Here is a 57,671-nt window from a genome sequence, read left to right on the forward strand (position 1 = left end):
CAAGACATTGCCTTGTTCATCAAGAATATCTTCAGCCAAGGTCTGACCTAAAAGACGAGATTTCAACGAAAGCTTTTTATTAACCTTGTAGCGGCCCACGTTGCCAAGATCATAACGCTTTGGATCAAAGAAACGTGCTGCCAATAGAGAACGAGAGGAATCGATCGTCTTTGGCTCACCAGGACGCAAACGCTCATAAATATCTTCCAAGGCCTCGCCAACACGTGACATCGAAGCATCCTTATGAACATCTTTTTCAATAGCCAAATTCAAAGATTCAACATCATCACCAAAGATATCCTGAATTTCTGAATCAGAACCAAAGCCAAATGAACGGATCAATTCTGTGATTGGCAGTTTACGGGTACGGTCGATACGAATATTGGCAATCCCTTTGGCATCAGTATCCAATTCCAACCAAGCACCACGATTAGGAATCACAGTTGTGCCAAAAACAGTCTTGCCAGTCTTATCGGTATCTTCGTTGTAATAAATCCCGGGGGAACGAACAAGCTGTGAAACAACGACACGCTCAGCGCCGTTAATCACAAAAGAACCATATTCGGTCATCAGCGGAAATTCACCAAAGTAAACATCCTGCGATTTGATTTCGCCAGTCTCTTTGTTCGTCAAACGCAAAGTCACATGAAGCGGTGCAGCGTAATTAACTCCCTGCTCACGCGATTCTTTTAACGTATACTTTGGTTCTCCTAATGAATAGTCAACATATTCAAGTGACAGTTTGCCGGCAAAATCTTCAATCGGCATGATATCGTTAAACATTTCCCGAATGCCCTTATCCAAAAACCACTTGTAAGACGCAGTCTGGACTTCGGTCAATGGCGGGATTTCAAGCACTTCTTTAGCAGAAGAGTAACTGCGTCGAGTGACATGCTTGTTTATCTTCACGTTGTGTGCAACCAATGTAATTCCTCCAATTTTTATCTGTGTTAGTCGACTGCTCAGCTTCAATCATAAAAAGATGCGTTTTATGTGAAATTATGAGCGTAAAAAAGCGCGGATCACATTGGATCTGCGCTTTGAAGCAGTTACGGGACAATATTGCCATAACCGCATTTTAAAAATCGACCTCACTGTGCATAAATTATACACAAGAAGCCGATTAATTACAAGCTTTACTTAGTTAACTTTGTTAACGTTGATAGCTTGCGGTCCACGCTGTCCGTCTTCAACTTCAAACGTAACCTTTTGGCCTTCATCCAATGACTTGAAGCCATCAGTCTGAATAGCAGAGAAATGTACGAAGACATCTCCACCATTATCACGAGTGATAAAACCATAGCCTTTATCGGCATTAAACCATTTAACTGTACCTGTTTCCATGAAAAAATTCTTTCTGCACCTAGTGCATCTTATTTGTAAATAATTGGTGCAGAGCTTTGAAACATTTGATTCTTGGAACCATACCGATTAATACTCCTTTAGTATAACAGATAATTGAAAATATGTTTGGAACTAAGCGCATTGATCTCATTAAGGTGTATTCGTTGTGCCACTACTTGAGTTCCCTGCTGAGCTCGATGCTGATACTTGCGTTTGAGCCGATGCTGCAGAATCAGCTGCAGCCTGAGACTGAGCAGCAGACGCGGCTTGAGCTTGGGCATCCGCAGCCAATGATGCAGAAACTGATGCAGCTTGCGAAGCGGCGATGCTAGAGGACAGCGCTTGAGCTCGGCTTGAGGCAGCGGCAGACGAGGATAGCTGTTTGGCTAATTTTTTATCAGCTGCACTTGGGGCGATTGACAATAATTCTCGAATGGCCGCAACTTGCATGCGCGCAGCTTGATTACTCCGGCCGTTTAGCAATGCTTGAGAGGAGGCCGATAATAGCATCGATACTTTTGCATCAGTTATCTTGGCTGGATTTGCCAACAGATTCTGTAGCCGTCGAAGCTGATCGCTTGTGAGCTGAATCCATTGCTGAGATGGAATTTGGAAAACAACCTCCTGCCGGCTAATAACCCGATCCAAATGACCAATTCCAAACAAAACCCGTGATAGAGCACCGTTATAGTGCCAACGATAAGTATGTGTGACTTTATATGCGCGATTCGAATCAGCACCTTCAAAGGAAATTGTACGATGAATATTCGGCACGCTTGTTTTAGTCTGTTGGGATCCTGCTTGGTCTTTGTATAAATAAATGTCCAAGTCGCTCCCAATATTCTTATTTTTCGTCGTAGCTAAGATCCCAGCTGCCAGCTTGCTGCCGGCCATCGAATAAATCTCTTGCTTTTGCGTTGTAACGCTGCGGTTCATACCAAAATGCCTGCTCATATTCAAGGTCATCAAGATCACGCTGGCTAATAGCAGGCCAGTGAAGATCAGTCCAAAGAACCAGCGGGGAAACGCATGTTTAATCAGCATCCAACTAACGAAGGCCGCAGCAGTGAAAAAAATGACTAATAGAAAAATCATGCCTAATTGCCTCCCTTCTCATCCAGTAAATCAGGATCTTGCTCAATGACTTTGCCAGAATGCAGCATGCCTGCCAGAATTAATCCTAAGAGTGCAAAAAATAAGGAAATCGCAAACGAAACATGGAAACCCTTTAAAGAAGCATCCAATGTTCGCTGACCGAATTCAAAAATATTCTGCTGTTTTAGAGAAGCCACAGGTGCATTGGTATTGGCAATGTTTTGTGTCACGGAAGATAGCAAAGAAACAACCATCGCGGTCAATACCTGCCTGACTGTATTATTTGAGGCCGTACCATCTGCCGCTTTTTCTTTTGGCAGTGCAGACATCGCCGAGGCTGTCAACGGCATCATCACCATAGCAATACCAAACATTCTCAGACTATAGAAAACCGTAATGAAATCCCTTGGTGTATTCAGGCCAAAAAACAAGAAAGGAATCGTGGCAATCAGGAGGATCAAAAATCCAACTCGTGCCAAGCGCTTTGCCCCGCTTCGATCATAAACAGCCCCAGCAATCGGTGACATAATACCGATTAAAAGCGCACCAGGCAGTAAAGTAAGCCCCGATGATAGAGGTGAAAGCCCGCGGAGCTGCTGAAGATAGGTCGGCAGCATCATCTCAATGCCAATCATGGCCATCATAGAAAGCGAAATCAAAACCGTTGTTACCGAAAATTGTTTGACAGCAAAAACACGTATATCCAGGAAGGGATGCCGCATTTCTAACTGATGCCACAAGAAAATAATGATGAAAAAAATGCCTACTGCGCCAGGAATAATCACATGCGTCATATCTGTCCAGCCGCCATAATTTGCGTTAGCGACATTAGTCAAACCCCACAAAAATAGGCCAAAACCAAGCGTCGATTGAACCAAAGAACGAAAATCAAGGTGAACTGGCTGGTTTGGAATGACATCGCGCAAAAAAATAAAACTTAAAAGAAAAGTTAATGCAATCACGGCCATCGGCAGCAGAAAAATGGATCGCCAGGAGTTGGATAGCGTGAAAGAGGCAAAACTGTGGCTGCTGTCCAAAATCCAACCGGACAGTGTTGGCCCAATTGCTGGAGCCATACCAATTACAAGTCCGCTGAGGCCCATTGCCGCGCCGCGCTTTTCAGCTGGAAAAATATAGACGAGAACGACCTGCATCAAAGGCATCGTGATACCGACAGAAATCGCTTGAATGATTCGGCCAATTAAAAACCAAGTCCAATTTGTGACTGGTGCGCTGTAGGAAATAAATTGGCCAACTAAAAGCAGTCCAAAAGCAAAGATGTAGAGTTTTTTTGTCGGAAATTTGGTTGATAAATACGCAGAAACAGGAATCATAATCCCGTTTGCCAACAAAAACCAGGTCGTGGCTTCCTGAGCCGTGGCTAAATTAATATGGAAATCATCCATCAAAGTCGGCAATGCCGTCCCTAAAGATGTTTGCATCAGCATACCTGCAAAAGTAGCAAACAAGATGACCAAGACAAACATAAATCGACTGTAACGCTTATTATGAATATCAACGGATTTAGCTGACATAAATTACCCCCTGTAAATTACAAATCACAATTATACTCGTTCCCGGCTCGGACAAAAAACTCATTAATCGCCGGAAGCAAATTGTGCGTTAAAGAGATCCGCATAAAATCCCTTAGCATCAAGCAGTTGCTGATGCGTACCAGTCTCAACGATTGAACCATGATTCATCACGACGATGTTATCCGCCTGCTGAATCGTGGATAGACGATGGGCAACAACAAAACTGGTACGTGAACGCTGAAGTTTAGCCATGGCGTTTTGAATCAAAAGTTCGGTTCGCGTATCCACCGAGCTAGTTGCCTCATCCAGGATTAAAATCTCAGGATCAGAGAGGAAGGCTCGTGCAATCGTTAACAGCTGGCGTTGGCCTTGAGAAATATTTGAGGCTGCCTCATTTAACTGAGTTTGATAACCCTGAGGCAGCTGCTGGATGAAAGTATCTGCATAAGCTTCCTTTGCCGCTGCAATCACCTGATCTTTTGTAGCCCACTCATTGCCATACTTAATGTTTTCGAAAACAGAGCCCGTAAATAACCAAGTTTCTTGCAGAACCATTGCGAAATGCGAACGCAATTCAGGGCGTGTCATCTGCCTGATATCCCTGCCCCGATACTGAATCACGCCAGCATCAACATCATAAAAGCGTTCTAACAAATTGATAACAGTCGTTTTACCAGCGCCCGTCGGGCCCACGATAGCAATCGTTTGGCCCGCATGAACATCTAAAGAATAATTTCGAATCAAAGGCGCGTGACTATCATAACTAAATGCCACATGATGAAAACTAATTAAAGGCAGTGATGACTCTCTAGGAAAGGTGGAGGCCGCCGAAATTTCTTTAGGCATTTCTTCAGCATCTAGGACCTGAAAAATCCGTTCGGCACTTGCAATCGTCGATTGAATCGTGTTGCTAAGATTAGCAATTTGGGTGACAGGCTGGGAAAACTGATTTGTATACTGCAAAAATGCCTGAATATCTCCGAGTGGCAGCTGGCCGTTAGCAACTTGAATCCCGCCGAAAACAGCAATTACCAAGTAATCTAAATTATTTAGAAACTGCATAGCCGGAAAAATCAGAACAGAAATGAATTGTGCTTTCCAAGCGGCGTGGTAATATCGCCTGCTCTGCTCTTCAAACTTGTCAGTGACAGCTTGTTCACGATCAAAAGTTTTAATAATTAAATGACCAGAAAAAGTTTCTTCCACCTGGCCGTTCATCGAACCAAGAACCTCCTGCTGTCTACTAAACAGTTTCTGAGCGTGTGGTGCAATCCAGCGTACAAGAAGAATGCTGATTGGAATCGTCGTAAAAGCCAGCAATGACAGAATCCAGCTAATCGACAGCATAAAAATAATCACGGCAACAAATGTGATCGATGAGACCGCAATTTGAATTAAAGCCTGCTGCAAAGTCCCAGAAATGTTATCCATGTCATTAACAACGCGGCTCATCATATCGCCATTTTGGTGCTGATCGTAATAACTCACGGGAAGGCGGGCCATCTTGGCTTTAAATTCTGCACGTAGACGAAAAACGGTACGTTGTGATATATGAGTCATTATCACTTGCTGCAAAAAACTCATCAGAGCAGACAGAACATATAAAACAGATGCAAGCACTAGAATTGAAATAATTGCATGATAATCAATCCGGTAACGTCCCGACTGCAAGCCGGCACGAACACCACGATAGATGATCGTCGTAGCTTCGCCTAAAATTTTCGGTACGCTGACAGATAACAGCACCGAAATAATTGCCAAGGCAATCGAAAAGATGACACCGAAGCAATTTTTCCCCAAATATCTGAATAATCTAAAGGTTGTCCCCCAAAAATTATGAGCGTGTTCGGCAATCCGTGCCATTGGTCTTGGCCCGCTGCCGCCTCGCATTCTCGAAGCCGGATTACGCATGTTCGTCTCCGGATAACGCAGCAGCTGCGTCAACCCGATGCAGCTGAGAATTAACGATCTCACGATAGACAGTACTAGTTTTTAACAATTCGGTATGCGTTCCAAAGGCTGAAATCCTACCTTGCTCTAATAAGAGAATCCTGTCTGCATCAGCAATCGTTGAAATACGCTGTGCCACAATAATTTTAATTGCCCGATTGATCTTGCTGTCTTTATGCAGTGCTGCCCTGAGTAATGCATCGGTCTTAAAATCCAGAGCAGAAAATGTATCATCAAAAATGTAGACATCCGCATCTTTCAAAATAGCCCTTGCAATCGACAGGCGTTGTACTTGGCCTCCTGAAAAGTTCTGGCCATTCTGCTCAACAGGTGCATCCAGTCCGCCTTGTTTTTTGACAAAGGCGTCAGCCTGAGCAGTGTGAAGCGCCTGCCACATCTCTTCTTCACTGGCTTTTGGATTGCCATAATGCAGATTGCTGCGAATAGTGCCTTGGAATAAAAAAGATTTCTGACTAGCAAAGGCAATTTTTTCATGCAAATCACTTTGGCGGAATTGGCGAATATCAATGTCGTTGATTGATACACTACCCTTTGTCGGATCGAATAATCTGGGAATTAAATTAATTAAACTACTTTTCCCAGATCCTGTACCACCGATAATTGCTAGTGTTTGTCCACGCCCAACTTGCAGATTAATATCCTTTAATACCCTCGCGGCTGAATGCGAGAAGGCAAAATCAACATGTGCAAAACGAATACTTGTAATATTCGGCACGGTTTGAGCGTTATTTGAATCAAGAATGGTATCAGAAATAGCCAGAACTTCCTGAATGCGCTGGGCGGATGCCTGAGCTCTGGGTACAATAACAAAAATCATCGACAACTGCATAAATGCAAACAGCATCTGTGTGGCATAAGTAATAAAAGATAACAAGTTTCCAATCGGCATCTGGCTGCCGGCAATCAGATGTGCACCGAACCAAACAATGGCAATATTCGAAGCGCTGATAATAAAAGTCATGGTTGGACTCATCAGGCTCGTTGTCACATAGGCATTAATCGCATTATCAGTCAAATTCCCATTAGCTCGAGCAAAGCGTCTTTGTTCAAAGGCATCCTGATTAAAAGCGCGTATCACCCGAACACCGGTCAGCCCTTCTCGGAACACAAGATTAATGCGATCAGTTAACCCTTGTATCTTTCTAAAAAGCGGCACAGACTTTCTCATAATCAGTAAAACGACAATCGCCAAAATCGGGATGGCAGCTACAAAGACGAGCATTAATTGAGGACTTTGAAAATAGGCCATCAGGCTCGCACCAGCCAACATCATCGGTGCCCTCACCATCATCCGAAGCATCGAGTAGGTCACATTCTGCATCTGGACAACATCGTTCGTTGTTCTAGTAATCAAAGAGGCTTCACCAATCTTAGTGAAATCGGCCGTTGCCATTGCCGTAATTTTGGCAAACAAAAAATGCCGCAGTTTAACACCCAATTTCTGTGACGACGTCGCAGCTATCAGCTGGTTACATACAGCACCGATAATGCCTAACAAACTCACGGCTAGCATAATCAAGCCCGTGTGCCAGATATACGGAATGTTTTTCCTCACAACACCGATATTGACAATATCGGCAGTAATTGAAGGCAGAATCAAATCCGCCGCTACTTGAAAAAACAGGCAAAAAAAGGCGAAAGAGACAAGCAATTTATTGAGATTTTTAAAGGCAAGTTTGAACATGTACTTTAAAATCTATCTTACGCTTATTTGCAGTATACAATTACATGGAAAGATAGATGGCAAAATACATGGCAGCTGTACCTAAGAGCACAAATAAATGCCACCAAACATGATTCCACCAGATTTTAGTATTCAAATAGAAAAAAGTACCTGCTGAATAAGCAATTCCACCAAAAAATAACAGCCAAAGCGAATATACTGGTACGCTGTGATGAATGATTGGGAACATCACGGCAATTAACCAACCCATAGCTAAATAAATCAAAACAGTGATCCAGCGATAGCGCCCAATAAACAAGAAATCATAAACGATACCAGCAAGTGCCAAAATGAGATTGGCAACCCAAATCCAAATCGCAACGGGATCCTTGATAAAGACCCAGCAAAAGGGCGTGTAGGTGGCTAGAATGATCAAAAAAATACCCAGATGATCAAAATGTTGAAAGACCCAAGCGGCTCTTGTGAAAATTAGTGCATGAAACAAAGTAGAATTGAGCAGAAAAATGATCAAACAGACAGCATAGATAATGAATGCCGTTAAGGCAACAGCCGACGTGTAGCCCTTGTCGATGACTTTGATGAAAAGAAATATAATTCCGACAATCGCGGCTATTAAACCTAAACCGTGTGTAATCGAATTAAAGATCTCTTCAACCAAACCAAATGTTTTAACGCGGTGTTTGAAATTGTTTTTTGTAGTCTGCATTGGTTCAAGTTTACTCTATAAAAAAATCCGACAACATCGGATTTTTAAAAATTAATAAATATCATCATCAGTCAATGCATCGTCAGATTCACTGGCCTTTGGATTGTAATTAGGGTCAGCAAAAGGATCGCTGCTGCTATCTTCTATTGGTACAGCCTTGCCAGTATCAGTTGTCACTTTTTTTTTGGCGCCAATACCATAAGCATCACGTACCGCCTGAAAGATCGTATCATGTTCTTTTTGATGTTCAGGGTCTTCCAACCAAGCAATTGCATTAACGCGTCCCTGACCAATTTTTTCACCTTTATAGGCATACCAAGCGCCCGACTTGTCGATAATATCTTTATCAACGGCCAAATCAATTAATTCACCTGTCTGACTGATGCCTTTGCCATACATAATATCCACTTCGGCTACTTTGAAAGGTGGTGCAACTTTGTTTTTGACAACCTTGATTTTCGTATTATTACCAATAATATTCGTACCGTCTTTAATCTGTGTTGACCGGCGTACCTCTAAACGTACCGTTGAATAAAACTTCAAAGCGCGACCGCCAGGTGTTGTCTCGGGATTGCCAAACATAACCCCGATTTTTTCACGAATCTGATTGATAAAAATGGCAATTGTGCCTGTTCGGTTCAGAGTACCGGCCAATTTCCTCAAAGCTTGGCTCATCAAACGCGCTTGCAGGCCCACATGGGCATCTCCCATCTCCCCCTCAATTTCAGCCCTTGGGACAAGAGCTGCAACCGAATCAACGACCAGCATATCGATCGCACCTGAATTAACCAAATCATCAGCGATTTCCAAACCTTGCTCGCCTGTATCCGGCTGGCTCAGAAGCAGATCATCGACATTAACACCTAAAGCAGCTGCATATTTCGCGTCCAGTGCATTTTCAGCATCAATATAAGCAGCCGTGCCGCCCTTTTTTTGAATCTCGGCAACAGCATGAAGCGCGACAGTCGTCTTGCCAGAAGACTCAGGGCCAAACACCTCGATGATTCTTCCCTTTGGATAACCGCCAACACCTAAAGCAATATCTAATTTTAAAGAACCGGTTGAAACCACGTCGACCTTTGTGTGCGCATTTTCGCCTAAACGCATAATCGATCCCTTGCCGAAATCCTTTTCAATTTTTTTTAATGCCGCATTTAATGCGGCCTTTCTTCCATCAGACATAAAACCTCACCAATCTATTATGCTACGAAAGTCAAGAAAATGCGAACGCTTGTTCGTATTTAAAAAATACTTAACTTTCTACAGTGGTTATACGAAACCATGGGCATTTTTTTAAATCACATGCCATCCGAGAATACTGAACGGTTCTGAACGAAATAATCGATCCCTGAATAAATTGTAAAAATCACAGCAAGATAAATTAAGATCTGCCCAATCGGAATAGGACTGCCGAAGTTGCTGCAATACAGGAAAATAATGGCAAACATCTGTGTGAATGTTTTGATTTTGCCAGGCATCTGTGCAGCCATAACCGTACCGTTATTTTCAACAATTAAGGTCCTTAACCCTGTGATGGCTAGTTCGCGGATAACAATAATAGCGGTCATCCAAGCCGGAACAGCGCCAAATTGAGTCAGAAAGATCAAAGCGGTCATCACCAGCAGTTTATCAGCCAAAGGATCAGCAAACTTGCCAAAATTAGTCACCAAATGACGTGACCTGGCAATTCTGCCATCGAGTAAATCGGTCAACGAAGCCAAGGCGAAAATAACAGCAGCCAGCAGCCAGCCACTTGGCCGGCCGAATGTCGTCGACCAATTGATAGGCAGCGATAAGATTAAAATAAATAAAGGAATCATTAAAATTCGAAAGGTTGTTAATTTATTAGGCAAATTCATTGCGGTGTTTTCTCCCGTCTAATAATTATATTCGTAATCAGAATCGATGAGCCAGACATAAACTGCGTATCTTGATTATCAAACAGGATTCTCGTGTTGTATGGATTGCCTAAATGAATCACAATTTGATTCTGGTCACCACTTAGCGTTGTATCGTGCTCGGCACCTGCTGCAATTGTACTGGCAAACTGACGGACATTATCCACTGTCACTGTCGTCCATCCGGCATTGGCCGCCTGGATCTGAATCGTATGGTCCGCCGTATCGTAGAAGGTCATGGTCGCCGTGTTATTTTGAAACTGCGGTTTCGATAAAGGCTGCGTCTGGCTATTGGACGAAGACGAGGCAGATGAACTACTGGACTGCGGCCGGCTGCTGCTAGATTGTGAAATACTCGTTGAACTTGAATTAACCGGATTCTGGCTAAATAAACTTGGCCGAATTCTACCAAATGCCAGCCATAAGGCAAAGGCCAGAATAATTAACGCAACAATTAGAAAAATAACGGGCAGGCGGCTGAGCAGGCGGCGGGTAACTGGTGTGGAGAGATTCATGCCGGCACGCGGAATCCTGTCAGACCCTACTCGAATAGAATTATTAGACAGAGAATCATTCGCATCTTTGTCTCGCTCTTCCTGCTTGTTTTCCGAAAAGCCATCAAATAAGTGCGCAGAAACACCTCTGTTCTGGCCGGCTTTAATCTCGCCGTCATCTTTAGGCTGGCGAGCACGATCTGCAGCTGGCATGGTATCCAAAATTGTATTTGGATCAAGGTCCACTGTATTAGCGTATTGACGTATAAATGCCTTCACATAAAAAGGGCCAGGCAGCCTATTCACTTGGCCATTTTCGATTGCTTGCAGATAACGAACTTGAATTTTAGTCGACGAGGAGATATCTTCTAAGGTCAAACCATGCTGTTCACGTGCATCTTGCAGCCGTTTTCCAATTGATTGGTAATCAGTATCCATTCATTAAGATTATAACAATCTTAATCTAACGGTTCGATCGAAAAACGACTAAATGAATTTATATCGTAATATTTTTCAAATAAAGCCACTGCTCGCTTATAAGTGAGGCTTTTGAGATTATCTGTAATTTGAAAAACATTGCTATCCGTATCATATTCATCTAAAACTGTGAAAACGTTGTTTTCCAACTGATCCAAAGACATCGACAGCTCACCAAAAGTAGCTGATTTTTGGACCTCGAATTCATTTGCTAAACGGCTATCGAAAGATATGCGCTTTAACTGAGACAAAATCTCTTGGAAGGCTTTCTGTTGTTTGCCATGGCCGCTAAAACTAATGAACTGATAATTGCGGCCAATTTCTGCTTGTGCCATAAAATCGTCATTCAAAATACCTGCATCGTAATTTTTCATGTACCAGTCAGATGAATCAGAAAAATAAAGATCCAGCAGTAAATCACTTGCAAAAGCCAAATCAATAGCTTCATCCCGGCTCGATGGCATGTTTATGCCTTTAATACCGGCTGTAATTAAAGTTTGAGAAATCGGCATCTTTCTGCTGCCTGACGCAAGGATCGGGATTTGATTATCAAACAAACTCATCGACGTAAACGCTATTTTCGGGCGCGACAATTCCCTTTGCGTGTCTCTGATTAAAGCCATAGTCGCCTGTGGATCAATGTTTCCTGAAATTTTGAGGTGCAGATTGCTTGGCTGATAAAAGTATTTGTGAAACTGATAAAGCATGTCGCTGGTTAATTGGCTGATCGTCGATACTTTGCCGGCAATATCTTGGGCCAAGGGCTGTTGAGCGTATAAATTACCCATCAATCCAAAAGAAAGTGCCCAATCCGGCATATCCTGGTACATGACCAACTCTTGGCCAATGATCCCCTGCTCCTTGTTAATAGAACTCTGCGTATAATAAGGTTCCTGAACAAAATGCAGCAGCAGCCGGATCGATGCGGCAATCTCCTCTGTTCCCTGAAAGTAGTAAACAGTGCGGGATTGGCTCGTATAAGCATTTGAAAATGCACCATAGCGGCTAAATATTTGGTCCACATCTCCCTGCTCTTTTTCAAACATCTTGTGTTCAGCAAAATGCGCAATGCCCGAAGGAAAAGTGACCACTTTGCCATTTTCATCGACGATTTTCTGGTCAACAGCACCCGCATCAACGAACAATGCGGCAAAAACTGAATGAAAATCTTTCTTAGGCATCAAAGTCACTTTCAAACCATCTGTCAGTGTTTCACTGTAAACAGTCTGTTTAAATTGCGAATATTCGTCAATCTTCATTAATCAAAACCGCCTCTGCTTGCTTTACCGACTTTTTTGCAAAATCTGCTACCTGCTGAGGCGTCACAGATTGGATCACGGCTATAATTTGGCTGCTGGAAAGAGCGTAACCAGTCAAAAAAGCATTGATCGATTTCTCAATGGCAGTCTCTTCGTAGTCCTCGCCCGCCTGAATAGCTGCAACTAGCTCCTCTTTGATCGTGGTAAACAAATCATTGGAAAAATCCTGCTTTTTAACTCGTTCCAGCTGCAGATCAATCTCATTTTTAACAAGTTCGACATTATCCTTATCCAATCCTGCCTGAACGGTCATCCAACCATCAACGGCGAAAAAAGTTGAATTTGCGTAATAAGCCAGATGTAATTTTTCACGGATATTCAAAAAAAGCAAAGATTGACTCGAACCACCAAAAAGGCGGGAAAAAACCATCGCCGTATATCTCTGTTGAGTCAGATAATCATAATCCAGAAAATTATAGGCTCGTTCCAGGAGCGCCTGATCACCCTTTTCGTGCAGTTCAGCAAATTGGTCAGGTTTTACTGCTTGTGTATAGACTGGGTTGGGAATCGGCCGGCTGTTTTGCGAAACGTTTGGCCAAGAAGCGACCAACTTTTCAACTTCAAGTTCACTCGGGAGGCCAGCTACTTCCAATGACATTTCATCGTTAGCCAGCATAGCATGGTAAGCCGAAACGACGGTTTCATTTGTTAACTGCCTGATTGACAAAGGACTCCCTTCGGGTTGAATTCTAAAATCAGGATTGACAAAATATTTTTTGAGAATCAGATCATGGAGCTTATAGCTTTTATTATCAAAATTTGCTAAAAATTCAGAAAGAAAATTCTGCTTTTCATTTTCAAACAAATGCTCAGGAAATAAGCCATCAACAATCAACGGATTAAAAATCTGGCCGGACAAAAAATTGAAACTTTTTGCCAATAATTGCTGGTCTCCCGCAGCTTGCGGGCTGGGTATCTTCAGTGCAAAACGCAGTTTGGAAAGCCGCCCAAAACGACTTGTCGACACAGAAAAATGTGCGCCGTAAAGTGTATTAAGTTTCTTAGTCAGCAACTGTCGGTTCGGAAAAAAGGCCGAACTATCTTCCAGTATTTGAGCCAGCAACGCACGATTGACTGCCGTGCCTTTTTCAAAGGGAGCGTAAAATTCCGCAACAATTTTAACTGACTGAAATTTATCAGTCGTTAAGACATTTAAATTGATACCATTGGCTAATTTTTTCATATTTTTCACAGGATCGGTGACAGTAAGCGCGAAAACTTTTGCAGTACCGTCATCCAAACCCCCTGTCCATCGAAATCTTCCTGACTCAGAAGTTTTGACTGTGACACATCTTTAGTGATTTGATTCTTGATTTTGTTGGCAAACTTGGCACTGTAAATAAAAGCATTTGCTTCAAAACTCAATTCAAAGGACCGAATATCCATATTAGCAGAACCAATGCTGATAATTTCATCATCGATCATTAATAATTTGCTGTGCAGAAAACCATTATCATAACGATAAACATGTGCGCCAGCCTGTATCAACTCTTGTGCATAATACTGTGTTGCGCGATAAACAAAGGGATGGTCTGGTCGATTGGGAATAAAAACATCTACTTTAACACCGGCAGCCAGAGCAATCAGCAGGTTTTCAAAAATCGGTTGATCGGGAATTAAATATGGCGTCTGAATCGTAATCGTTTTTGTAGCAAGACTAATCATTTTCAAATAGCCTTGTTTAATCTGATCAACAAGCGATTCCGGGCCGGACGAAACAATTTGAATCGGATGAATACCGTTGACTTGTGTTGCTGGAAAGTAATCCGCCAGAAAAGATAATTTGTCATCTTCCTTAGCTGTGGCATTCCAATCAATAAAGAAACGTGATTGCAATGACAGAACGGCATCTCCAACAATTTTCAACTGTGAATCACGCCAATTACCGAATTTTTTTGATTTCCCCAGATACTGGTCACCAACATTAAAGCCGCCGATATAGCCAACTTTTCCGTCGATGACGACAACCTTGCGGTGAAAACGAAAATTGATTCTCAACGCAAGCAGCTGAAAACGCCGCGTTAAAAAAGGATAAATGATACCACCAGCCTGCTGTAAGCGGCGGTACATACGGCGATGAGTACCGTGAGAACCATAAGCATCATAAATCACACGAACTTCAACACCTGCTTGGGCTTTTTTGGTCAGCAGATCAATTAGCTTGTTACCGGTTGGATCGTCAAAAATAGAAAAAAAAGCCAAATGAATATGGTCCTGTGCCTTCTCGATTTCAAGAAATAAATCATCAAAAAAATCTTGACCATCAAAAAAGGTATCAAGATCATTGCCATAGGTCAGAATCGCTCCGCTGTTACTGGCAAACAGTTTAGAAAGCATTGTGGCATTTTCATCCAGCTTCAAATGATGATTGTAATATTTTTGATTATCCCGAATCTGTTCTCGGCCAACAATTTCCTGACTGGTAAAATCAAAAATTTTTTTATCAGAGATTCGGCGTCCTGTAAACCAATAAATAACAAAGCCAAAAACAGGTACAAATAACAGGACAACTAGCCATGCCCAAATTCTGCTAACCTCTCTTTTGCTCCAGAAAACCGTTACAACCGCAAAGAAAGCATTCAGCAATAATATAACCGAAATTATGTAGAAAAATAAATTCATGGGATTAGCTATTAATTATATAAGTCAAAGACTCAACCGGACGATAAAATATCATCTCAATAAGACTATTTATGAAAATCGTTGGAAATACAGTGAAAATCAGGTAATTAACCAGACTAATATTAACTTCCCCGGTTAAGATACCGGTGATATAAATGAGGCTGTAAAAAACAAGCAAACCGGTTGCCACTGTCCAAAACGAAGAGAGAATTCGATAGGGAATATGTGGATCCAGCAAGAAGACAGTATAAGCGGATAAAAGATAAGCGGTTAGATAGCTGCCAATAGACTGTGTGTAATAAAGATCGAAGAGCAACCCAAGTAATACCAGCCACCACCAAAAATGAAAATGGCGATCGGACCGAAAATGAATCGTGTAAAAAATGCCAATAAAAGTCAGATTGGGCAGAATTGTCCAGTTTGCAAAAGACAAAAAACCGGAAAAAGCCGCCATTAATGAGCCATCAACGAATATTAACACAATTAAAATAACTGGATAAACAATAGCGGGACGGAAAAAACGATGCGTCGAAACATGGCGATTATTCATTCCCCACCTACCTGAGTGACCGCGAGAACGCTGGAAATATCGGATAGATCGGCGGCGGGACGAATATAAATTTGTTTGGCAACGCCATAAGCATCATCACGTACGCTCGCAACTCGGCCAACGTATAAACCCTTAGGCAGGATGCCGCCAAGTCCCGATGTCTGCACCAAACTGCCTTTTTTAATCGTTGATTGCGTGCTGAGCTCATCTAAAATCAGTTGATCACTACTGCGGTTATAGCCAGAAATGACACCGTTAATCGTTGTGCTGCCGCTGTTGACCTGTACTGGAAAACGATCAGCATCAGCCGTCATATTCGAAATAAGCGTCACTTTACTGCTTGTATTCGACACTTGACTCACTTTGCCGATCAATCCCCGAGAATCCAGGATAGGCGCATTCTTTTTAATGCCGGCATTAATACCTTGATTAATAATCAACTGTGAATTCCAGCTGCTGGGTGTGCGGCTGATAACAACGGCGCTCACAGTCTGATAATCAGTCAGTGAATTTTTCAGTTTTAAATTGGCCTTCAGTTCCTTATTTTCTTTTTCCAAGGTCTGAATCCGAATTTGATCAGCCGCAATGCGGTCAACTCTTTTAACCAAATGCTGGTTTTCTTCATAAGTCTTAAATAGTTGTGTTAATGAATTTGTTGATCGGCTCAAGACACTGGTTGGTGCTGAAACACCGCGACCAAAAAAAGCCGCCATATCCGAGGCGAAACGCTGTATCACCGGAATACCGCTAGCTCTGCCGTAAAAGACACTTGAGCCCACAATAAGACCCACAGCTACGATAATCGAAGCTATCGTAATTAAAATTTTCTTTCCATTAAATCGCAAGACTCATCCAGACCCAACTACTTATTATTTTTACTTAAATTGCATCTGCGAAGAACGCAGCATTTCACCCAGCCCGTTAGCAACTGCTTCTTGCGGATTAGGCGCAATAAAAACAGGCACGTGAACAGTATCTGCAATCACGCGGTCAAGAAACCTTAAATTAGCACCGCCGCCTGTCAGTGTAATACCGCGGTCAATGATATCAGATACAAGTTCCGGTAGAGATTCCTCTAGCGTTGTCTGAATTTCAACCAGAATATGGCTGACTGGACTGGCAATGGCAAGTGCAACATCTTCTGCTGTCACATCGCGTTGAGCGGGCAGCCCGGAAATTAGGTCAATGCCCTTAACTGTAGCCGAACCCAGCTGCTTAGCAGCTTTAACATCAGCGGAACCAATCTCTTCTTTTAAAATCTGAGCATCACCTTCAGAAATGCGGAAATTGTAGCGTTGCAGAACCATGTCTTTAATGGCTTCGTTCATCGCATCCCCAGCAAAAGTCGTTGAACGAGAAGCATTGGCTTTGCCCAAGCTGATCGTGGCGATGTCCACTGTACCACCGCCTAAATCGACCACCATTGTGCCAGGTGCGTCATAGACGGGTAAACCAGCTCCAACAGCCGCCGCAATTGGTTCATCGATCACGTAAGCATCGCGGACACCGGCAGATTGGGCAGCGTCTTTAACAGCTCGGCGTTCAACTTCAGTGACACCACTAGGAACGCCGATAATCGCTAAGGGTTTTCCGGGACGATTATTATAGGCCACATTCAAAAAGTACTTTAAAAGACCCACTGTCGCGTCCAAATCAGAAATGACGCCTTTACGCAAAGGGCGGATGACTGAAATCGTAGGCGGATTCTTTTCAAACATTTTATGCGCTGCTGACCCAACAGCCATCAATTCACCAGTCGCAGTATCTTTTGCAACGAAACTCGGTTCGTTGATGATAATACCCGAGCCTTCTAAAAAGACCAGAGTATTGCTTGTGCCGAGATCAATCCCGACATTTTTTTGTCCAAATCCTAATGCCATATATGTCCTATCCTTACAAGTATAACACGCAGTTTTTCAGCGCCTTTTCACTTTTTTTGCAATTTATTTTTCAGATAAATCCGCGCCTGGCTGACGAAATAGAGGGATCCAGTCACCACGATCATCTGCTTTTCATTGTCTATTTTTTCAAGCAGTTCGTCCAACTGTTTATGCCATTCTTCATAATGATCCGATTCAGCTGTCTGACGGTATGATTCCCAATTAACTGGAAAAACCTTGGCAAAAGGTAGATTATCAAAGTTTCTAACTGAAATTTTTTTCTTTTCCAAATGACCGAACACAATTAATTGCTCCCGATCACCATATTCACGCAGCAGCGAATCAGTCAATATGGCAAGCCCTTGTGGATTATGTGCGCCATCAACGATAATCAGAGGATTCTTAGAAATAATTTCCATGCGGGCCGGCCAGGAAACGTGGTTAATAAATTTGATCAATTTATCAGTTGTCCAAAAATCGATTATCTCCAAGAAGCGTTCATTTGGCAGAATATTATGCAGATAAATTTTGACCACAGCCCAAGCCAAGGCCGCATTATATCTTTGATAGTAGCCGCGTGAAACTTTTAGCTTGCTATCAATCTCACCGTAGGGTACCTGCAGATCCTGAGCCTGTTTTTCCACGACCTCTTTAGCTTCACTGGGCAAACGGCCGTAAAGCAGCGCTTTCGTGGTTTTTTTAACGATACCGACCTTTTGGTAAGCAATTTTCGCTAATGTGTCGCCAAGAATGTCCATGTGATCCATGCCAACACTAGTAATAACTGCCACCGTGGCATCTATCACATTGGTTGAGTCCCAAAGGCCGCCGATACCAACTTCAATCACCAAGGCGTCCAGGTGGGATTCGGAAAAATACAGGAGCGCAATGGCAGTAATCACTTCAAATTCAGTCTGGTTTGTATAATAATCAGCGATCCGCTGTGTGTAGACGGTCAAATCGCTATCAGAAATATATTGGCCGTCAATTTCAATCCGCTCATTAAATTTAATAATAAAAGGAGAAATATAGAGGCCAGTCTTAAAGCCGCTGGCAGTCAAAATAGCCTGCGAAAAGCGTGAAACAGATCCCTTGCCATTGGTGCCGGTCACATGAATGACCGGCGGTAGTTTTTTCTCTGGGTGACCCAAACTCTCTAGTAAAGCCAGTATTCTTTTTTGAGTATCATGCTCGACTCGAAGACCAGGACGGGTCAGCGAATGAATCCATGCAATAGCTTGTTCTGCGTTTTCAATCATGGCTGCTTTCTTTTAATGTCTGAATCCGTTCCTGCGTAGCTGATAATTTAGCCTGCCAGTCATCCAGCTTTTCTCTTTCTGCTGCGACAACTTTTTCTGGTGCTGACGATGTAAATTTCTCGTTGGCCAGTTTGCCGCTAGACCGTTTGACTTCGGCTTGGAATTTTGCCGCTTGTTTTTCCAAACGCTGAACTTCTTCGCCCAAATCAACCAACTCAGCCAAAGGCACATACACCACTGCACCATTGATTACCTGAGACATCGCCAGGGCCGGGGCCTGGATATCCGGCGCAATCACCAAGGATTTAGGGTGGCCGAATCGCTGAATATAATCTGTATTCTCCTGGAAGACAGTTCTCAAATCGTCGTCTTCTGTCTGAATCAGAATATCAACAGGCGTTGAAATGGCTGCTTTGGCTTCAGACCGGATATTTCTAATGGCTGTTATCAAATCCTGCAAGGCAGAAAATGATGTCTCAGCTTGTTTATCGGATAAAGCCGGATTAACAGTTGGATAGTCAGCGATCACAAGGCTTTCTTGTGCTTTCCGGCCGGGCAGCTGCTGCCAAATAGCCTCTGTGACAAAAGGCATAATCGGATGCAGCAGTCGTAATGTCTGGTCGAGGACATAAGCTAAAATCTGCTGAACCGGCGTCTTGCCTTTATTGCCACCAGCGCCTAGCGTCTCTTTAGTCATCTCGATATACCAATCGGCGAAATCGTCCCAAATGAAGTTATACAGCTGACGTCCAGCTTCACCAAATTCGAATTTATCAAAATTGCTTGTTACTTTGTCGATCGTGGCAGTCAAACGCGACAAAATCCAACGATCGGCCAACGTCATTTGATCAGCTGACGGCAGCTGTACCAGTGTATTATCATCGAGGTTCATTAACACATAACGGGAGACATTCCAAATTTTATTAATGAAATTCCAAGCCGAATCCATCTTGTCATAAGAGAAATTCAAATCTTGGCCCGGCGTTGAACCCGTTGACAAAAACCAACGCAAGGCATCAGCGCCATACTTAGCAATCACATCCATGGGATCGATGCCGTTTCCTAATGACTTAGACATCTTGCGTCCCTGGGCATCACGAATTAAGCCGTGGATCAGGACGTTTTTAAAGGGCCTCTGGCCAGTAAATTGCCGGCCTTGAAAAATCATACGGCTAATCCAGAAGAAAATAATGTCATAGCCTGTCACCATTGTCGTAGTCGGGTAAAAACGTTTGTAATCAGGACTTTTCGTATCCGGCCAGCCCATCGTTGAAAAAGGCCATAAAGCGCTGGAAAACCAAGTATCCAAAACATCTGGGTCCTGTACCCAATCATCGCCTTTGGGTGCTGTCAAACCAACATAAGTCTCGGTTTTTCCGCTTGCGTCTTTTCGATACCAGGCCGGGATGCGATGACCCCACCAAAGTTGACGGGAGATGACCCAATCATGGACATTCTCCATCCACTTTGTATAGGTATCTTCAAAACGAGTCGGCCAAAAATCGACATGTTCATTAGTAATTCCCTGCATCTTTAAGGCTTGCTGTGCTAAAGGCTGCATTTTAACAAACCACTGCGTCGACAAACGTGATTCGATTTGGACATCAGTTCTTTCTGAGTGGCCAACAGAGTGGACAATCGGATCAATTTTCAGCATGTAACCGCCGCTTTTTAGGTCCGCGACCATAGCTTTGCGCGCTTGGAAACGATCCATTCCCTTGTATGGCCCGGCATTTTCATTCATTGAAGCATCTTCATTCATCGTGTTGATGCGAGGCAGGTTATGACGATTGCCCACTTGAAAATCATTGGGATCATGTGCTGGCGTGATCTTGACCATACCAGTTCCAAAATCCTTATCAACATACTGGTCAGCAATGATTTCAACTTCACGGTTCACCAAAGGTACACGAATTTTTCTGCCGACTAAGTCTTTATAGCGCTCATCAGAAGGATTAACAGCCACGGCCGTGTCGCCGAACATTGTTTCTGGGCGCGTGGTCGCGATTTCAATATAATGCTGGCCGTTAAACACATAATCTGGATCAACAAAAGGATATTTAACGTGATAAAAAGCGCCCTGATCGTCTTTATGGATGACTTCAATATCAGACAGAGCTGTACGCGCTTGAGGATCCCAGTTGATGATGTACTCGCCGCGGTAAATTAATTTTTTCTTGTACATATCAACAAAAACTTTACGAACGGCATCATTCAGCCCTTGATCCAAAGTGAAGCGTTCCCGCGTAAAATCTAACGAAAGACCTAATTTTTCCCACTGAGATTTAATAATACTGGCATACTCGTCTTTCCACTGCCAGACCTGATCAACGAATTTTTTCCGACCTAAATCATAACGGCTGGTCCCTTGTTCGCGCAAGCGTGCTTCGACTTTAGCTTGAGTGGCAATACCAGCATGATCCATGCCAGGCAGCCACAAAGTGTCATAACCCTGCATGCGTTTTTGACGGATCAGCATGTCTTGTAAAGTCGTGTCCCAGGCATGGCCCAGATGCAGTTTGCCAGTCACATTTGGCGGTGGAATGACAATTGAATATGCCTCAGGCTGTGCATCGGCATATTTTTGTTTATTTAGTTTTTTGTCAACGTCTGGATTGAACAGTTCGGCTTTTTGCCAACGGTCGTACATCCCTTTTTCGACCTCGGTCGGATTATATTTGGTCGACATTTTAATCTCGCGCATCTCACTTGCCCTTTCTTCTTAAGCGGAAAAAGATCACCAAAGCAGCTATCAAAAATAAAACAGCTGCTAAATGCCATTTATCGTGAATTGTCAGCTCTAAAATTTTTCTTATTAACAATAATCTAGCTTGCATCATCAAATTAAAAGCGCCCTAGGAAAAATCCCGGGACGCTTCTGCGTGGTACCACCCAAGTTGCCTGTTGCCAAGCCGCTTAATATTTATTTTCCGCAATCTCTTAGCAACCTTCGGCCGGCTTGTGTCTGACTCGCAGCAAACGTCAGATCTCTGAACACAATAAAGCTTACTCCTCTAAGTTGTCTTTAAGTATATCTAAATGCCGCCTGCCTTTCAAGCTAGAAAGGTGTCTGATTGCGATTGACATAGCCATCTCGCAAACGCCTGTAGCTGCCGGCTTCCACTTGATTTAAGGCGCGTCCGACAATATCGACTGTCCGGCTATAATCCAGATCACGTTCATAATATAATCTAGCCTGCTGCAAGGCACTGATAATTTCCTGGCGGTCAACATAGCGATTAGCGTAATGAATTAATTCAACCGCCAAATTTGCATTGACATACAATTCCGACGAGCTGGATTTCAAATCTGCCAGATCGGTTGTCACTTCATGCGCCTGGCGCTGTGCATCGTCCAAATTCACTCGGGCTGAAGCCACCATTTCGTTAAGCGATTTGATTTCATCCTGCACGGAGATAAACTGCAGGCGATAATCAGCTGGCAATCCCGGCATATCAACCTGTTCCAACACACGACGAATATTAGAAAGTTCGCCAGCATATTGAAGTGAAATTCGTTTTAAATCATCAAAAACCTGCGGATAGGAACTGATTGTGACATACAGATCACGCTGATTTTTAGAAATTTGGTCCAATTGTTTGAATAGGCCTAGCTGCGTTTGGCGCAAAGCTGTAAAAGGTGCCTTCTTTTCCCGCCAGCGTTTCACATTGCCGTCGTTTTGCGCAGCAACTGATTTAATCTGTTCTGCCCAACCGCGGGTGTCTTCGACCTCTGAGTGCGACAAGATAAAACGCTGGTTTAAACGATCAATTTCCAGAGTCAGCTCCTGATTTTGCGCACGAACATGGGCCAGTTCACCACTTAGTTTGCGATCATTTTTCTTAACATCGTATTCGGCACCAAACTCATTATCAATCGTGTCGTACAAAGTTTTGATCTGAACCTCCAAAACAGCCTGTGCTTCAGTCGTTTTTTTAAGATTCAATGCCTTTAAACTATCAGAAATCCGTTGATAGCTTTTCTTCATATCGGAGATAACGACGTTAGGATCTGCGTCAAACACAAAGCCGCGTTTTGTTAAGGTATCGGCCCCGCTTTGCAATTCTTTAAAATTAGCTGGATAACGATTGACTAATTTGTCATAAAGCGGCGGAATATCAATCATCTTTTTTTCCAGATCATTGGTCTCAACACGCAAACGTTCATAAACATCAGTAGCAGCACTATGGTCGCCGGATTCGGTTAATTTGACAAATTTCGCAAAATTGTCTTCCAAGCCGGACAGAACATTTTCCAAAGGTTCTGCGGCTGGGCCGTATTTAAACGACTCGGCCAGTATTTTTTTGCGCAGGCGGTCATAACGAACCCGTAATTCATCAACTGCTTTACGATGTTCTTGATCAACTTCGTTGAGTTTTTCAAGGCCGTCTTGGATATCTTTAATCTTGGCCTGCGTTTCTTGCAATGTTGCATCCAAAGTATTAAATTCTTCTCGTGTCTTAAAGACGTTTAATCCGCGTGCATCAAAAACAACCGAGTTGGCTAGCTGATCAATATGAAGGAACTTGGAATTCTCAATGTCATTGTAATCTGCTTCCAAACGCTGATAATCATGCAGCGATTTACCTGTCAAACTCAGTTTGCGAGCATCCAGCAAAGCCTGGCGGACATTGATCTGTGCCAATTTGTCCTTTGCATCCACGATTTCGTTGGATCTCCGTGCAAAGGACCGCTGAAAAAGAATTGCTGCCAGATATGTCAGAAATAGAATTATAGAAATTATTAATACCCAAACCATAGCTGTCATTATTTTATGACTTGTTTGCCTGATTCTTGAAGAACATCAGCTTTTCTTAAAATCTAGTTCGCCTTCACACGAACGTGGGAAGCGGCTCAGCTTGCTTAAAAACCAAAATCCGTGTAGTATATAAGGGTTGTTTGCAGCAGTTAAACGAGAAGCTCGTCAACAAGTCAGTTTCAAAGCAAATCTTTGAGTAGGCAAGCTGTAGAACCGAAGCTGTTTTGCACGAATCTTGGTTTAGCCCATTTACAACAGAATGGAGAAAATATGTCACGTTATACCGGACCAAAGTGGCGTTTAAGCCGTCGTCTTGGCATTTCCCTTTCGGGAACTGGCAAGGAATTGGCAAAACGCCCTTATGCACCTGGCGACCACGGTAATACCGGCCGCCGCCCTAAGTTTTCTGAATATGCCACGCAATTGCGTGAAAAGCAGAAACTTCGTTTCACCTATGGATTGACTGAGCGTCAATTCCATAATTTGTTCTTAAAAGCCGGCAAGATCCGTCAGGGCTTGCACGGTACTAATTTCTTAATTTTATTGGAGACACGTTTGGATTCAGTTGTCTACCGTCTTGGTTTAGCAACTACACGTGCTCAGTCACGCCAGCTTGTCAATCATGGCCATATCCTGGTTGACGGCAAGCGTGTGACGATCCCTTCTTTTGAAGTCAAGCCCGGAGAAATGATTTCCGTTCGCGACCGTTCCAAGAAGATCACTCCAATTATTAACGCAGTTGAGTCATCTCTGCATAACACACCCTTCGTTGAATTCGATGCTGATAAGCTGGAAGGCAAATTAGTTCGATTCCCAGAGCGCGAAGAACTCGGTGCTGATATTAACGAATCTCTGATCGTTGAATATTACAACCGTCTTGGTTAATTTAAAAGACCAGCAATCAGATTGCTGGTCTTTTTTGTATTCAATTGCCTTATGTCGTGACACAAAAAAAGACCGCATATTCGGTCTTTTTAGTTTGCATGGTGAAACCAAGCAATTCGTTTGTCCAATAAAGCAACTGCATCATTAGCCAAGTAAAGCATATAAGTGAAGAATAGGACTAGAGAAGCATCCCCTTGTGCTGCTGTAATTCCCCACAAAATCACTTGTGCCAATCCTTGGATAATCCAAAAATAATAAGATTCTGAGAAACGCAAAGTTGTTAACAAAGCACCCGTGATACCAATAGCAGCCGTGAAAGAATCAATCATTGGACGAGGTGTTTTAGTGATATAAATTTCAAAGAAATAAAGCAGAATCCAGGCTGCAATAAAAGAAAATGCAAATAAACGATGCCAATAGGCAGCTGAATGTTTTTCGCCACGCTGATCAACTTCAGCAATCCGCCGAACTTTCTTTTCCACGTCGATCGCCCAATTAGGCGAAATCAACACTGGAATATCCAGCAAGACGATGTAAACGGCCTGCAGAATGGCATCCGATGGATTGTGTGCCGCTACAGCCACCACGATATAAATCAGGGCCGAAATTAAGCCGAAGACGCCGTTTAGCGGACGAGTATTCGTAATTGCCAAGGTGGTTGTAAAACCAAGGATGGCCGCAATAAATGTCCAAATTGCAATCGTACTGAGCGGACTTGTAAAAGTCTGCCAGGCAATAAATAGATAGCCAAAAATCAAAAGAATATATGAAGACCTTGACCAACCGGACATTTGGTGAATGTACCAGGATGGTTTGAATAGATCAAAAAAAGTGTGCTGCGTCATAATTTTTTTCCTCCTCCATCAAGCATTTTTGTGAACACAAGATATAAGAATAACAAAAAAATCCCGGAACAATCCGGGATTTTATGTGAAAAATAAGTTTACATCATACCTGGCATGCCTGCACCGGCTCCAGCTGGTGCAGCAGGTTCATCTTTTTTAGGAAGCTCGGAAACAACAGCTTCGGTAGTCAGAATCATAGCCGAAACAGAAGCAGCATTCTGCAAAGCTGAACGAGTAACTTTAGTTGGATCAACAATGCCGGCCTGAATCATGTTTACCCATTCGCCAGTTGCAGCGTTATAGCCGACTTCTGGATCTTCAGTCTTAGCACGCTGAGCAATGACAGAACCTTCAAGGCCAGCATTCTCAACGATCTGACGAAGTGGTTCCTCCAAAGCACGCAGAACAATGCGGGCACCAGTAGCTTCATCGCCCGACAAACCATCAGTCACTTTTTTGACTTCTGGGATAGCATCGATCAAAGCAGTACCGCCACCAGCAACAAAGCCTTCTTCAACAGCGGCACGAGTTGCATTCAAAGCATCTTCAATACGATATTTCTTCTCTTTTAATTCAGTTTCGGTTGCAGCACCGACTCTGACAACAGCAACACCGCCAGCCAGCTTGGCCAAACGTTCCTGCAGCTTTTCTTTATCAAAATCAGAAGTCGTATTTTCAATCTCTTGACGAATACCCTTGATGCGGTCAGCCAAGGCAGATTTATCACCTTTGCCTTCAACAATCGTGGTCTTGTCTTTTGTGATATTGACACGGTTTGCCTGGCCTAATTGGTCAATGGCGACATCCTTCAATTGAAGGCCCAAGTCTTCAGTAATCACAGTACCCCCAGTCAAAATGGCCAGATCCTGTAATTGTGCCTTACGGCGATCGCCAAATCCAGGCGCTTTGACAGCAGCAACATTAAAGGTACCGCGCAGTTTGTTCAAAACAAGTGTTGGCAATGCTTCGCCTGTAATATCATCAGCGATGATCAAAAGCGAACGGCCTTGTTCAACAACGCTTTGCAAAACAGGCAGAATATCTTGGATATTGCCGATCTTCTGGTCGGTAATCAGCAAATAAGGATTATCCAGGTTAGTCTCCATTTTGTCGTTATCTGTGACAAAATATTGACTCATGTATCCACGATCGAACTGCATACCTTCAACGACGTCTAATTCGGTCTCGATACCCTTGGACTCTTCGATCGTGATGACGCCATCATGACCAACTTTTTCCATAGCATCAGCAATCAACTTGCCCGTCTCTTCATTTGCAGCCGAAATCGAAGCAATTTGCTGAATAGAAGAAGAGTCTTTAACTTCATGAGATTCCTTTTTCAAAGCATCGACAGCGGCGGCAGTGGCTTTTTCAATACCAGCACGAATGCCGACAGGATTAGCACCAGCCGTCACGTTCTTCAAGCCTTCGTTAACGATTGCTTGTGTCAAAACAGTCGCAGTTGTCGTACCATCACCGGCAACATCATTAGTCTTAGAAGCGGCTTCAGTCACGAGCTTGGCACCCATATTTTCGTAATGGTCGTCTAATTCGATGGCTTTGGCAATTGTGACACCATCATTTGTAATCGTTGGTGTACCGTAATTCTGCTCCAAAACAACATTGCGTCCTTTAGGACCAATCGTTGTCTTAACAGCATTTGCCAACTTGTCAATTCCTGCCTGCATACGTGTGCGGGCATCTTCAGAAAAACGTACTTCTTTAGCCATGAATTACAAAACCCCCAGAATATCTTTTTCGTGAACGATGAGATAATCTTCTCCATCGATCGTAACTTGTGAACCGGCGTATTTATCAAACATTACTTTGTCGCCGACTTTGACAGACTTAGGAGCTTCAGTATCCCCAATTCCCGTTTCAGAAACTGCCACAACAGAACCTGTAACTGGTTTTTCTTTGGCGTTGTTTGCAATTAAAATCCCACCAACCTTTTCTTCTTCGGGCTGGTCAATACTAAGAACAATTCGATCACCTAATGGTTTAATCATGAATTTAAAAACCTCCTTTAATTTGTTCCGCGTAAAATTATAACGCAATTGGTCAAAAAAGGTCAAACTTTTTGACAAATCCTGACTATTTTAGAAAATAATAAAAAAACGCTTTATTTAGCGCTTTTAATGTTCTTAAAATTATCCACAAAATAGATCAAAGTCTGCATACCGGTCGTCAAATCGACATTCTGCACACGGACACTGGATGGTACCGTAATCCGAATCGGTGAGAAGTTCAAAATTCCCTTGATACCAGCTGCAACTAATTGATCGGTCACTTCTTGAGCTGCTTTTTCCGGCACTGTCAGAATAGCGATCGTAATATTGTTGGCATGCAGCCGTTCTGCCAATTCTTTAACATGATAAACTGGAACCGATTTTCCCATTTCGTTTACCAGCTTGATCGAGCGCTTATCATCGTCAGCATCAAAGCCCATGACGATTTCAATATTGCTGGTATGACTGAAATTATTTTTCATCAAAGCCTGGCCTAGATTTCCAACACCAACCACGGCCACTTTGTTCAGCTTATCTTGCGACAATACCTTACTAAAGAAGCTTAAGAGCGCGCTGACATCGTAACCGAATCCGCGTTTGCCCAAAGCGCCAAAATAAGAGAAGTCGCGGCGAACTGTAGCTGCATCGAACTTAATCGCCTCAGAAATTTCGCTTGAATTGATCCGCTTGATACCAGCATCATTCAATGTGGATAAATAATAATAATAAATCGGCAAACGTTGTGCAGTCGCCCGCGGTATTTGATTTTCAGAAGTCATATCCTTTAAAGTCCCCCAGAACCATTTCTATTACATTGTAAACGAACTAGATAAAAAAATCACAAAAAATGTGAAATAATCACATTCTCGAAAAATTCAGAGATGGATCCGTATTCAAATCCAGCCCTGAAAAACGGCCGGCTTTAAAATTCAGATATGCGGCTGCACCAATCATCGCCGCATTATCACCTGCCAGTGAAATCGGCGCCTCTGTCAGTTTCAAATGATAGGTCTGGGCCAGATGCTCAATCGCTGTGCGCAAAGCTAGATTTGCCGCAACACCACCACCTAGAAGAAGCTGCACGGGTTGAAACACTTGAATTGCGGCTTCGGTTTTTTCAATAATCGCTTCCACAACCGCTTTTTGAAAACTCGCCGCAACATCATTTTTATTAATCTGCTCGGAAAGCTGATCAGCATGATGCACATAATTTAAAACAGACGACTTCAAGCCGGAAAAAGAAAAATCAAAGGTGTTTTCCGTGTGTGCGATCGGAAAATGAATGTTGGCTTGCCCCTTTGCTGCCATTTCCTGCATTTCTTTGCCGGCAGGATAATTCAGCCCGAGAATGCGGCCCACTTTATCAAAAGCCTCGCCGGCGGCATCATCTAGAGTTGTGCCGATAATTTGAAAAGAGTTTTCCTTTGCCATCCAAAGCAATTCGGTATGTCCGCCAGAAACCATCACAGCCATGGCTGGATAACTGGTCGGCTGGACAAAATTAGCTGCGCTGATATGCCCTGCTAAGTGATTAACAGCAATAAAGGGCAGGCCGTGAACCATCGCAAACGTTTTACCGGCCATTAAGCCAATCAATAAAGAACCAACCAGCCCAGGGCCGTATGTCGCAGCCACTGCCGATAGTTGTGCAGCCGGATCAGTCACGGATGCCTCCTGCAGGGCTTCTTTTGTCACACGGTTGATCCACTCCAAATGGTGCCTGCTGGCGACCTCCGGAACAATCCCGCCAAAGCGTTGATGACTGGCAATTTGCGTTGCCACAATATTACTGAGAATTTCGTGACCGTTTTTTACAACTGCTGCACTGGTCTCATCCGCCGAAGACTCAAAGGCCAAAATTAAATTATCTTGTTTTGCTGTCAAAACAGCCACTCCATTTCTATTGCATCTTCGTGATCATCATTATAGTAACCAATCAATTCCGATTTTTTCTTAAAACCAATTTTTTCATATAAACGGCGTGCATGTGCGTTAGACCGGCGTACTTCCAGCGTGAGGCGCTGCAAATGATTTAGTTGGGCGATTTTCCCAGCATAGTTCAGCAAGTAACTGCCTAACCCTTTGCTTTGCCATATTGGCAGCACAGCAATATTTGTAATATGCAAGTCCTTGCTGTTGCGGCGATATGTCAATCCAATAAATGCAATCGCCTGTCCCTCGACACTGGCCGAAAGATATAAATTGTGCCGGCCGTAAGCAATCTCAGTCACAAAAGCCAATTGATTCCAGGGAGCTAGTCCAGTATAAACAGCTTCCTCAATAGCAACAAGTTTTTTGCTGTCCTCTAGGTCCGCCTGTCGAATCAACACTTTTTTTCCGGCAATCGAAATCTCATGCTCAGTAAATCCTTCGATTTTTTTAGACTTCAGAAACATATTTGGCGTAGTCTCCATCACCGGCGTCCGGATGTTTTTTCAGCCAAGCCATTTCAGCAGCCGTCTTGCGCAAATAACGCGGCGCAAAACTATCAGCATCAGCCCTTGCGGCTGATAAGCCTTGCTGTGCTAATAATTTGGCATCAATGAGTTTTTCTGATGGCTGTTCGATAAACTTCAATCCTGCTGTTTGGATTTCCGCTTTAAAATCATCACCTGTCCCCTGTTCGAAGACAAAAATACTGTTTTTCGGAGCTTTGGACAAAAAATCTGCAAATGGCCAATGCCCTTCATCATCCAAAGGCTTCCCTGGGCGGCAAATAGCAGCAAAAACATTGTGGTTGCGGGCATTGATCATCGGCAGATAGCTAGTTGTATTGGGATCGGCGGCCGATAAGCGTGCACTAAGGGCAATCATTTCCAGCGTTGATACAGGAACTAATTCAGCAAATGTCTGGCCGGCGATCATTTTGGCCACGGCCGCGCCTATTCGAAGGCCTGTAAAAGATCCTGGCCCGGCCGTCAATGCAATCCTGTCCAATTGGTCAAAGGACCAGCCGGCTTTTGTCATCAATGCCTGAATAGCTGGCAGAATTTTCATTGAATGCGTGCGCGCTTCGTCTTTTGTGTGTTCGTGTGCAAAAAAAAGGCCGGTCGAAGAATCTAACAGGCCAACATTTAAACTTGATCCACTTGTATCAATCGATAAAATCTTCATTATTTTTGATCATCGTAGCCGTTAGGATGCTTTGTCATCCAATTCCAGGCCGTTTTCATTTCGTCTTCCACATTACTGAGTTTAGGATCCCAACCCAGCACTTCCTTGGCCTTTTTAGGACTGGCAACAAGAGCATCCGGATCACCAGCGCGGCGAGGGCCGACTTCGACTTTAAAATCAACACCAGTAATTTTTTTAGCAGCATCGATCAGCTGCTTGTTTGACATCCCCTGCTCAGTACCCAGGTTGAAACGATTAGATTTGTTTTCCCGCTGCAGATAGCCTAAAGCCAGGACGTGGGCATCTGCTAGATCAACAACATGGACATAATCGCGCACGTTGGTGCCGTCAGGCGTATTATAATCATCCCCAAAGATGACCATTTTATCTTTTTTGCCTTGAGCTGTCTTTAAAATATTAGGAATCATGTGGCTTTCGGGATTATGGTCTTCTCCGATCGAACCATCTGGTTTGGCACCGGCAACATTGAAATAACGCAGTGCAACCCCTTTGATACCGTAGGCTTGATCGCACCAACCCATGATTTCTTCCATCTGCAGTTTTGTCAGACCATAAGGGTTAATCGGTTTTTGCGGTTCCTCTTCAGTGATTGGATTATGCTCAGGCACGCCATAAGTAGCAGCAGAGGACGAGAAAACGATCTTTTTAACATCATGGTCACGCATTGCTTCCAGCAAAGAAATCACACCATATGTATTATTGTCAAAGTAAAAAAGTGGTTTTGCCATTGATTCGCCAACTTGTGTCAAAGCGGCGAAGTGTACAACAGCATCGAAATTATTCTCATCAAAAATCTTTTTCATGGCCGCTTTGTCCCGCACATCAGCCTCATAAAAGGGCACTTGCGCAGGCACAGCAGCGCGGTGGCCAGTCCAAAGATTGTCAACAACCGTCACCTGATCGCCGTGAGCCAGCAATCTATCGACTGTATGCGATCCAATATAACCAGCACCACCCGTTACTAAAACATTCATGTGAACCTCCTATTATCTTCCAAATCTCTCCTTGACAATATTATCACTTGCATTACCGCCACTCAATTTCTGCAGTTGCATTAATGACAGAATCATCAGAAATTTCGTGAATACTTGTCAAAGGGTTAACAAATTGCGTTTTAGAAGCCACGGTCTGACCCTCTAAAATCTCCTTCGTGTATTTAACAATAATGCGCTTGGCCTCGTGATGCAGCAAAAAATCCTCTTTAATCGGCAGCAAAAAATACTTCAGATAATTTGAATTGTTCACATGCTGATTCGTATCGATATCAAAGTAAGTGCTCTTGACCTCTTCAACGGCAATAGCACTGCCGGTAAAAGTGCGATCCAGCAAATTCGGGCTCGGCAGTTTTTCCAGATGCTCGACACTCTGCCCATTCAGCGGATCGACAAATTCATTTAGCAGCGAAACAAGACGCCGGCGTTTTAAATTAATCATGGCCCACAAGGAATCAATATGAATTAAAAGATTGCCATCGGCATCATAAAAATCAAAAACACGCAGTGCAAAGAATTGATTGCGTTTTTTCGGATCAGTCGTCAAACGAATTTTTTCGCCAGAATCCGGCCGGCGGTTAATTTGAATATCATACTGCAGCAAGACCCAACCGCGGTCAATTGCATGCAGCTCTTTCATACCAATCCCCATTTCAGCCGTCTGTTGGATGCTGCTAGCTATAGCCAATTCAGCAATCATAGGGATGGACAATTTAGCCGTTCGGTCGCAAAAGAAATCTTTAATATATAAATCTTCGGAATAAATTTTAGACATTAGTTCTCCTTATGATAAATATCGTAAACCTGTGCACGATGCAGGCCGCTAGCCTTAGCCAAAGCTTTGATTGCGTCGATGGCCTTTTCACCATGGTCAATACGCCGCTGGACAGCTTCTTTGATACTAGCCTCAGATAACGTATTTTCCTGAGGGACGGGGTGCAGTAAGATCACAAATTCCCCGCGCGGCTCATTTTCTGCCACAAAATCCAAGGCCTGAGCAAGGCTGCCGCGAAAATAAGATTCGAATTTCTTGGTAAGTTCGCGGGCCAGAACAACTTGTGCCTGCTCGGAAAATTGTTCCTGCATCGCCGATAATGTCTTTTGAATACGATAAGGCGATTCGTAGAAAATCAATGTCGCATCCACATTCTGCCAAGCTGATAATAATTGCTGCTGTTCACTGCTCTTTTTGGGCAAAAAACCAATAAAGGCAAAACGTTCAGCCGGCAAACCGCTGGCAATTAAAGCTGTCATACCTGCAGTTGGGCCAGGCAGGCTGATCACGTCAATGCCGGCCTTAATTGCTGCTAGAACCAATTCGTGGCCAGGATCCGAAATAGACGGCATGCCGGCATCGGAAATTTGTGCAATAGTCGTACCTGCTTTTAATTTTTCAATCAGTTCCGGTACCCGTTGAGCATAATTATGTTCATGGAGGCTGATGAGAGGCTTTTTAATCTGAAAATGCTGCAGCAAAATCCCGGAATGCCGTGTATCTTCAGCCGCGATCAAATCGACTTCTTTTAAAACAGATAATGCCCTGAGCGTAATATCTGCCAAATTGCCGATTGGCGTCGGGACAAGATAAAGTTTGCCATATTTACTTGTCTGAAAACTTTTTTGTTCCATCACTTATCCTTAATGCTTCAAGTACAAAAGTCTCTAAAATCACCTGCCAGGCAACATTGAATCGCTGCCGGGACGAGATGTCCAGCCAGCAAGCCAATATATCAGCGGTTTTCGTATCCTTTTGCTGCTTTAAAACATGGCTGAGACCGTAACTGACCCCAGCAGCAAACAAACGCTGATGATCAATCGTGTCGGCAAAGGCGATTAAATCCGTTTGAACAAAAGCAAAAGCCCGGTAATCACCCGTCAGTATCATTGACAACCATTTATCGATCGCATTTTTAAGGTTAATCGCAAAGCCAGCCAATAAAAAGGTCTGTGCTTCTTCTAAAGAAGTGCTGACAGCGCTGACAAAAGCGGCATCTTCTTGCGATAACCCATCGGCCACGAGCCGTGATTGCACTTCTCGACCGAAAGTTTTCGGCATCTGGATCAGCTGTACACGCGATAAAATAGTCGGCAGAATCTGATTAAAAACAGCTGCCTGAAAAAAGAAATATTGATTGTCAAAAGGCTCTTCAATCAATTTTAAAATTGAATTTGCAGCGGCATCGGTCATTTGATCCGCGTGATCAATCACTGCAATTCGAGCTTGTGATGATTTTTCGGAGAAGAAAATCTGCAACTCGCGCATCTGATCGACCGAAAGCGTTTTTTTGCCCGTCAAAAGATCTACCTGCATCAATTGGCCATTCTCAAAAACGTTCTCTGAGGAGTTTTCGTGGAGGATCCGAGCAGCAAGGGCTGCGATGAAATTATGTATTTGGTCTTGGCTTTGACCAAGAAAAAGGTAAGCATGCGAGAGCTTACCGGCATCGATTAATTGAAGAAAATGATCTTGCAACGAATTCACTTTTAAGGTCATGGCCGACATTAAAAGTGTTGAAAATCCTCGACGGCTTGTACGATAATAGTCGCACCGCCAATCTCTACCTCAATAGGCTCGCCGATTGTGTCCAAACTCATATCCAAGCCAACTGGTGGTGTGACAAACTGTTTTCGCGTCTTGGAATGTTCTTTGATCACATCAATTGTCTTATTGACATCTTCGTCACTGACAGCAATCAAAAAAGTCGAGTTGCCAGACCGCAAAAATCCCCCGGCTGAGGCCAAACGCGTTGCTCGAATATTATTTTCCACTAAGGCATTGGCAACTGAAGAAGCGTCTTTGTCCTGTACAATTGCAGTAATAAGTTTCATATTTTACCTTTCAAACTTTCTTGAATTAATTGTAAAGCATTATCCGCAATTTTTTCAGCCCTTTCACAAGCATCGATGACTTTTATACGCCCAGGATCAGCTTGTGCGAGCTGCAGATAAGTCTGACGGACTTTTTGATGAAAAGCCAAGGGATCCTGGTCCATACGATCAACATCATTTTTGCGGTGTTTCATAATTCTTGCGAGGCCGACTTCGCTAGGCAAGTCGAGCAACAGTGTCAAGTCCGGCTGCAGTCCGGCAGTAGCGAAGAGGTTGATTTGGCGAACTTCTTGAACCCCTAAGCCGCGGCCGCCGCCCTGATAAGCAATCGATGAATCGAGAAAACGATCCGAAAGAATAATTTTGCCGGCTGCTAAGGCAGGCCGAATCTTCTCAGTAACGTGCTGGGCTCTGGCAGCGGCAAACAGCAAAGCCTCGGTACGGGCATCCATTTCCGAGTAATCATTATTTAAAATGATTTTTCTGATTGCCTCAGAGATACGCACACCGCCCGGTTCGCGCGTTTGAAAAAACCGGTCGCCCAGCAAGGCATACAGTTTAGGCGTTAAGCGGTCAATTAAGCTGGACTTGCCAGCGCCATCAGGCCCCTCGATTGAAATAAAATAGCCACGACTCATTTACGGACTCCAATATCTTTTAGGCGAATCTGGCGCATCAAATAGGCTTGTTTGTCTTTGGCCAGCATCGTTTTAGCATGAATAATACGCTGATTGACATGCCCGGATTGCAAATTTCTTTCTGTCTGAAGAGCAGCGTCGTAAGCATCCTGGAGACGCCCGACAGCAGCAATCAGATTTTCGTGGAAAAATTCGCTATAAGAAATTTTTTTACCCCAGATCATATTTCTGTCCTCCCATTAACAGCTTGCGTCAATGTCAGCTGGTCTGCGTAGTTAACATTGGTTCCCATTGATAATCCTAACGCCAGACGCGTTACTTTGATCCCAGCCGGCTTGATAAGACGACCCAGGTACAAAGTCGTCGCCTCTCCTTCTGTGGATGCGTTCAATCCGATAATCACCTCTTTGACCTCTGGGTGATCGGACAGGCGGGTGATCAAACTGCTCACATTAATGTCCTCTGGTCCGCGCCCTGCCATTGGCGACAAAACGCCGTTCAGTACGTGATAAAGACCGTGATAATCGTGTGTGCTTTCAATAGCCATCTCATCTTGGCTGTCTTCAACAACAAAAATTTTACTTTGATCGCGAGAAGGGTCGCTGCAAATCACACAAGGATTATCACTTTTTGACGTGATAAAGCCGCATACTTGACAAAAAGTCAGATCTGATTTGCTGGCTTTTAAACTTTCTGAAAAATTGCTCACATCTTCTTCTGACATGCCTAAGGTATAAAAAGCCAGCCGAGTGGCTGTCTTTCTGCCGATACCCGGCAACTTGCTATATGATTCAATCAATTTTGCAATCGCATCAGGATACTGCATAAATTATTTCTCACCCTTCACTTTGACAATATTTCCAAATAACTTTTCTGCCTTTTCAACCACATCGGCATTGTCACCAGCTTCTTCAGGCACAGCTTCATTAGATTTTTCAGGAATATCCGGTTGCAGTTGTGGGCTTTGGCTTAAAGCGGCTTGGCTATCTGCTTCGTTTTTTTTTAACTCAGGTACCGGCATCGGCGGATCAATATCAGCACCATGCAGTTTGGCAATATAATTCTTTTTTAAAGTCATCCAAGCGGTATCGCTGATAAAAACGAGCTGGTAATCGACTCCTAATAAATCTGATAGGCTTTCTGCTAGTTTGCCAACAAAATCAGCTGTCTCAGCTGCCGCATCAGCCAATTCAGGATGGTTAAAGGCAAAAATCAAGGCGGTTCGGCTGGCCGCGACCGGTTCAGCATTTTCGGCCAGCATCAGGACTGCCGGATCAAAATCGGCTTGAATATCAGGCCAAGCGTCTTGAACTGCACGCAGCTCTTCTTTAACAGCTTCGGCCATCACGTGCCAAGCCGCTGCACTATCGGTACTAACCGGCGTTGAACTTGTTAGTACTTTTTTTGTCGGAATCTGTTGTTCGACAGTTCGCGGCTGATCTACAGGCCGCGCGGGCTGACTATCTTTGTCAGCTTCGCTGCTTGAATTGCCATGAGCATTGTCTAATTGTTGGGCCACTGGAGTATTATCTGCTGCTTGTTCACTTGGTTCAGCGGCATCAGCAACCGAGTCAGCTGGAACCTGATCAACGATGGCGGCCTGTTTAGGCTGCAACTCGCTTTGCTGTGAAACAATTTTGACAGCCAAAATCTCTAAGTAGAGTTCCGGCCGGGTTGTTTGTTTCATTTTGGTCAGACTATCAGCAACCAAATCAATGGCTTGTTGAAAAACGGCATTATGATAACCGGCCGAAAATGCCCGAATCTTCTGGCTATCGGTTTCCTTGACCAACTCAGGCGCAATTTTGACCAGCATGAGATTTTTTAATAGAACCAGCAGATCTTCAGCAAAACGAACAGGGTCTTTGCCGTCAAGCAGCAAACGGTGCAGGTCTTCAAAAGCCTGGTCAGTCTGTTTATTGAGCAGGTGACTAAGGAAAGCCAGCTGATCATCGATTCGGCTGCTCCCTGTAATTTCAAAAGCATCTGACAATTCGATTCGGCCGGTCGTCGAAACAGCAACAGCCTGATCAAGAATTGACAAAGCATCCCGCAGCCCGCCGTCAGAAGCGTTTGCAATTACAGTCAACGCCTCAGGATCGTAGGCAATTTTTTGATCCTCCAAGACGTACTGCAAACGGGCAACGATATCTTCAACACTGATACGCCGAAAATCAAAACGCTGTACACGGCTGAGAATCGTTGCTGGTATTTTCTGAGGCTCGGTTGTTGCCAAAATAAATTTAACTTGCGCCGGCGGCTCCTCGATTGTCTTCAAGAGTGCATTAAAAGCGCCGGTCGACAGCATATGTACTTCATCAATGATATAAATCTTAAAAGGATATTCAATCGGTGCGTAATTGGCAGCATCGCGAAGATTACGGATCTCGTCAACACCATTATTGGAAGCCGCGTCGATTTCGATAATATCTGTAAAAGTATCCTGGTCGCTATCAGAAGGAATTCCTTCAATTTCGCGCGCAAAAATCTTGGCCACTGATGTCTTGCCAGTGCCGCGAGGACCGGCAAACAGATAAGCATGCCCGACTTTATTCTCTTTCAGCGCATTTTCTAGCGTCTGTGCGATTACTTTTTGGCCGACCAAATCACTAAAAGTGCGCGGCCGGTATTGTCGATAAAGTGCTTTATACATTAATAAAATTCTAACATTGCAGAAATAAAAACGAGCACAGCGCCTGACTAGTTTAAGGCTGCTACATTCCTGTCCTGACCTGATTCACTAGCGGCGTTTGCCCGCTATTCCATTATACCGGATTTTTACCGGAACTACGAATTCAAGGGCAGAATCACACGACTTTTTTCCAAATCAAGCTGATAGTGCTGAACTGTCCTGGGGTGAAGCGTGTATTGCATATCGCTGCCAAAAATATATAAACGCAGCTTGGTTTGGTCAGTCAGACGATAAATGGTCGGCTGCAAATAGAAAACGGCCTGGACATATTGATCGGGCTTTAGTTGGTTGATTTTCCCAGGCCCTTTCAGATTCTGCAGATTCAGATGACCGTTTGCGATCAAGTGAGCCTTCACTGATTGCTTGAAGAAATCACGCAAAGGGACTTGCCTGTCGCCAAGGCTCAATTGAAAACCACGGTTTAAGATTGCCTTAGTTGTTTGGCTAGCATGTTCTTTAGCATCTAATTCGACTAAAGCTGCTGTGACCAGGCCAACGGTCCGATCTGTCTGAATGCGCAAATCAACCTGCACGCGGCCATTAATCGTTGCCTCGCCAAATGATGGCAGATCAAAAACAGCAGTAGATTTGGCAAAACGCGCATCACCTGCATAAAAATCTTTTTCGTAGCTTGTGTAATCGTGATAGTTTTCCCGATAAATCTGGCCCAGATCATCATCATAGCCAGCTGTCTTGGCACTCGACAATGCAGCCAAAACAGTAGATTGATGGCGTTCACTTTTAGCCCAATCCTGCTGGCTGTGCCAAATTTCCGGATCCAGATTATCTTCTACCATGACATCCGGCAAGCTTTTTTCAACCTGATTATCTTGGCCATAAAGCTCATGGCTGAGCCATAGATTACAGATATCTAGGTAATCCAAAGAACGAATATCATGCGGGCTGATGTGCCGGCCCTGGTGAAGAATCACTTTAGCTGCTGCGTCTCCTGTTCCTTTCAGACTTTTTAGGATATTGAAAACATTGATCGGTTTAACATTCCAATCGTTCAATCCATGAGTATATAAACAATCAATTTTAATGTTGCCTGCGTCTTTTAGATAATTGCGCTTGTCCCAAAAAGCTGTGTAATTACCCGTTGTACGGTCTTCTTCAACCTTCATTTCTGCTAAGCTGTCCTGAAAAATCTGCTTGCTTTTTGCCATTTCAGCAGCATCAAACCAGCGCGAAAATGTGTCTAATGCTAAAACATCAGCGTCTTCGCCCTGAAAACCGCCAGGTGCGACCACCAGACCGTTCTCACGGTAGTAGTCATACCAAGAAGAGATAGCGGATTCGGAGATAATGGTCTTCAGCCCAGCTGGATTGCGTGTCGCACAAGCTGTTGCCAAAGTTCCAAGATAGCTGCGGCCAGTCATGGCTACCGAACCATTAGACCAGTCGGCATGGAGACTATGGCTAGCTGTTTTATCTGTAAAAGCTAGACGGTGTCCACTTAAATACTCGATGGCTGCACAACAAGCAATCGTCTCATCGGGCCCGCCGGAAGAACGCAGGCCGTCTGACCCGCGTGTGCCAGGGCCGGCATAATAAGCCACCGCATAACCGCGGGCCAAAAAAAAATCATTCAATGGAAAAGAGGCAGCGCCACTTTTCAAAGTCTGTTGAAAAGCAGCTGACTGGCTTTGTTGATCAGCGGTCAAGGCTGGTAAAAGCACTTGGTCGTCAGCAATTGGTTGATCAGCAAAATCAAAATTGTCTTTAACTGCTAAGTCACCATCCGGGTTATGAACATCCTCGGCCATATCGTTCGTGCCGTAATAATAGGGACTGGCCGTTAAAATAATCGGTACCTTTAAATCGGGACCGGACTGTTTGGGCCGCGTCAAAACCAACTGAATTAAATCATTTTTGCCGTCATGGTCGCCATCTAATTGGGAATCAACATAAACAGCTTCACTAATCAAATCAGATTTTGGGACAACGGCCAGTGTTTTACCGGCGAAAAACAAAGGCAAAGGCAGATCCTGCGGCCAAGCTTTTCGCAAATAACCGTCATTGACCAGGTTGTCAATCAGGCTTAAACCGTTTGCTGAACGCAAATTCAAAGCATTGAACATAAACTGCACCAAATTAGCTGTATCGACTGTCTCATCAGACAGAATTTTCTGACCGCTCTTTGTTAAAAAGTCTCTGCTGGCTGTCAATTCAAAATCAAGCCCGGCATTAAAATCCAGTATTTGGCAAATAGCCGCATAGAATTGTTCAGCAGGGAGTTCGGTCAGCGTATTTTGCCATAATTGGTCCAGCGGCACAGTATCGACGATCAAGATATTGGCCTGGGCTTCTATCAAGCTCTGTTTTGACTGGCAATTAGGAAACAGATGGTCAAAAAAATGCTTCAGATTGACCGAAAACGACTGTTTGACAAATTGGTCGTCAATCATATGAATCTTTTTAAGCTCCTCGGCCGGATTAAAAGATGAATAATCGCTAAACGCGTTATATCGAAATTGCTCAGTCAAAATAAAATCCCTTCATCGTAGATAATTTATCTTTAAGTATAGTAAAAAACCGCATGAGGCGGTCAATATTATCTCAATCAGCTTGCGTGCCGGTACTTTCTCACCAAAGCCTTGCGAGCTTCTTCTAACAGAACCATTGGAACCGGGATACATGCTAACAGCAGCCATTCATTGCTGTTTAGCGGACCAGTCTGAAACAGGTTCTGTAAGAAAGGCACATACATCAACAACAGCAGCAGCAGGATTTCAAATAAAATCCCAAAATCAATGTGATAATTTGAGAAAACGCCGATTTTAAAGACTGACGTTCGCTGTGTTCTGGCATTCAATGCTGCAGCAATTTGGAAGAAAACGATCCCAGCCAGCGTCATTGTGGTGGCTTTTCGATAATCGCCTCCCGACGATACTAAGGCTTGACCTGGCCAGCCAAAAGTCCAGTTGGCGAAGAAATAAGCAGCCGTTGAGATGATTGAGCCCCAAAGTCCATACCAGGCAAATGCCTTTAGCAAAAGATTTTTCGTCAACAAATGAGCATGCCGATCGCGCGGAGGCTGATCCATCACGCCAGCTTCTATTTTTTCAGCACCCAGTCCCAAGGCTGGCAGCATATCAGTTCCTAAATCAACCGTTAAAATCTGCATAACAGTCAAAGAGAGCGGAATCGTCCCTCCCGAGAGCAAAAACAGCACGGATGGAACAGCTTCCGGCAAATTGGAATTTAAAATATACAACAAAAACTTTTGGATATCTGCGTAAACAACTCGTCCTTCTTCGATGGCAGCCACGATGGACGCAAAATTATCGTCTGTCAGAATCATATCGGCGGCATCCTTGGCCACATCGGTGCCTGTTACACCCATTGCCACACCAATATTGGCTTTTTTTAAGGCCGGTGCATCATTGACACCGTCTCCTGTGGATGCCACGATATGACCCATCGACTGCAGAGCTGTGACAATTTGATATTTTTGTTCCGGGGCTACTCGAGCGAAAATAATCTCGCCCGCCAGTGCATCCTTGAGCTGATCGGTCGTCATTTTGGAAAGTTCTGCGCCTGTCACAACACGAGCTGATTCAGAGACAAGGCCAATCCTTGTTGCGATCGATTTGGCGGTTAATTCAGAATCACCAGTCACCATGATGATTTTGATACCGGCTGCATGTGCCTTGCGGATGGCTTCATATATTTCCGGTCGCGGCGGGTCGGACATAGCGGCCAGGCCAACAAAGATCAGATGCTGCTCGCAATTGCTGACATGATAAGTCTTAGGATCGCTATCGTCTTCAAAACTACGGTAGGCAAAAGCCAGAGAACGTAGGCCATCACCAGCATAACGCCGGTTTGCTGCGAGAATTTCGGTCTTGTCATCATCAGTGATAGCACGCTCAACACCGTGATCCAAAATGCGGTCCGTCACTGCCAACACAAAATCTAAAGCGCCTTTGGTCAAAATAAGGCGTTTGCCATCACTCGCTTGATGAATAGTCGACATGCGCTGGCGTCTGGAATCAAAGGTCAGTTCATGAATTCGCGGCAAAGCTTGTTTCAAATCGGCTAAATCGATACCTGATTTTTGCGCCAGGATAACCAGAGACGCCTCAGTCGGTGTGCCAATGATTTTCGGGCGGTCTTTTAGAGATTTGGCCGGTTGAACCTCGGTATCGTTATCGAGGCTGGCAATCGTGATCAATTGTTTTAGGGCCGGATGCCTGCCTAAATGAATTGGTTTGTTTTTTTCGCGAATCTGGCCGTTTTTCACATAGCCTTCGCCAGTTACCTCATACTCGGATTCTTTAGTCCAAACATGGTTAATCGTCATTTGGTTCTGCGTCAGCGTACCCGTCTTATCGGTGGCAATCACAGTCGTTTCGCCTAAAGTCTCGACAGAATTGAGATTTTTAACCAACGCATTTTTGCGTGCCATACGTTGGACGGCTTGTGCTAAAGACAAGGTCACAGTCGGCAAAAGCCCTTCCGGAATAAATGCGACGATCATGCCTAGAGCAAAAATGAAGGATTTAGCGATTGGATTTTTCACAAAGAAAACAGCGGCAAGAAAAAACAGGATCCCAATTGAGACCGCAATAATTGATAATTGTCGAGTCAGGCGATTGAGTTCCAAATGAAGCGGTGAATCGACTTGTTTAGTTGATTGGGTCAAACGGGCAATCTGGCCAAACTCCGTCTTCATACCGGTCGCTAAAGCAATTGCCAGCCCGCTGCCGCTGGCAACAGTCGTACCAGCATAAACCAGATTACTATATGCAAATTTACCGGCTCCCTTTGCAAAGGCAGAAGATTTGCTGACAAGCAGGGATTCGCCAGTTAAGGCTGATTCATCAACCTCCAGTTCGTCTGATTCAATGATCCGTGCATCAGCAGAAACAGAATTGCCGGCCTGAACCGAAAAAATATCGCCAGGAACCAGCTGTGTGGCATCAATCTGCTGCAGTTTGCCATCCCGATAAACATGTGCATACGTTGGCAGCAGTTTCATCAAAGAATCGGTCGCTTTTTTTGCAGCAAACTCCTGCCAAAAAGAGAAGAGGCCGTTAATCACATTGACAGTCCAGATCGCGACGCCCAGTTCGCTCATGCCGGCAAAGATTGCAATCACGCCAGACACCCAAAGCAAAACAGCCATCATGCTTGAAAATGATTTAAAAAAAGCCTTCAATTGAGACTCGCCGCGAGCTTTGCTGATAATATTCGGACCGGATAATTTTAACTGCGAAGCTGCCTGTGCAGTCGACAACCCTTGGCTGCTTGAAGAAAATTTGCGGTAAAGCTCATCTAATTCAGTCCGGGCTAATTGCTCATCGTCCATATATTTGCCTCGATAACATCCAACACCAGCCTGTTTGCATTAATTATCATTTGACGGCCAAAACAGGCTTGCGCTTTTCTGTGATCATTGTATATCTATCCAAGAGTTAGTTAGATGCGATATTTTTAAAAAAATCAGTTTTCACGAAGTTTTCTAAAAAAATCCTGCATTAAAGAAGCCGCCTCATCAGCCATCAGACCGCCTTGGACACTAACAAAATGATTAGCTCGGCTATCCTCTAAGACATGATATAAAGACGCCACGGCACCAAATTTAGGGTCTTTGGCGCCGTAAAAAAGTTCCGGCAAACGGCTTTGAATAATGGCACCGCAACACATCACACAAGGTTCAATCGTGACAAACAGCTGACAGCCGGTCAACCGCCAATTACCAACCAGCTTATTTGCACGCTCAATCACGAGCTTTTCTGCATGAGCCGTCGCACTGCCTAACTGTTCTTTGCGATTATGATCAGAAACAAGCAGTTGGCCATCCTTAACTAGGACTGCACCGATTGGTACCTCGCCTTCCAAAAAAGCCTGTTTGGCTTCGTTTAAAGCCTGCTGCATGAAATATTCATTGCTTGGTTGATCGTAAGACATAGTATCCCTTATCGCGTTTTAAGATTTCAACATTGCCAAAGGCGGCCATCAAATTTTTTTCAGCTGAAGGTGCACCCTGCTTTTTTTGCAAAACAGCAAAAATCATACCGCCGGAAGGCAAATGTTCCCTAGCCTCTGTCAGCATTTTCGTGACGACTTGTTTGCCGGCACGAATAGGCGGATTGACGACGATGGCTGCAAACTCGCCATTCAGGCCATCATAAATATTTGATTGCAGCACTTCAGCATCCAACTGGTTCCGCTGCAAATTTTCTTTAGACAGCGCCAAAGAACGCAGATTGACATCTGTCATGGTCAACTCGCGCCTTGGATCCAGCGATTTCAGCGCAACACCAACAACGCCGTAACCGCAGCCCAAATCTAAGATAGACCCCGATCGTATTTCCGAATAATGATCGGCTACACAATCCAACAGTACCCGCGTACCGTAATCAATGCGATTTTTCGAAAAAACACCGGCATCTGTTTTGAAAAAAAGGGTCTTGCCTGAGAAATCAAAGGAAATTTCCTGATAATCATGTTGGGAACTAGGTTCAGCTGTAAAATATTGTTCGTTTTTATCTGTCATATTTCAATTTAAAAATCTTTCGGCTGCTTGTTCATAAGGTCTGATGCAACGCCGGCTTGACTGTCCCTATTATATCCTGAAAAGAAAAGTGAATAAATGCAGCCATATCTTTTAGGACAAAATAAAAAACGATCCGAACTCCAAACAGGAAATTTCGAATCGTTTTGAATCAAACTTCAGCTGATTACTTAAGAGTAACAGTTGCGCCAGCAGCTTCCAACTTAGCTTTCAAGTCGTTAGCATCGCTTTCGCTCAATGCTGACTTGATAACTGATGGTGCACCATCAACTAAGTCTTTAGACTCTTTCAAACCAAGGCCAGTAGCATCACGAACAGCCTTGATAACACCAATCTTAGCTTGGCCAGGTTCAGTTAATTCAACGTCAAACGAATCCTTAGCTGCGGCTTCTTCGCCAGCACCTGCACCAGCTGCAACTGGAGCAGCAGCTGAAACACCAAATTCATCTTCGATAGCCTTAACTAAGTCGGCCAAATCGAGGATTGAAGCTTCTTTCAAAGAAGCGATAATTGCATCTTTATCAAATGCCATGTTTTTCCTCCAACGTGCAGATACAAATCTGCGTCTTATTTATTTTCGATCGTTAAAAAAGTTAATACTCTAATAACTATTAATTTGCTGCGTTATCGCCAGCTTAGGCAGTCTCGCCATCAGCTTCACGCTTTTCAGCAACCGCTTTAACCGCATACATAAAGCTGCGGAGTGGTGACTGGAATTCAGCAAGCAATTGCTGAAGCAAAGTCTCTTTGGAAGGCAATGCTGCGTAACGATTAATTGTGTCAAGATCTGCGACTTTACCGCCGATCACACCACCTTTTAATTCCAAAGCATCAGCAGTCTTGCTGAACTTTTTCAAAATACGGGCAGGTGCGACAACGTCTTCTTTAGAAAAGGCAACCGCCGAAGGGCCATTAAAGACATCATTCAACTCTTTATAGCCGGCTTTTTCAGCAGCACGAGTCAAAATTTTGTTCTTGATAACCTTCAGGGAGACACCTTCATCACGAAGCTGAGAACGCAAATCATCAGCCTGTGCGACAGTCAGGCCACGAACGTTGGCAACGACAGCTGAAACTGAATTTGCAAACAGATCAGCGACTTCGTCAACTTTTTGGGCTTTAATCGCAATCGCTTTTTCGCTCATGAGATATCCTTTCCGTAAATAGTTCTATACATAAGAAAACCGCGTACTAGACGCGGCCATGGAAAAATTAGCTTTCCTCGGCAGGAATTACGCTTTGCAGCAACCGACGTCTTAGGTAAAAACGATATTTACTTATATGAGTATATACAAAACGACCTGATTTCTCAAGTCGTTTTACTCGTTATAGTGATGCAACATCAAGGGCAATACCAGGACCCATTGTAGAAGCCAGGTGTGCACTCAGGACGTAAGTGCCTTTAACTGTACTTGGACGAGCCGAGAGAACAGTAGAAGAAACGGTCTTAACGTTCTGTGCCAATTTTTCAGCATCAAATGAAACTTTACCAACTGGTACGGCAACGTTACCATTTTTGTCGGTCCGGTATGTGACTTGGCCGCCCTTGGCATCTTTAACTGCCTTAGCAACGTCCAGCGTCACAGTTCCTTCTTTAGGATTAGGCATCAAGCCTTTTGGTCCTAAAGCACGGCCGACACGGCCGACTTTAGCCATTTGATCCGGTGTTGCAATCGCAACATCGAAGTCAGTCCAGCCAGCCTTGACCTTCTCGACCAATTCGTCTGTGCCAACGAAATCAGCACCGGCATCAGAAGCTTCCTTAGCCTTATCGCCTTCAGCAAAGACAGCAACCTTTTTATCATTGCCAGAACCGTTAGGCAACACAATGGCACCACGCAGCTGCTGATCAGCTTTAGTCGTATCAACATTCAAGTCAAAGACAACTTCAACATTGGAATCGAACTTTGTAAAAGCAATCTCTTTAACGAGTGCTGTGGCATCAGCCAAAGAATATTTCTTGCTTGCGTCAACTTTTTCAACGGCGGCTAAATACTTTTTACTGTGTTTTTTAGTCATTATTCGGCACTCCCTTCTGCAGGCACGTCAGTAGCGTCAGCGTCATCATCATCTTTCTTAGGTACGATACCAGCTTCAGCAGCAGCACCTTCAGCTTCAGCTTCGGCTTCGGCTTCGGCAATTTCAGCACCGGTAGCCAAGCGTGCAGCACCATCATCCAATGACTTGCCATCAATCAAAAAGCCCATAGAACGAGCAGTTCCACTAACAACTTTCACAGCAGCTTCGACACTGGCTGCGTTCAAATCAGGCAGCTTAATCTTTGCAATTTCTTCTATCTGAGCTGAGGTCACATTAGCAACCTTTAACGTATTTGGTTGTCCAGAACCCTTATCAACTTTTGCTGCCTTACGGAGCAAGTCCGATGCAGGAGGTGTCTTCAAAACAAAGGTGAAAGAACGATCGTCATAAACAGAAATGACAACTGGGATGATTGAACCCGCTTGATCCTTAGTCTGAGCGTTGAAGTCCTTAGTGAACTGCCCGATATTTACACCGGCCTGGCCTAGAGCTGGTCCAACAGGTGGTGCTGGGGTTGCTTTGGCGGCTGGAATTTGTAATTTAACAATTTTTACGACATTTTTTGCCACGATAATGTCTCCTCTCGTAATCTAGCGGTGATACGTAGCCGTGACGCCACTCCCGCACATGATTGTCTACAAACATGCAGTTATGACTATACGCTCTTCCACTGATTTTATCAATCATTTAATGGAAAATTGCTGCCAGCAATAAGACCATCAGCAGCCCGACCACTGAAATCAGTGTTTCCAAAACGGTCCAAGTCTTCAATGTCTCTTTGACATCCAAGTCAAAGAACTCTTTAAACATCCAAAAACCCGCATCATTGACATGACTTGCAGCCAAAGAACCGGCACCGATAGCCAGAACCACAAAAGCTGGATTGATCGCTGTCTGCGCAGCCACGATCGGAGCCACGATACCAGCCGATGTCATACCCGCAACTGTCGCTGAGCCCACCGAAACACGGATAATCACAGCTACCAGCCAAGCAAACAGAATTGGCGACATTGATGAATGGGCAAATGCCTGAGCAATCGCCGTCGAAATACCGCCGGAAGTCAAGACGCCCTTAAAAGCTGCGCCGCCGCCAATAACCATTAATAAATTAGCGATTGACTTGATCGCATCAGATAGCGTTGCGTTAACTTCCTTAATAGAACGCTTTTGGTGACGGCCCATTGACCACATGGCAAACAGCAGCGCAATGACCATCGCAATCAGAGGATTACCAAGAAAAGCGACGATTTTCTGAAAATCAGTCGGATGAAGCAGATAACCATTTTGTGCAGCACTAGTCATGGCTTTCCAAGCTGTATCGCCAATCACGCCACCGTATACTTGCTTGCCGCCATTGACAATCATCGTAATAATAGTTGTCACAACCATAAAGATAACAGCCATCAAAGAAGTCAGAATTGAAAGCCCAAAAGAAGGTGTTTCTTCTAATTTAAACTCTTTGACAGTTCCTAAGGCATCCAAATGTTTCGTAATTTTGAAGGCTTTGGGCAAATACTTTTGTGCGACACGTGTAAATAATGGGCCGGCCACAATCATTGCCGGAATAGCAACTAAGATACCGTAGATTAAGACCATCCCCATGTTGGCACCAAGCACATTCGTCACCGCTGTTGGTGCAGGCTGCGGCGGCAAGAATCCTTGAGCAGCCGACAACGCTGTCGCCATTGGAATGCCTAAATAAAGCAAAGGCACGCCAGCTTCCAAAGCAATTGTAAAGACAATCGGAATCAAAACAACCAAGCCGACTTCAAATAGCAGAGAAATACCAATAATGAAGGAGGCAAAGGCAACCGCCCACTGCAGGCGTTTTCTGCCAAACATGGCAATCAGTGTTTTGGCAATTCGATAAGAACCACCTGAATCAGATACCAAACGGCCGATCATCGATCCAAAGCCGAAGACGACAACCAGTTCTCCTAATGTGCCGCCAATACCATTTTTAATCGCATCGGCAATACCAGCTGGATTCATGCCTAAAGCGAATGCAACAACAATCGAGACAACAATCAAAGTGACAAATGTGTTGATTTTAAACTTCAAAATCAAAGTTAACAATAAAATAATGCCCAAAACCAAGATTAAAAATGGCCAAACATTCAACCCGCCCATCTGCCAATCATAAAAGCCGGTTTTCGGGTCAACTGTAATAGCTGCTAGTGATAACATAAACTTCCTCCGTCAAATCCTTTTTATGCTCAAATACTTTTTTATTCTTCAGTCATCTTAATGTGAACATGCTCACGCTGAAAATTAGCGATGTTCTCATATTCAGTCTGCAATTGCCGGCTCAAACGGATAAAGATCGGCGTCAATTCACGATAGACCTGATAATTATCCGGATTCGGCTCATAGGTTTTTGCTTCGCCAACCATGCCGGCGATGTTTTCAATCTTATCAGTCAGGCCTAAAGCTTTCTGGCCAATAACCGTGGCAGCCAAAGCGCCGGATTCAAAGGCTTGCGGTACCGTGACAGACTGTTCGAAAATATCTGCCAGCATCTGACGCCACAAAGCTGAACGGGCAAAGCCGCCAGTCGCCTGAACCGATTTCAAATCGCCGACGACTTCTTCTAGCGCCAAAGCTACCATATAAATATTGAAAATAATCCCTTCCAGAACGGCACGCACCATATGTGCACGCGTGTGGTAATGTGTCAGGCCGAAGAAAGAACCTCTCGCGTTAGCATCCCAAATCGGTGCACGTTCACCACTCAAATAAGGATGAAAGAGCAGACCGTCAGCACCAGCCGGCACTTTAGAAGCAATCTTTGTCAGCAAGTCATAAGAGTCGATGCCCAGTAAGGCAGCTGCTGATTTTTCGGCATCAAACAAATTATCTCTGGCCCAGCGGAAAACATCCCCGCCATTGTTGACAGGCCCGCCGACAACCCAATGATCACGATCCAAAGCATAAGTAAATGTCCGCCCTTTTGGATCAATTTTTGGCTTATCTGTCACAACACGAATCGCACCGGAAGTCCCAATGGTCACGGCTGCCACACCTGGTTGAATCGCATTAACACCCAAATTAGACAAAGGCCCATCACCAGCACCATATATAAAGGGCGTCTGCACCGGAATACCGATCACTTTTGCATATTCAGAAACCATACCGCGTTCAATTTCGTAGGGTTCAACTGGTTTTGGCAATTGGTCAATTGACAAGCCGGTTAATGCCAAGGCCTGCTGATCCCACTGCAGTTTGAAAATGTTAAACAATCCAGTACCTGACGCGATGGAAATATCCATCTTATTCGCGTTGAATAAACGGTGAAAAATATATTCCTTAATACCTAAGTAATGGGCAGCTTTTTTATAAATATCCGGCCGTTCGTTTTTCAGCCATAGCAATTTGCTTAAAGGTGCCATGGGATGAATCGGCGTACCGGTCTTGCTGTAAATTTCCTGGCCAGTACCATCTTTTTTCAGCTGTTCGGCATATTTGACAGCTCGGCCATCGGCCCAAGTAATCACACGCGTCAAGGGCTGCCAATCTTTATCAAAAGCAATTAAAGAATGCATCGCAGAGCTAAAGGAAACGCCCAACACTTGATCACCTTGTTTTAATTCGGCCTTGCGCACAACATCGGTCAAAGAATCAATCAAAGCTTCGAAAATCTCCACTGGATCTTCTTCAGCCATATCAGGCTCGTCTCTGTAAAGGGGATACCCATTATTAGCAGAGGCGATCACATGCCCTTTGAGATCAAAAAGGACTGATTTTGTACTAGTTGTTCCAAGGTCCACACCAATCATGTAGTCCATATCTATCCTCCAATGTAAGAAGCTGCCCGAATTATGCTCAATAAAAAAAGCCGAAAAATGAGTTGCGAAACCATTTCTCAGCTTGGAAATCTATTTCAGGCAAACGGTTACCTGATAAATTATACACTCAATAAATCTTATCGATATCGTTGAAAGGAACTTCAGTTTCAGTTTCTCGGCCAAACATGTCAACCAATACTTTGACCTCTTGTTTTTCGCGGTCAATCGCTGTTACTTTGCCTTCCATACCATTCATGGCACCACCAACAATTGAAACCGTCTCGCCGACTTCAACATTCAGATCATCAACTTTGCGTTCGATCAGGCCCATGCGGTGCATGATCCGGTCAATCTCATCTTTCGTTACAGGGTTTGGCTTTGATCCTTGTCCATGAGAACCCAAGAATCCAGTCACACCAGGCGTGTTACGGACAACATACCAAGATTGGTCTGTCATCACCATTTCAACCAGCACATAACCAGGGAAATCGTTTTCGACAACCTTTTTCAATTCACCATTAGGCCCAGTCTTAATCGTTTCGTTTTCCGGCACAATGACCTGAAAAATGAAATCAGTCATGCCCATTGATTCACGACGCTGCTCTAAGTTTAGTTTGACACGATTTTCGTAACCAGAATAGGTATGAACCACGTACCAATCCTTTTGTAATTCTTGTTCAACCATTATTGCCTCTTTTTAATCAAAATAAAAAACCTCGGTCGCCCTTGGTCTCTTTAATAACAATTTTAACTGATTTTTATCGATTCATCAACAAGCGAACGCCAAGTCCGACTAAATAATCAACAATTCCAAGAAAGCCGGCAAAAAAAATCGCACTGAAGATCACATAGCTCGTGTCCCGACTGGTCTCACTGCCATTCAGCCAAGTCACTTTTTTCATTTCTGCAATTGTACCTTTAATATAGCGAATCATAGTTAAGTTCATTTTAACAGATTTTTTCCATCTGCTTATGTCCATTATTCGCCTAAACCATAAAAATGTGCGTAAATATCTCTGGTCACACGCTTTTTCCGATAATCCAGCGAGTGCGCTTTGACCTGCTTTTGAACAATTTGCGCCTGTTTTAAATCACCAAACAGTTCTTTAATGGCAAGCGATTCTTTGTCGCCAGCCCGAAAATCAGTTTGGCTGATCGCATCCTCAAAATCCATTTTTGTCTGCGCCTGATTCCACCCGTGATCTACCGGATCATATCCGTTAAAGGCCAGTTCTTCTAAGGACACATTCTGGCGACGGTTCTGTTCCTTTTTAGAATAACTTTTACGCAGCAGATCCATAGCTTTATGCTGCAGTGCAGCGTAATAATAGGTGGTAAATTTGCAGTTCCCATTTGTATGGTAACGACGCACTGCGTGCATGAGAACCGTCAAACACTCACTTTCCCAATCATCCAGCTCCAAAACATTGCTTAAATAATGATAATAAATTTTTCTGACTAACCCCTTAGTGACCAAAATAATGTGTTCATAACCCGTCTCATCCCCTTGACTAATTTTATTCAGTGCCTTTTCTATCCGCATCAACTTAACCTCTTCCAAAATTTAAAGTCAGCTTAGCTTACACGATCGATTAGGATAAGCGAATATATGTTCGTATTTTCAGGAATTATCGTGAATAATGTTTTACTAATAATTAAGGGCACTCGGGGGCGGGGGCTTTTTTCAACAGAAAAACCGCTCAGCTGAGAACAAAGTATTAAAATAATAAAATTTTAATAGATTACATTAAGACCCAATGCGGCGGCTATTAAAGCCTTGATAGATTAATAATGCGGCAGCAACGCCGGCATTCAGCGACTGCACGTGCCCGACCATTGGAATCGTCAGCATTTGATCAACTTTCTTTTTAGTCTGCGGCGAAATGCCGCGTCCTTCATTGCCGATGACCAATGCGACTGGTCCTTTAGCATTCCATTGGGTATAGTCCTGACCTTTCATATCCGTGCCGAAAATCCAAAAGCCTGCATCTTTTAAACTGTCAATAGCATTATTGATGTTGGTCACGCGGGCAACTGGGACGTGCTCAATTGCTCCGGTTGAGATTTTAGCAACTGTTTGCGTCAATTGGACGGCACGTCTTTTCGGAATAATGATCCCATCAATGCCTGCTGCATCAGCCGTTCGTAAAATCGAACCTAAATTCTGCGGATCTTCGATCTCATCTAAAATAACCAAAAAAGGGTCGTGATCAGTTTTTTTGGCTAGAATTTCTGGCAATGACACGTAACTGTAGGCTTCTATTTCAACTGCCACACCTTGGTGGTTGCCATGATCGGTCAATTCGTCCAAACGTCGGTTATCAACTTTAACAATCGGCTGATGACCAATAACAGCCTTCTTTTCAATCTCCAAAACACGATTTTTTGCCAGAGAATCGCTTAAATAAATACGGCTGACGCTTTTATTGTTATCCAGCGCCTCGATGGCGGCATGAATCCCGTATACAACTTCTTTAACCACGTGTCTGCCCGCTTTCTACTTTCTCTATCATCCAATTAATGATCTGATCCAGACGCTTTTGATCATTCTTCAAATATAGATAACCCAAAACAGCTTCAACACCTGTCGAAATCTGATAGGTAGCAAAATCAGTATTTTTGGCCTTCGTATGCGGATGCGAATTGCGTCCACGTTTATAAATCTCGGTCTCTTCTTCAGTTAAAATGTGTTCTTCTTCTAATAAAAAGTAAAGCTTGGCATGTGCTTTGGCAGCAACAAATTCCTTGGATCGTTTTTGAAGATCGTTCACTTTTGTTAATCCCGTGGAAAGTAAATAAGTTCTAATTTTCAGTTCATCAACGGCATCGCCGATAAAAGCCAGCGAAAGTCCATTGAAACCCTTGACATCTGTAATCATGGTCTTTATTATAGTGTGCAATTCACTTATTTTAGTGTGAAGATTTAATTATTTAGGAGAAAGTTTTAAAATGAAAAAATTAGTAAGCAAGTTTTTTAGCGGTTTAGTGTCGGCGATTGCAGTTACTGGTATTTTTGCGACAGCTGGAAGTCAAGTTCAAGCGGCGGGAAATAAACAGGATGTGCTGTATTCGAAGATCAAAACCCGAGGGAAATTGATTGTTGGTACGTCTGCTGATTTCCCGCCGTATGAATTTTTAGCACAAAAGAATGGCAAGCAGACGCCAGCAGGTGCCGATATGAGTTTGGCTAAAAGGTTGGCTAAGGGTCTGGGCGTCAAACTAGAAATCAAAAATATGTCTTTTGATTCTCTACTCGTGGCTCAAAAATCCGGCAGAGTTGATGTCTTAATTGCCGGCATGGGTTCAACGCCGGAAAGAAAAAAACAAGTAGATTTTTCAATTCCATATTACACAGCGAAAGAGACTCTTGTCATCAACAAATCTGAAGCCAAGAAAATTAAGTCTTATAAAGACCTAGCTGGTAAAAGAGTTGGCGTTCAAACCTCAGCACGTCAGGAAAGTCTGATCAAAAGCTCATTGGCGAAAAATAAACTCTCAGCTGCTCATTTCGTGCAGATGCAGTCCAACAACGATTTAATTTTGGCTTTGCAGACTAATAAAATTGACGCCGTTGCTTTATCAGGCGGTGTCGGCCAGGCTTATGCACACAGCGTATCGGGTTTGAAGTACGTTTACGCAAGCTATCCTAAAGGTGTGCAGAACGAAGAAGGCATGCAGGTTGTGATCCCAAAGCATCAGCAAACACTGGTTGCGCATATTAACAAAACTATCAAAAAAGTTAACAAGCAAAAAGTATTTCCAAAATGGATCGCACAAGCTGGCAAGCAATTAGGTAAGGCAAAGTAAGTGATGAATTTTTTATCCAACACGCTGGCTTGGCGCTTTAGAGACGAGATTTTATCCGGTTTAGAAGTGACGCTGGTTATTTCTATCGCGTCAGTTATTATCGGCTCGATTTTAGGTTTGATCATTGCACTCATGCATATGTCGCATCATAAGACAATCCGGGCAGTTGCCGGTACTTATGTCGAAATTCTTAGAGGCACGCCGATGATTGTACAGTTGGAATTCGTGTACTTTTCGCTGCCTTTGATCTTGGGTGCCATTCTATCGGTCACAGGTATCCATATTCAGCCAAATATTGCCACAATTCCGGCCGGCATTATTGCCGTTTCGATTAATTCATCAGCTTATGTTTCAGAAGCTATTCGCGGTGGATTTAATTCGGTTAATATCGGTCAGACCGAGGCAGCAAGATCATTAGGCCTTTCGCAGAGAACAACAATGCGTTTTGTTGTCATTCCGCAGGCTTTGAAAAATATTTGGCCGGCATTGGGAAATGAATTCGTCGCCCTGATCAAAGAGTCGTCAATTGTCCTGATTATCGGTGCACCTGATATCATGTACCAAATAAATAACATGCGAGCAACTACTTTTAACGGCGTAACACCTTTAATTATTGCAGCTGCTATTTATTTCATACTCACTTTCAGCCTATCTAGAATCATGAAACATTTTGAAAGGAAGATGAAACATGACTGAAGATACGATTATCGAATTAAAGGGGCTAACCAAGAAATTCGGCAAATCACTTGTTTTGGATCATATTAATGCGAAAATCAACCGTTCTGAAGTAGTGACTTTGATCGGCCCTTCCGGAACCGGAAAATCAACTTTAATCCGTGACCTGAACATGCTGGATACGCCGACTTCGGGATCTGTGTTGTTTGAAGGTCAGGATCTAACAACTTTAAAGGATAAAGAATTGGACGCTGTCCGCCGTAAAATGGGGATGGTGTTTCAATCATTCAACCTCTTTCCACACTTAAATGTTGAACGCAATATTACCTTAGCACCAGTTAAATTAGGTTTGATCCCGGCTTCTCAAGCGCGGGCAAAAGCTCAGGAATTATTGGAAAAAGTCGGTCTGACAGAAAAAATCGATGCCTTCCCCAGTTCCTTATCAGGCGGGCAGGCACAGCGTGTCGCCATTGCAAGAGCACTTGCGATGAACCCGGATGTGATGCTCTTTGATGAACCAACCTCAGCGCTGGATCCAGAAATGGTCGGCGAAGTATTGAAAGTCATGCAGGATTTAGCAGCTGAAGGTATGACAATGGTTGTTGTCACGCATGAAATGGGATTTGCCAAAAAAGTTGCTGATCGCGTCTGGTTTTTAGATCAGGGTAAGATTGCCGAAGACGCTAAGCCCGATGAATTTTTCTCTCACCCGCAAAATCCGCGGGCACAGGAATTTCTCAGCAAACTGCTCGAAGTTAATAATTAAATAAAAACCCGCTCATAACCTGTGAGCGGGTTTTTATGTACTAATTTTCAGCTTTGACCGGTTGGATATAACGATAATGCAAAATGACCAGCAGCATAATCAGGTCTAGGCACAGAATCATCCAACTTTTATGCAGAAAAGCCACGGCCAGCATAGCAGCAAACTCAAACATGAAAAATAAAGGTTTATTTTCACCTTGTGCTTGTTGATCGTGCGAAGTGATCTTCTGGATCAGCCACATCACAAAAAGGCTTGCAAACAGCAAAAATGACAGCCAGAGCCTTTGTGTCAGCTGATCTTTCTCCAAGACAAAAATGAGAAAAACACCAAAAAGCATTACTGCATAGATATCCAGCAAAAAAAGCCAGCGTACAGCCATAACCTGAATCGAGGAGGCCATCTGTACATGCAATTCACCAATCACCTGGTAATAGACAGCTGTCACCAAAGCGACGAGAACAATGCTCATAATAAACTCTGTTAGGCCAAGCATTGTCACCGGATGACCAATAGCTTCATAAAGGCCAACAATCACTTCGCCTAAAGCGATCATCGTCATCAGGCCGTACCGCTCAATCAGCGAATCCTTCAAAACAAAAGGCATATGCGTGTTTTCATATTCTCGTCTCAAACGCGGATTTGCGAAAAAAACAACCAGATAATTGATCAGCAGCGTGGCTAAAATGATCACAAACTTACCAGCTGTTGGTGCAAATAGGCCAATATGCAGCAAAAGCAGAGCAAAGCTGTAGACTGTCGCCCAGGCACGCGATGCCGGCCCATGTGTCGGATCAAAATGGCCGATAATGTACCAAACCGCAATCAGCAGCAATTCCATCGGCACAAAAGCAATTAAGATATTTGTATAATTGCCAGCAATCGCATCAGGAATAAACAAGGCAGCAATACCTGCCAAAATCAGCTGAACATTAATAATCAAAACATTCAGGATACTATCATTGCCGTGGTTGTCAAAATAGCCCGAGGTCTCATGCCAGCTCCAAAAGAACCAGAAAAACAAGACACTAGCATTGAAAAAACGCGGCCATGAAAAATCTGCCACTAATCCGCTGGTCAGCCTTTCCAAAACAACCGAAAAAATTAAATCGTAGAATAGTTCCAACCAGCTGATTTTACGGTGCCTGATTTGTTCGGTAATATTCCTTGGTCTTCCAAAAAAGTTCAGCATCTTGATCTGCCTCAATTATTTAAGATTATAAAACATCCGCCAAAGGGCTCAGCCATTTTTGTTCTATATCACAACATTCAGCTGAGGCTGCAGGCTCGTTCACGCAGTTCGGTGATAATCGCACGGGCCTCATCAGAACTATGTGTGTTGACCAAGCGGTCCCGATACTTTGCGGCCTCAGCCAGCCCACGAACATAAATTTTGAAGAAACGTCGCAAGGCTTCAAAACGTTTCGGCCCAACCTCAGCAACATATTGGTCATATAAATCTAACTGAAATCCAAAAAGATCCAAGAGCTCCCCTAGGGAATGTCGCTGGGGTGTCTTTTCAAAACAGTAAGGATTTTCAAAAATACCGCGGCCAATCATAATTCCATCCAACCCAGGATGCTGCTCAGCCAATTCGATGCCTTGCCGCCGTGTCTTGATATCGCCGTTTATCTGCAGCATTGTCTGCGGTGCAATTTTGTCTCGCATCTTGACGATCTGATCAATCAGCTCAAAATGTGCCGAGACCTTGCTCATTTCCTTTCGCGTACGTAAATGAACAGTTAGGACTCTAACATCCTGCCGTAAAAGCCAAGGCAGCCAATCATTCATTTCGTCCACACGAGAAAATCCTAATCGCGTCTTCACAGAAACCGGCAGCCCTGCCATTTTGCTAGCAGCGATCACATCGGCAGCCGTCTGCATATGACGGATTAAATCCGAACCACCGCCGTTTTTAACGACGGTTGAATCGGGACAACCCATATTCAAATCAATTGCCTTAAAACCTTGATTTTTGACCGCTTCAGCAGCCCTTGCAAATGCTTCAGGCTGGTCGCCCCATAGTTGGACAACCGGCCGCTGCTGTTCATTAGGTGAAACATGCAGCCGGCCCATCACAGAAAATTTGGCTTTCGGGTGTGTAATACTTAACGCATTTGTGAATTCCGTATTAAAAACGTCCGGCGCGGCCGCCTTTGCGACCACTTGACGAAAAACGCTATCCGTGACAGCCTCCATTGGTGCCAGACTAAAAAAAGGCTCACCAGATTTCTTTGCATTTGTCTGAATGTGATCCCAAAAATCTGCTGTCATATTAGTAAATACCCTCAAATGCGACAGGCGATCCTGTGACTGCTTGTATCTGAACCCGACTATTCGGGCCTTTTAAACCGATCGATTGGCCACCGCCAATGTACATAGCCACGCTGAACTCAGCGCCCTTTCTCCCCCAAAAAAGCAGGTCTCCAGGCAAAGATTGGGCGTAATTCTTTTCTCGCC

The 57,671-nt window shown here is 43.8% G+C and carries 56 protein-coding genes, 1 other RNA gene and 1 pseudogene (2 of these 58 running past the window's edge); 4 read left to right on the forward strand and 54 right to left on the reverse strand.

Annotation, left to right across the window (positions count from 1 at the left end; translation table 11 throughout):
• The 19 genes from rpoB to ezrA form a co-directional block, all read right to left on the reverse strand.
• Window positions 1–924: the 5' end (the start) of a DNA-directed RNA polymerase subunit beta gene (rpoB, locus tag OKIT_RS08720; RefSeq protein WP_007747103.1), read on the reverse strand. Its footprint begins 2,670 nt before the window's first position; 924 of the gene's 3,594 nt are visible here — the first part of the coding sequence; it begins with the start codon at window positions 922–924; its stop codon lies beyond the left edge, outside the window.
• 216 nt (window positions 925–1,140) lie between these two features.
• Window positions 1,141–1,344, reverse strand: a complete 204-nt coding sequence (locus OKIT_RS08725; protein WP_007747105.1) for a cold-shock protein — start codon at window positions 1,342–1,344, stop codon at window positions 1,141–1,143.
• A 150-nt stretch (window positions 1,345–1,494) separates the two neighbouring features.
• The gene (locus tag OKIT_RS08730; protein WP_007747107.1) at window positions 1,495–2,439 is read right to left on the reverse strand and encodes a DUF4811 domain-containing protein; all 945 of its coding nucleotides are present in this window, start codon (window positions 2,437–2,439) and stop codon (window positions 1,495–1,497) included.
• Between the two features lie 2 nt (window positions 2,440–2,441).
• Window positions 2,442–3,974: an MDR family MFS transporter gene (locus OKIT_RS08735; protein WP_007747116.1), complete on the reverse strand. Its 1,533-nt coding sequence runs from the start codon at window positions 3,972–3,974 to the stop codon at window positions 2,442–2,444.
• Window positions 3,975–4,037: 63 nt separating this feature from the next.
• Window positions 4,038–5,885, reverse strand: coding sequence for an ABC transporter ATP-binding protein (locus tag OKIT_RS08740; RefSeq protein ID WP_007747119.1), 1,848 nt, complete (start codon window positions 5,883–5,885; stop codon window positions 4,038–4,040).
• Window positions 5,878–7,629, reverse strand: coding sequence for an ABC transporter ATP-binding protein (locus tag OKIT_RS08745; protein ID WP_007747122.1), 1,752 nt, complete (start codon window positions 7,627–7,629; stop codon window positions 5,878–5,880). Before OKIT_RS08745 ends, OKIT_RS08740 begins: the two co-directional genes overlap by 8 nt.
• Before the next feature lie 40 nt (window positions 7,630–7,669).
• The gene (gene trhA / locus OKIT_RS08750; protein WP_007747128.1) at window positions 7,670–8,335 is read right to left on the reverse strand and encodes a PAQR family membrane homeostasis protein TrhA; all 666 of its coding nucleotides are present in this window, start codon (window positions 8,333–8,335) and stop codon (window positions 7,670–7,672) included.
• 51 nt (window positions 8,336–8,386) lie between these two features.
• A complete protein-coding gene (gene recA / locus OKIT_RS08755) occupies window positions 8,387–9,517 on the reverse strand; it encodes a recombinase RecA (protein ID WP_007747130.1) in 1,131 nt (376 codons plus the stop codon).
• A 116-nt stretch (window positions 9,518–9,633) separates the two neighbouring features.
• Entirely contained in the window at window positions 9,634–10,194 is a 561-nt protein-coding gene (gene pgsA, locus OKIT_RS08760) for a CDP-diacylglycerol--glycerol-3-phosphate 3-phosphatidyltransferase (protein WP_007747140.1), read from the reverse strand.
• Window positions 10,191–11,165, reverse strand: coding sequence for a helix-turn-helix domain-containing protein (locus OKIT_RS08765; protein WP_007747150.1), 975 nt, complete (start codon window positions 11,163–11,165; stop codon window positions 10,191–10,193). Before OKIT_RS08765 ends, pgsA begins: the two co-directional genes overlap by 4 nt.
• Before the next feature lie 20 nt (window positions 11,166–11,185).
• A complete protein-coding gene (gene yfmH / locus OKIT_RS08770) occupies window positions 11,186–12,463 on the reverse strand; it encodes an EF-P 5-aminopentanol modification-associated protein YfmH (RefSeq protein WP_007747151.1) in 1,278 nt (425 codons plus the stop codon).
• Window positions 12,453–13,763, reverse strand: a complete 1,311-nt coding sequence (yfmF, locus tag OKIT_RS08775; protein ID WP_050804077.1) for an EF-P 5-aminopentanol modification-associated protein YfmF — start codon at window positions 13,761–13,763, stop codon at window positions 12,453–12,455. Before yfmF ends, yfmH begins: the two co-directional genes overlap by 11 nt.
• The gene (gene cls, locus OKIT_RS08780) at window positions 13,712–15,145 is read right to left on the reverse strand and encodes a cardiolipin synthase (RefSeq protein ID WP_007747153.1); all 1,434 of its coding nucleotides are present in this window, start codon (window positions 15,143–15,145) and stop codon (window positions 13,712–13,714) included. Before cls ends, yfmF begins: the two co-directional genes overlap by 52 nt.
• Before the next feature lie 4 nt (window positions 15,146–15,149).
• Window positions 15,150–15,695 carry a rod shape-determining protein MreD gene (mreD, locus tag OKIT_RS08785; RefSeq protein ID WP_007747156.1) on the reverse strand — a complete coding sequence of 182 codons (546 nt, stop codon included), beginning with the start codon at window positions 15,693–15,695 and terminating at the stop codon, window positions 15,150–15,152.
• Window positions 15,692–16,540: a rod shape-determining protein MreC gene (gene mreC, locus OKIT_RS08790; RefSeq protein ID WP_007747162.1), complete on the reverse strand. Its 849-nt coding sequence runs from the start codon at window positions 16,538–16,540 to the stop codon at window positions 15,692–15,694. Before mreC ends, mreD begins: the two co-directional genes overlap by 4 nt.
• Window positions 16,541–16,570: 30 nt before the next feature.
• Window positions 16,571–17,575, reverse strand: a complete 1,005-nt coding sequence (gene mreB / locus OKIT_RS08795) for a rod shape-determining protein (RefSeq protein WP_007747164.1) — start codon at window positions 17,573–17,575, stop codon at window positions 16,571–16,573.
• 47 nt (window positions 17,576–17,622) lie between these two features.
• Window positions 17,623–18,834 carry a bifunctional folylpolyglutamate synthase/dihydrofolate synthase gene (locus OKIT_RS08800; RefSeq protein WP_007747167.1) on the reverse strand — a complete coding sequence of 404 codons (1,212 nt, stop codon included), beginning with the start codon at window positions 18,832–18,834 and terminating at the stop codon, window positions 17,623–17,625.
• The gene (locus OKIT_RS08805) at window positions 18,827–21,538 is read right to left on the reverse strand and encodes a valine--tRNA ligase (protein WP_007747169.1); all 2,712 of its coding nucleotides are present in this window, start codon (window positions 21,536–21,538) and stop codon (window positions 18,827–18,829) included. The genes OKIT_RS08800 and OKIT_RS08805 overlap by 8 nt, the downstream gene beginning before the upstream one ends.
• A gap of 354 nt (window positions 21,539–21,892) precedes the next feature.
• The gene (gene ezrA, locus OKIT_RS08815) at window positions 21,893–23,593 is read right to left on the reverse strand and encodes a septation ring formation regulator EzrA (protein ID WP_028291767.1); all 1,701 of its coding nucleotides are present in this window, start codon (window positions 23,591–23,593) and stop codon (window positions 21,893–21,895) included.
• Window positions 23,594–23,863: 270 nt separating this feature from the next.
• Here ezrA and rpsD point away from each other — a divergent pair, with 270 nt between their 5' ends.
• A complete protein-coding gene (gene rpsD, locus OKIT_RS08820; RefSeq protein ID WP_007747173.1) occupies window positions 23,864–24,478 on the forward strand; it encodes a 30S ribosomal protein S4 in 615 nt (204 codons plus the stop codon).
• Window positions 24,479–24,567: 89 nt separating this feature from the next.
• Here the strand turns inward: rpsD and pnuC are convergent, their stop codons facing one another.
• The 32 genes and pseudogenes from pnuC to OKIT_RS08975 form a co-directional block, all read right to left on the reverse strand.
• Complete coding sequence (gene pnuC, locus OKIT_RS08825) at window positions 24,568–25,326, reverse strand: nicotinamide riboside transporter PnuC (protein WP_148126064.1); 759 nt, start codon at window positions 25,324–25,326, stop codon at window positions 24,568–24,570.
• A gap of 95 nt (window positions 25,327–25,421) precedes the next feature.
• Window positions 25,422–27,053 carry a chaperonin GroEL gene (gene groL, locus OKIT_RS08830; protein ID WP_007747179.1) on the reverse strand — a complete coding sequence of 544 codons (1,632 nt, stop codon included), beginning with the start codon at window positions 27,051–27,053 and terminating at the stop codon, window positions 25,422–25,424.
• Between the two features lie 3 nt (window positions 27,054–27,056).
• The gene (locus tag OKIT_RS08835) at window positions 27,057–27,332 is read right to left on the reverse strand and encodes a GroES family chaperonin (RefSeq protein ID WP_007747182.1); all 276 of its coding nucleotides are present in this window, start codon (window positions 27,330–27,332) and stop codon (window positions 27,057–27,059) included.
• A 113-nt stretch (window positions 27,333–27,445) separates the two neighbouring features.
• Window positions 27,446–28,111 (reverse strand): redox-sensing transcriptional repressor Rex, encoded by a 666-nt coding sequence (locus OKIT_RS08840; RefSeq protein ID WP_007747184.1) that lies wholly within the window; start codon window positions 28,109–28,111, stop codon window positions 27,446–27,448.
• 79 nt (window positions 28,112–28,190) lie between these two features.
• Window positions 28,191–29,216 (reverse strand): tRNA (adenosine(37)-N6)-threonylcarbamoyltransferase complex transferase subunit TsaD, encoded by a 1,026-nt coding sequence (gene tsaD, locus OKIT_RS08845; RefSeq protein ID WP_007747185.1) that lies wholly within the window; start codon window positions 29,214–29,216, stop codon window positions 28,191–28,193.
• Window positions 29,213–29,728, reverse strand: a complete 516-nt coding sequence (gene rimI, locus OKIT_RS08850) for a ribosomal protein S18-alanine N-acetyltransferase (RefSeq protein WP_007747186.1) — start codon at window positions 29,726–29,728, stop codon at window positions 29,213–29,215. Before rimI ends, tsaD begins: the two co-directional genes overlap by 4 nt.
• Entirely contained in the window at window positions 29,712–30,446 is a 735-nt protein-coding gene (gene tsaB / locus OKIT_RS08855; RefSeq protein WP_007747189.1) for a tRNA (adenosine(37)-N6)-threonylcarbamoyltransferase complex dimerization subunit type 1 TsaB, read from the reverse strand. The genes rimI and tsaB overlap by 17 nt, the downstream gene beginning before the upstream one ends.
• The gene (galE, locus tag OKIT_RS08860; protein ID WP_007747195.1) at window positions 30,446–31,441 is read right to left on the reverse strand and encodes a UDP-glucose 4-epimerase GalE; all 996 of its coding nucleotides are present in this window, start codon (window positions 31,439–31,441) and stop codon (window positions 30,446–30,448) included. Before galE ends, tsaB begins: the two co-directional genes overlap by 1 nt.
• A gap of 52 nt (window positions 31,442–31,493) precedes the next feature.
• Entirely contained in the window at window positions 31,494–32,234 is a 741-nt protein-coding gene (locus OKIT_RS08865; RefSeq protein WP_007747197.1) for an acyl-[acyl-carrier-protein] thioesterase, read from the reverse strand.
• Window positions 32,234–33,088 carry a 16S rRNA (cytidine(1402)-2'-O)-methyltransferase gene (gene rsmI, locus OKIT_RS08870; protein ID WP_007747200.1) on the reverse strand — a complete coding sequence of 285 codons (855 nt, stop codon included), beginning with the start codon at window positions 33,086–33,088 and terminating at the stop codon, window positions 32,234–32,236. Before rsmI ends, OKIT_RS08865 begins: the two co-directional genes overlap by 1 nt.
• A complete protein-coding gene (locus tag OKIT_RS08875; RefSeq protein ID WP_241778166.1) occupies window positions 33,060–33,953 on the reverse strand; it encodes a DNA polymerase III delta subunit-related protein in 894 nt (297 codons plus the stop codon). Before OKIT_RS08875 ends, rsmI begins: the two co-directional genes overlap by 29 nt.
• Window positions 33,954–33,961: 8 nt before the next feature.
• A complete protein-coding gene (locus OKIT_RS08880) occupies window positions 33,962–34,288 on the reverse strand; it encodes a cyclic-di-AMP receptor (protein ID WP_007747206.1) in 327 nt (108 codons plus the stop codon).
• Window positions 34,285–34,926, reverse strand: coding sequence for a dTMP kinase (gene tmk, locus OKIT_RS08885; protein ID WP_007747207.1), 642 nt, complete (start codon window positions 34,924–34,926; stop codon window positions 34,285–34,287). The genes OKIT_RS08880 and tmk overlap by 4 nt, the downstream gene beginning before the upstream one ends.
• Window positions 34,923–35,150 (reverse strand): hypothetical protein, encoded by a 228-nt coding sequence (locus tag OKIT_RS08890; RefSeq protein ID WP_007747208.1) that lies wholly within the window; start codon window positions 35,148–35,150, stop codon window positions 34,923–34,925. Before OKIT_RS08890 ends, tmk begins: the two co-directional genes overlap by 4 nt.
• Window positions 35,147–35,752: a recombination mediator RecR gene (gene recR / locus OKIT_RS09730; RefSeq protein ID WP_007747210.1), complete on the reverse strand. Its 606-nt coding sequence runs from the start codon at window positions 35,750–35,752 to the stop codon at window positions 35,147–35,149. Before recR ends, OKIT_RS08890 begins: the two co-directional genes overlap by 4 nt.
• 3 nt (window positions 35,753–35,755) lie before the next feature.
• Window positions 35,756–37,579 carry a DNA polymerase III subunit gamma/tau gene (gene dnaX, locus OKIT_RS08900; RefSeq protein ID WP_007747212.1) on the reverse strand — a complete coding sequence of 608 codons (1,824 nt, stop codon included), beginning with the start codon at window positions 37,577–37,579 and terminating at the stop codon, window positions 35,756–35,758.
• Between the two features lie 15 nt (window positions 37,580–37,594).
• An RNA gene (gene ffs / locus OKIT_RS09560) (signal recognition particle sRNA small type) lies at window positions 37,595–37,693 on the reverse strand.
• A 20-nt stretch (window positions 37,694–37,713) separates the two neighbouring features.
• On the reverse strand, window positions 37,714–40,104 hold the full coding sequence (locus OKIT_RS08905) for a Xaa-Pro dipeptidyl-peptidase (protein ID WP_007747213.1): 2,391 nt from the start codon (window positions 40,102–40,104) through the stop codon (window positions 37,714–37,716).
• 77 nt (window positions 40,105–40,181) lie between these two features.
• Window positions 40,182–42,932, reverse strand: a complete 2,751-nt coding sequence (locus OKIT_RS08910; protein ID WP_007747214.1) for a cation-translocating P-type ATPase — start codon at window positions 42,930–42,932, stop codon at window positions 40,182–40,184.
• Between the two features lie 134 nt (window positions 42,933–43,066).
• A complete protein-coding gene (locus tag OKIT_RS08915) occupies window positions 43,067–43,534 on the reverse strand; it encodes a nucleoside deaminase (RefSeq protein ID WP_007747217.1) in 468 nt (155 codons plus the stop codon).
• Window positions 43,509–44,123 carry a class I SAM-dependent methyltransferase gene (locus OKIT_RS08920; RefSeq protein WP_007747218.1) on the reverse strand — a complete coding sequence of 205 codons (615 nt, stop codon included), beginning with the start codon at window positions 44,121–44,123 and terminating at the stop codon, window positions 43,509–43,511. The genes OKIT_RS08915 and OKIT_RS08920 overlap by 26 nt, the downstream gene beginning before the upstream one ends.
• A gap of 184 nt (window positions 44,124–44,307) precedes the next feature.
• Window positions 44,308–44,673, reverse strand: a complete 366-nt coding sequence (gene rplL / locus OKIT_RS08925; RefSeq protein ID WP_007747220.1) for a 50S ribosomal protein L7/L12 — start codon at window positions 44,671–44,673, stop codon at window positions 44,308–44,310.
• Between the two features lie 103 nt (window positions 44,674–44,776).
• Window positions 44,777–45,286, reverse strand: a complete 510-nt coding sequence (gene rplJ / locus OKIT_RS08930; RefSeq protein ID WP_007747221.1) for a 50S ribosomal protein L10 — start codon at window positions 45,284–45,286, stop codon at window positions 44,777–44,779.
• 181 nt (window positions 45,287–45,467) lie between these two features.
• Window positions 45,468–46,160, reverse strand: coding sequence for a 50S ribosomal protein L1 (rplA, locus tag OKIT_RS08935; protein ID WP_007747223.1), 693 nt, complete (start codon window positions 46,158–46,160; stop codon window positions 45,468–45,470).
• A gap of 170 nt (window positions 46,161–46,330) precedes the next feature.
• Window positions 46,331–46,750, reverse strand: a pseudogene (gene rplK, locus OKIT_RS08940) (50S ribosomal protein L11); the annotation flags it as partial.
• A 118-nt stretch (window positions 46,751–46,868) separates the two neighbouring features.
• Window positions 46,869–48,368, reverse strand: a complete 1,500-nt coding sequence (locus tag OKIT_RS08945; protein ID WP_007747227.1) for a gluconate:H+ symporter — start codon at window positions 48,366–48,368, stop codon at window positions 46,869–46,871.
• A gap of 41 nt (window positions 48,369–48,409) precedes the next feature.
• Entirely contained in the window at window positions 48,410–49,966 is a 1,557-nt protein-coding gene (gene gntK / locus OKIT_RS08950; RefSeq protein ID WP_007747237.1) for a gluconokinase, read from the reverse strand.
• Window positions 49,967–50,093: 127 nt separating this feature from the next.
• Window positions 50,094–50,651, reverse strand: a complete 558-nt coding sequence (nusG, locus tag OKIT_RS08955; protein WP_007747240.1) for a transcription termination/antitermination protein NusG — start codon at window positions 50,649–50,651, stop codon at window positions 50,094–50,096.
• Window positions 50,652–50,724: 73 nt separating this feature from the next.
• Entirely contained in the window at window positions 50,725–50,901 is a 177-nt protein-coding gene (gene secE, locus OKIT_RS08960; RefSeq protein WP_007747249.1) for a preprotein translocase subunit SecE, read from the reverse strand.
• Between the two features lie 44 nt (window positions 50,902–50,945).
• Complete coding sequence (locus tag OKIT_RS08965) at window positions 50,946–51,509, reverse strand: sigma factor (protein WP_007747251.1); 564 nt, start codon at window positions 51,507–51,509, stop codon at window positions 50,946–50,948.
• A 204-nt stretch (window positions 51,510–51,713) separates the two neighbouring features.
• On the reverse strand, window positions 51,714–52,448 hold the full coding sequence (gene rlmB, locus OKIT_RS08970; RefSeq protein ID WP_007747253.1) for a 23S rRNA (guanosine(2251)-2'-O)-methyltransferase RlmB: 735 nt from the start codon (window positions 52,446–52,448) through the stop codon (window positions 51,714–51,716).
• Window positions 52,441–52,845, reverse strand: a complete 405-nt coding sequence (locus tag OKIT_RS08975; RefSeq protein WP_007747255.1) for a Mini-ribonuclease 3 — start codon at window positions 52,843–52,845, stop codon at window positions 52,441–52,443. Before OKIT_RS08975 ends, rlmB begins: the two co-directional genes overlap by 8 nt.
• A 70-nt stretch (window positions 52,846–52,915) precedes the next feature.
• Here OKIT_RS08975 and OKIT_RS08980 point away from each other — a divergent pair, with 70 nt between their 5' ends.
• Genes OKIT_RS08980 through OKIT_RS08990 form a run of 3 tightly spaced genes read left to right on the forward strand, consistent with a single transcriptional unit; the run spans window position 52,916 to window position 55,214 of the window.
• Window positions 52,916–53,773, forward strand: coding sequence for a transporter substrate-binding domain-containing protein (locus OKIT_RS08980; protein WP_007747256.1), 858 nt, complete (start codon window positions 52,916–52,918; stop codon window positions 53,771–53,773).
• Window positions 53,774–53,776: 3 nt separating this feature from the next.
• The gene (locus OKIT_RS08985; protein WP_007747258.1) at window positions 53,777–54,469 is read left to right on the forward strand and encodes an amino acid ABC transporter permease; all 693 of its coding nucleotides are present in this window, start codon (window positions 53,777–53,779) and stop codon (window positions 54,467–54,469) included.
• Window positions 54,462–55,214, forward strand: a complete 753-nt coding sequence (locus OKIT_RS08990; protein ID WP_007747260.1) for an amino acid ABC transporter ATP-binding protein — start codon at window positions 54,462–54,464, stop codon at window positions 55,212–55,214. Before OKIT_RS08985 ends, OKIT_RS08990 begins: the two co-directional genes overlap by 8 nt.
• A gap of 40 nt (window positions 55,215–55,254) precedes the next feature.
• Here OKIT_RS08990 and OKIT_RS09425 read toward each other — a convergent pair whose 3' ends face one another.
• The 3 genes from OKIT_RS09425 to OKIT_RS09005 form a co-directional block, all read right to left on the reverse strand.
• Entirely contained in the window at window positions 55,255–56,403 is a 1,149-nt protein-coding gene (locus OKIT_RS09425) for a low temperature requirement protein A (RefSeq protein WP_007747262.1), read from the reverse strand.
• A gap of 77 nt (window positions 56,404–56,480) precedes the next feature.
• Window positions 56,481–57,485, reverse strand: a complete 1,005-nt coding sequence (locus OKIT_RS09000; protein WP_007747264.1) for a tRNA dihydrouridine synthase — start codon at window positions 57,483–57,485, stop codon at window positions 56,481–56,483.
• Window position 57,486: 1 nt separating this feature from the next.
• Window positions 57,487–57,671, reverse strand: the 3' portion of a protein-coding gene (locus OKIT_RS09005) for an NlpC/P60 family protein (RefSeq protein WP_007747266.1). It continues 1,063 nt past the right edge of the window; 185 of the gene's 1,248 nt are visible here — the last part of the coding sequence; the start codon falls outside the window, past its right edge; it ends in the stop codon at window positions 57,487–57,489.

The organism is Oenococcus kitaharae DSM 17330, from assembly GCF_000241055.1.
GTDB classification, from domain to species: Bacteria; Bacillota; Bacilli; order Lactobacillales; family Lactobacillaceae; genus Oenococcus; species Oenococcus kitaharae.

Coding starts and splice junctions, on each gene's coding strand:
- OKIT_RS08915 (WP_007747217.1), bottom strand. CDS start 43,534: ATGTCTTACGATCAACCAAGCAATGAATATTTCATGCAGCAGGCTTTA.
- rsmI (WP_007747200.1), bottom strand. CDS start 33,088: ATGGAACAAAAAAGTTTTCAGACAAGTAAATATGGCAAACTTTATCTT.
- OKIT_RS08840 (WP_007747184.1), bottom strand. CDS start 28,111: ATGACTTCTGAAAATCAAATACCGCGGGCGACTGCACAACGTTTGCCG.
- OKIT_RS08965 (WP_007747251.1), bottom strand. CDS start 51,509: ATGCGGATAGAAAAGGCACTGAATAAAATTAGTCAAGGGGATGAGACG.
- tmk (WP_007747207.1), bottom strand. CDS start 34,926: ATGAGTCGTGGCTATTTTATTTCAATCGAGGGGCCTGATGGCGCTGGC.
- recA (WP_007747130.1), bottom strand. CDS start 9,517: ATGTCTGATGGAAGAAAGGCCGCATTAAATGCGGCATTAAAAAAAATT.
- OKIT_RS08800 (WP_007747167.1), bottom strand. CDS start 18,834: ATGATTGAAAACGCAGAACAAGCTATTGCATGGATTCATTCGCTGACC.
- yfmH (WP_007747151.1), bottom strand. CDS start 12,463: ATGAAGATTGACGAATATTCGCAATTTAAACAGACTGTTTACAGTGAA.
- OKIT_RS08745 (WP_007747122.1), bottom strand. CDS start 7,629: ATGTTCAAACTTGCCTTTAAAAATCTCAATAAATTGCTTGTCTCTTTC.
- OKIT_RS08945 (WP_007747227.1), bottom strand. CDS start 48,368: ATGTTATCACTAGCAGCTATTACAGTTGACCCGAAAACCGGCTTTTAT.
- OKIT_RS08730 (WP_007747107.1), bottom strand. CDS start 2,439: ATGATTTTTCTATTAGTCATTTTTTTCACTGCTGCGGCCTTCGTTAGT.
- rplJ (WP_007747221.1), bottom strand. CDS start 45,286: ATGAGCGAAAAAGCGATTGCGATTAAAGCCCAAAAAGTTGACGAAGTC.
- dnaX (WP_007747212.1), bottom strand. CDS start 37,579: ATGTATAAAGCACTTTATCGACAATACCGGCCGCGCACTTTTAGTGAT.
- recR (WP_007747210.1), bottom strand. CDS start 35,752: ATGCAGTATCCTGATGCGATTGCAAAATTGATTGAATCATATAGCAAG.
- OKIT_RS08980 (WP_007747256.1), top strand. CDS start 52,916: ATGAAAAAATTAGTAAGCAAGTTTTTTAGCGGTTTAGTGTCGGCGATT.
- OKIT_RS08740 (WP_007747119.1), bottom strand. CDS start 5,885: ATGCGTAATCCGGCTTCGAGAATGCGAGGCGGCAGCGGGCCAAGACCA.
- nusG (WP_007747240.1), bottom strand. CDS start 50,651: ATGGTTGAACAAGAATTACAAAAGGATTGGTACGTGGTTCATACCTAT.
- OKIT_RS08880 (WP_007747206.1), bottom strand. CDS start 34,288: ATGAAACTTATTACTGCAATTGTACAGGACAAAGACGCTTCTTCAGTT.
- OKIT_RS08805 (WP_007747169.1), bottom strand. CDS start 21,538: ATGCGCGAGATTAAAATGTCGACCAAATATAATCCGACCGAGGTCGAA.
- ezrA (WP_028291767.1), bottom strand. CDS start 23,593: ATGGTTTGGGTATTAATAATTTCTATAATTCTATTTCTGACATATCTG.
- galE (WP_007747195.1), bottom strand. CDS start 31,441: ATGAATGTTTTAGTAACGGGTGGTGCTGGTTATATTGGATCGCATACA.
- OKIT_RS08890 (WP_007747208.1), bottom strand. CDS start 35,150: ATGATCTGGGGTAAAAAAATTTCTTATAGCGAATTTTTCCACGAAAAT.
- OKIT_RS08835 (WP_007747182.1), bottom strand. CDS start 27,332: ATGATTAAACCATTAGGTGATCGAATTGTTCTTAGTATTGACCAGCCC.
- OKIT_RS08725 (WP_007747105.1), bottom strand. CDS start 1,344: ATGGAAACAGGTACAGTTAAATGGTTTAATGCCGATAAAGGCTATGGT.
- OKIT_RS08920 (WP_007747218.1), bottom strand. CDS start 44,123: ATGACAGATAAAAACGAACAATATTTTACAGCTGAACCTAGTTCCCAA.
- OKIT_RS09425 (WP_007747262.1), bottom strand. CDS start 56,403: ATGCTGAACTTTTTTGGAAGACCAAGGAATATTACCGAACAAATCAGG.
- OKIT_RS08875 (WP_241778166.1), bottom strand. CDS start 33,953: ATGACCTTAAAAGTGAATTCGTTGCAAGATCATTTTCTTCAATTAATC.
- OKIT_RS08985 (WP_007747258.1), top strand. CDS start 53,777: ATGAATTTTTTATCCAACACGCTGGCTTGGCGCTTTAGAGACGAGATT.
- OKIT_RS08975 (WP_007747255.1), bottom strand. CDS start 52,845: ATGATTACAGATGTCAAGGGTTTCAATGGACTTTCGCTGGCTTTTATC.
- trhA (WP_007747128.1), bottom strand. CDS start 8,335: ATGCAGACTACAAAAAACAATTTCAAACACCGCGTTAAAACATTTGGT.
- OKIT_RS08910 (WP_007747214.1), bottom strand. CDS start 42,932: ATGGACGATGAGCAATTAGCCCGGACTGAATTAGATGAGCTTTACCGC.
- rpsD (WP_007747173.1), top strand. CDS start 23,864: ATGTCACGTTATACCGGACCAAAGTGGCGTTTAAGCCGTCGTCTTGGC.
- mreB (WP_007747164.1), bottom strand. CDS start 17,575: ATGGCATTAGGATTTGGACAAAAAAATGTCGGGATTGATCTCGGCACA.
- pgsA (WP_007747140.1), bottom strand. CDS start 10,194: ATGAATTTGCCTAATAAATTAACAACCTTTCGAATTTTAATGATTCCT.
- secE (WP_007747249.1), bottom strand. CDS start 50,901: ATGATTCGCTATATTAAAGGTACAATTGCAGAAATGAAAAAAGTGACT.
- OKIT_RS08765 (WP_007747150.1), bottom strand. CDS start 11,165: ATGGATACTGATTACCAATCAATTGGAAAACGGCTGCAAGATGCACGT.
- mreD (WP_007747156.1), bottom strand. CDS start 15,695: ATGAATAATCGCCATGTTTCGACGCATCGTTTTTTCCGTCCCGCTATT.
- OKIT_RS08735 (WP_007747116.1), bottom strand. CDS start 3,974: ATGTCAGCTAAATCCGTTGATATTCATAATAAGCGTTACAGTCGATTT.
- gntK (WP_007747237.1), bottom strand. CDS start 49,966: ATGGACTACATGATTGGTGTGGACCTTGGAACAACTAGTACAAAATCA.
- rplL (WP_007747220.1), bottom strand. CDS start 44,673: ATGGCATTTGATAAAGATGCAATTATCGCTTCTTTGAAAGAAGCTTCA.
- OKIT_RS08865 (WP_007747197.1), bottom strand. CDS start 32,234: ATGTCTAAAATTTATTCCGAAGATTTATATATTAAAGATTTCTTTTGC.
- rplA (WP_007747223.1), bottom strand. CDS start 46,160: ATGACTAAAAAACACAGTAAAAAGTATTTAGCCGCCGTTGAAAAAGTT.
- OKIT_RS09000 (WP_007747264.1), bottom strand. CDS start 57,485: ATGACAGCAGATTTTTGGGATCACATTCAGACAAATGCAAAGAAATCT.
- rimI (WP_007747186.1), bottom strand. CDS start 29,728: ATGTTTCTGAAGTCTAAAAAAATCGAAGGATTTACTGAGCATGAGATT.
- tsaB (WP_007747189.1), bottom strand. CDS start 30,446: ATGAAGATTTTATCGATTGATACAAGTGGATCAAGTTTAAATGTTGGC.
- groL (WP_007747179.1), bottom strand. CDS start 27,053: ATGGCTAAAGAAGTACGTTTTTCTGAAGATGCCCGCACACGTATGCAG.
- cls (WP_007747153.1), bottom strand. CDS start 15,145: ATGAATTTATTTTTCTACATAATTTCGGTTATATTATTGCTGAATGCT.
- OKIT_RS08990 (WP_007747260.1), top strand. CDS start 54,462: ATGACTGAAGATACGATTATCGAATTAAAGGGGCTAACCAAGAAATTC.